The 56,293-nt window shown below is 72.5% G+C and carries 47 protein-coding genes (1 of these 47 running past the window's edge); 20 read left to right on the top strand and 27 right to left on the bottom strand.

Annotation, left to right across the window (positions count from 1 at the left end; translation table 11 throughout):
- Positions 1-63 carry the beginning of a hypothetical protein gene (locus tag ACWGO8_RS06920; RefSeq protein WP_452042355.1) on the bottom strand. 738 nt of this gene lie to the left of the window's left edge, so the window shows 63 of its 801 coding nt (coding positions 1-63); the start codon lies at positions 61-63; its stop codon lies beyond the left edge, outside the window.
- Positions 64-407: 344 nt separating this feature from the next.
- On the opposite strand from ACWGO8_RS06920, the gene ddaH reads away from it, so the two are divergent.
- Positions 408-1,268 (top strand): dimethylargininase, encoded by an 861-nt coding sequence (gene ddaH, locus ACWGO8_RS06915; protein WP_452042354.1) that lies wholly within the window; start codon positions 408-410, stop codon positions 1,266-1,268.
- Positions 1,265-2,542: an ornithine--oxo-acid transaminase gene (rocD, locus tag ACWGO8_RS06910; RefSeq protein WP_452042353.1), complete on the top strand. Its 1,278-nt coding sequence runs from the start codon at positions 1,265-1,267 to the stop codon at positions 2,540-2,542. Before ddaH ends, rocD begins: the two co-directional genes overlap by 4 nt.
- Positions 2,543-2,557: 15 nt before the next feature.
- On the opposite strand, the gene ACWGO8_RS06905 is transcribed toward rocD, so the two are convergent.
- A complete protein-coding gene (locus tag ACWGO8_RS06905; protein ID WP_452042352.1) occupies positions 2,558-3,292 on the bottom strand; it encodes a DUF4097 family beta strand repeat-containing protein in 735 nt (244 codons plus the stop codon).
- A gap of 162 nt (positions 3,293-3,454) precedes the next feature.
- Here ACWGO8_RS06905 and ACWGO8_RS06900 point away from each other — a divergent pair, with 162 nt between their 5' ends.
- Complete coding sequence (locus tag ACWGO8_RS06900; RefSeq protein ID WP_452042351.1) at positions 3,455-4,234, top strand: polyprenol monophosphomannose synthase; 780 nt, start codon at positions 3,455-3,457, stop codon at positions 4,232-4,234.
- Between the two features lie 15 nt (positions 4,235-4,249).
- On the opposite strand, the gene ACWGO8_RS06895 is transcribed toward ACWGO8_RS06900, so the two are convergent.
- From ACWGO8_RS06895 to ACWGO8_RS06875, 5 genes are all read right to left on the bottom strand, one after another.
- Positions 4,250-5,530, bottom strand: a complete 1,281-nt coding sequence (locus ACWGO8_RS06895) for an ROK family protein (protein ID WP_452042350.1) — start codon at positions 5,528-5,530, stop codon at positions 4,250-4,252.
- A 53-nt stretch (positions 5,531-5,583) separates the two neighbouring features.
- A complete protein-coding gene (locus tag ACWGO8_RS06890; RefSeq protein ID WP_452042349.1) occupies positions 5,584-7,122 on the bottom strand; it encodes a carboxylesterase/lipase family protein in 1,539 nt (512 codons plus the stop codon).
- Positions 7,123-7,132: 10 nt separating this feature from the next.
- Positions 7,133-8,449: an MFS transporter gene (locus ACWGO8_RS06885; RefSeq protein ID WP_452042348.1), complete on the bottom strand. Its 1,317-nt coding sequence runs from the start codon at positions 8,447-8,449 to the stop codon at positions 7,133-7,135.
- 149 nt (positions 8,450-8,598) lie between these two features.
- A complete protein-coding gene (locus ACWGO8_RS06880) occupies positions 8,599-9,822 on the bottom strand; it encodes an ROK family protein (RefSeq protein WP_452042347.1) in 1,224 nt (407 codons plus the stop codon).
- 4 nt (positions 9,823-9,826) lie between these two features.
- The gene (locus ACWGO8_RS06875; RefSeq protein ID WP_452042346.1) at positions 9,827-10,402 is read right to left on the bottom strand and encodes a TetR/AcrR family transcriptional regulator; all 576 of its coding nucleotides are present in this window, start codon (positions 10,400-10,402) and stop codon (positions 9,827-9,829) included.
- A gap of 96 nt (positions 10,403-10,498) precedes the next feature.
- Here ACWGO8_RS06875 and ACWGO8_RS06870 point away from each other — a divergent pair, with 96 nt between their 5' ends.
- From ACWGO8_RS06870 to ACWGO8_RS06835, 8 genes are all read left to right on the top strand, one after another.
- Entirely contained in the window at positions 10,499-11,776 is a 1,278-nt protein-coding gene (locus ACWGO8_RS06870) for an MFS transporter (protein ID WP_452042345.1), read from the top strand.
- Positions 11,776-12,582 carry a phosphatase PAP2 family protein gene (locus tag ACWGO8_RS06865; RefSeq protein WP_452042344.1) on the top strand — a complete coding sequence of 269 codons (807 nt, stop codon included), beginning with the start codon at positions 11,776-11,778 and terminating at the stop codon, positions 12,580-12,582. Before ACWGO8_RS06870 ends, ACWGO8_RS06865 begins: the two co-directional genes overlap by 1 nt.
- Positions 12,579-14,903: a glycoside hydrolase family 3 C-terminal domain-containing protein gene (locus ACWGO8_RS06860; RefSeq protein WP_452042343.1), complete on the top strand. Its 2,325-nt coding sequence runs from the start codon at positions 12,579-12,581 to the stop codon at positions 14,901-14,903. The genes ACWGO8_RS06865 and ACWGO8_RS06860 overlap by 4 nt, the downstream gene beginning before the upstream one ends.
- A 245-nt stretch (positions 14,904-15,148) precedes the next feature.
- The gene (locus tag ACWGO8_RS06855) at positions 15,149-15,835 is read left to right on the top strand and encodes an RraA family protein (protein ID WP_452042342.1); all 687 of its coding nucleotides are present in this window, start codon (positions 15,149-15,151) and stop codon (positions 15,833-15,835) included.
- A 170-nt stretch (positions 15,836-16,005) separates the two neighbouring features.
- Entirely contained in the window at positions 16,006-16,629 is a 624-nt protein-coding gene (locus ACWGO8_RS06850; RefSeq protein ID WP_452042341.1) for a hypothetical protein, read from the top strand.
- Between the two features lie 179 nt (positions 16,630-16,808).
- On the top strand, positions 16,809-17,156 hold the full coding sequence (locus tag ACWGO8_RS06845; protein ID WP_452042340.1) for a hypothetical protein: 348 nt from the start codon (positions 16,809-16,811) through the stop codon (positions 17,154-17,156).
- 5 nt (positions 17,157-17,161) lie between these two features.
- Positions 17,162-17,698 carry a hypothetical protein gene (locus tag ACWGO8_RS06840; protein WP_452042339.1) on the top strand — a complete coding sequence of 179 codons (537 nt, stop codon included), beginning with the start codon at positions 17,162-17,164 and terminating at the stop codon, positions 17,696-17,698.
- A 149-nt stretch (positions 17,699-17,847) separates the two neighbouring features.
- Positions 17,848-18,180, top strand: a complete 333-nt coding sequence (locus ACWGO8_RS06835; RefSeq protein WP_452042338.1) for a hypothetical protein — start codon at positions 17,848-17,850, stop codon at positions 18,178-18,180.
- On the opposite strand, the gene ACWGO8_RS06830 is transcribed toward ACWGO8_RS06835, so the two are convergent.
- Positions 18,170-19,567, bottom strand: a complete 1,398-nt coding sequence (locus tag ACWGO8_RS06830) for an alpha-hydroxy acid oxidase (RefSeq protein ID WP_452042337.1) — start codon at positions 19,565-19,567, stop codon at positions 18,170-18,172. The two genes, ACWGO8_RS06835 and ACWGO8_RS06830, sit on opposite strands and share 11 nt — an antisense overlap.
- A gap of 28 nt (positions 19,568-19,595) precedes the next feature.
- Positions 19,596-20,354 carry a FadR/GntR family transcriptional regulator gene (locus ACWGO8_RS06825; RefSeq protein WP_452042336.1) on the bottom strand — a complete coding sequence of 253 codons (759 nt, stop codon included), beginning with the start codon at positions 20,352-20,354 and terminating at the stop codon, positions 19,596-19,598.
- A 129-nt stretch (positions 20,355-20,483) separates the two neighbouring features.
- Between ACWGO8_RS06825 and ACWGO8_RS06820 the strand changes: the two genes are divergently transcribed.
- Positions 20,484-20,987, top strand: coding sequence for a DUF1707 SHOCT-like domain-containing protein (locus tag ACWGO8_RS06820; RefSeq protein WP_452042335.1), 504 nt, complete (start codon positions 20,484-20,486; stop codon positions 20,985-20,987).
- 28 nt (positions 20,988-21,015) lie between these two features.
- On the opposite strand, the gene ACWGO8_RS06815 is transcribed toward ACWGO8_RS06820, so the two are convergent.
- The 7 genes from ACWGO8_RS06815 to ACWGO8_RS06785 all read right to left on the bottom strand — a co-directional run bounded on the left by ACWGO8_RS06815 (position 21,016) and on the right by ACWGO8_RS06785 (position 30,369).
- Positions 21,016-22,002, bottom strand: a complete 987-nt coding sequence (locus ACWGO8_RS06815) for an NYN domain-containing protein (protein WP_452042334.1) — start codon at positions 22,000-22,002, stop codon at positions 21,016-21,018.
- Between the two features lie 66 nt (positions 22,003-22,068).
- On the bottom strand, positions 22,069-24,126 hold the full coding sequence (locus tag ACWGO8_RS06810) for a CHAT domain-containing protein (protein WP_452042333.1): 2,058 nt from the start codon (positions 24,124-24,126) through the stop codon (positions 22,069-22,071).
- A 7-nt stretch (positions 24,127-24,133) separates the two neighbouring features.
- Entirely contained in the window at positions 24,134-24,577 is a 444-nt protein-coding gene (locus tag ACWGO8_RS06805; RefSeq protein WP_452042332.1) for a CU044_2847 family protein, read from the bottom strand.
- Positions 24,578-24,592: 15 nt separating this feature from the next.
- On the bottom strand, positions 24,593-26,560 hold the full coding sequence (locus tag ACWGO8_RS06800; protein WP_452042331.1) for a CHAT domain-containing protein: 1,968 nt from the start codon (positions 26,558-26,560) through the stop codon (positions 24,593-24,595).
- Between the two features lie 91 nt (positions 26,561-26,651).
- Positions 26,652-28,298: a CHAT domain-containing protein gene (locus tag ACWGO8_RS06795; protein WP_452042330.1), complete on the bottom strand. Its 1,647-nt coding sequence runs from the start codon at positions 28,296-28,298 to the stop codon at positions 26,652-26,654.
- 115 nt (positions 28,299-28,413) lie between these two features.
- The gene (locus ACWGO8_RS06790; RefSeq protein ID WP_452042329.1) at positions 28,414-29,400 is read right to left on the bottom strand and encodes a serine hydrolase domain-containing protein; all 987 of its coding nucleotides are present in this window, start codon (positions 29,398-29,400) and stop codon (positions 28,414-28,416) included.
- 42 nt (positions 29,401-29,442) lie between these two features.
- Positions 29,443-30,369: a 2-hydroxyacid dehydrogenase gene (locus ACWGO8_RS06785; protein ID WP_452042328.1), complete on the bottom strand. Its 927-nt coding sequence runs from the start codon at positions 30,367-30,369 to the stop codon at positions 29,443-29,445.
- A 71-nt stretch (positions 30,370-30,440) separates the two neighbouring features.
- Here ACWGO8_RS06785 and ACWGO8_RS06780 point away from each other — a divergent pair, with 71 nt between their 5' ends.
- Positions 30,441-31,022, top strand: a complete 582-nt coding sequence (locus ACWGO8_RS06780; RefSeq protein WP_452042327.1) for a hypothetical protein — start codon at positions 30,441-30,443, stop codon at positions 31,020-31,022.
- A 67-nt stretch (positions 31,023-31,089) separates the two neighbouring features.
- Here the strand turns inward: ACWGO8_RS06780 and ACWGO8_RS06775 are convergent, their stop codons facing one another.
- From ACWGO8_RS06775 to ACWGO8_RS06745, 7 genes are all read right to left on the bottom strand, one after another.
- Entirely contained in the window at positions 31,090-32,520 is a 1,431-nt protein-coding gene (locus ACWGO8_RS06775; protein WP_452042326.1) for a rhamnulokinase, read from the bottom strand.
- On the bottom strand, positions 32,517-34,553 hold the full coding sequence (locus ACWGO8_RS06770; RefSeq protein ID WP_452042325.1) for a bifunctional aldolase/short-chain dehydrogenase: 2,037 nt from the start codon (positions 34,551-34,553) through the stop codon (positions 32,517-32,519). The genes ACWGO8_RS06775 and ACWGO8_RS06770 overlap by 4 nt, the downstream gene beginning before the upstream one ends.
- On the bottom strand, positions 34,550-35,503 hold the full coding sequence (locus ACWGO8_RS06765) for an alpha/beta hydrolase (protein WP_452042324.1): 954 nt from the start codon (positions 35,501-35,503) through the stop codon (positions 34,550-34,552). The genes ACWGO8_RS06770 and ACWGO8_RS06765 overlap by 4 nt, the downstream gene beginning before the upstream one ends.
- Before the next feature lie 98 nt (positions 35,504-35,601).
- A complete protein-coding gene (rhaI, locus tag ACWGO8_RS06760) occupies positions 35,602-36,768 on the bottom strand; it encodes an L-rhamnose isomerase (RefSeq protein ID WP_376952699.1) in 1,167 nt (388 codons plus the stop codon).
- A gap of 36 nt (positions 36,769-36,804) precedes the next feature.
- Complete coding sequence (locus ACWGO8_RS06755) at positions 36,805-37,185, bottom strand: L-rhamnose mutarotase (RefSeq protein WP_452042323.1); 381 nt, start codon at positions 37,183-37,185, stop codon at positions 36,805-36,807.
- Positions 37,186-37,377: 192 nt separating this feature from the next.
- Positions 37,378-40,050, bottom strand: a complete 2,673-nt coding sequence (locus tag ACWGO8_RS06750; protein WP_452042322.1) for a family 78 glycoside hydrolase catalytic domain — start codon at positions 40,048-40,050, stop codon at positions 37,378-37,380.
- A gap of 74 nt (positions 40,051-40,124) precedes the next feature.
- Positions 40,125-41,153 carry a LacI family DNA-binding transcriptional regulator gene (locus tag ACWGO8_RS06745; protein WP_452042321.1) on the bottom strand — a complete coding sequence of 343 codons (1,029 nt, stop codon included), beginning with the start codon at positions 41,151-41,153 and terminating at the stop codon, positions 40,125-40,127.
- Positions 41,154-41,391: 238 nt separating this feature from the next.
- On the opposite strand from ACWGO8_RS06745, the gene ACWGO8_RS06740 reads away from it, so the two are divergent.
- From ACWGO8_RS06740 to ACWGO8_RS06720, 5 genes are all read left to right on the top strand, one after another.
- Positions 41,392-42,717 (top strand): ABC transporter substrate-binding protein, encoded by a 1,326-nt coding sequence (locus ACWGO8_RS06740; RefSeq protein ID WP_452042320.1) that lies wholly within the window; start codon positions 41,392-41,394, stop codon positions 42,715-42,717.
- Positions 42,718-42,785: 68 nt separating this feature from the next.
- Positions 42,786-43,721: a carbohydrate ABC transporter permease gene (locus ACWGO8_RS06735; RefSeq protein WP_452042319.1), complete on the top strand. Its 936-nt coding sequence runs from the start codon at positions 42,786-42,788 to the stop codon at positions 43,719-43,721.
- A complete protein-coding gene (locus tag ACWGO8_RS06730) occupies positions 43,718-44,548 on the top strand; it encodes a carbohydrate ABC transporter permease (RefSeq protein ID WP_452042318.1) in 831 nt (276 codons plus the stop codon). The genes ACWGO8_RS06735 and ACWGO8_RS06730 overlap by 4 nt, the downstream gene beginning before the upstream one ends.
- Positions 44,549-44,559: 11 nt before the next feature.
- Entirely contained in the window at positions 44,560-46,692 is a 2,133-nt protein-coding gene (locus ACWGO8_RS06725) for an alpha-L-rhamnosidase-related protein (protein WP_452042317.1), read from the top strand.
- 95 nt (positions 46,693-46,787) lie between these two features.
- A complete protein-coding gene (locus tag ACWGO8_RS06720) occupies positions 46,788-47,798 on the top strand; it encodes a LacI family DNA-binding transcriptional regulator (protein ID WP_452042316.1) in 1,011 nt (336 codons plus the stop codon).
- Positions 47,799-47,845: 47 nt separating this feature from the next.
- Here the strand turns inward: ACWGO8_RS06720 and ACWGO8_RS06715 are convergent, their stop codons facing one another.
- Positions 47,846-49,102 (bottom strand): FAD-binding protein, encoded by a 1,257-nt coding sequence (locus ACWGO8_RS06715; RefSeq protein ID WP_452042315.1) that lies wholly within the window; start codon positions 49,100-49,102, stop codon positions 47,846-47,848.
- 202 nt (positions 49,103-49,304) lie between these two features.
- Positions 49,305-50,945, bottom strand: a complete 1,641-nt coding sequence (locus ACWGO8_RS06710) for a M20/M25/M40 family metallo-hydrolase (RefSeq protein ID WP_452042314.1) — start codon at positions 50,943-50,945, stop codon at positions 49,305-49,307.
- A gap of 154 nt (positions 50,946-51,099) precedes the next feature.
- Between ACWGO8_RS06710 and ACWGO8_RS06705 the strand changes: the two genes are divergently transcribed.
- Positions 51,100-52,347: an RNA polymerase sigma factor gene (locus tag ACWGO8_RS06705; protein WP_452042313.1), complete on the top strand. Its 1,248-nt coding sequence runs from the start codon at positions 51,100-51,102 to the stop codon at positions 52,345-52,347.
- A gap of 12 nt (positions 52,348-52,359) precedes the next feature.
- Here the strand turns inward: ACWGO8_RS06705 and ACWGO8_RS06700 are convergent, their stop codons facing one another.
- Positions 52,360-53,937, bottom strand: a complete 1,578-nt coding sequence (locus ACWGO8_RS06700) for an MFS transporter (RefSeq protein ID WP_452042312.1) — start codon at positions 53,935-53,937, stop codon at positions 52,360-52,362.
- A 5-nt stretch (positions 53,938-53,942) separates the two neighbouring features.
- Positions 53,943-54,365, bottom strand: a complete 423-nt coding sequence (locus ACWGO8_RS06695) for a MarR family winged helix-turn-helix transcriptional regulator (RefSeq protein WP_452042311.1) — start codon at positions 54,363-54,365, stop codon at positions 53,943-53,945.
- A 114-nt stretch (positions 54,366-54,479) separates the two neighbouring features.
- Between ACWGO8_RS06695 and ACWGO8_RS06690 the strand changes: the two genes are divergently transcribed.
- Positions 54,480-56,219, top strand: coding sequence for a circularly permuted type 2 ATP-grasp protein (locus ACWGO8_RS06690; RefSeq protein ID WP_452042310.1), 1,740 nt, complete (start codon positions 54,480-54,482; stop codon positions 56,217-56,219).
- Positions 56,220-56,293 lie beyond the last annotated feature (74 nt).

The raw sequence follows: 56,293 nt of genomic DNA, 5'->3' as shown, positions 1-56,293 counted from the left end.
GACGGCGCCGTACGCGATCCGCTGGAGATGCCGCAGCCGATCGTCGTGGGCGGGATCGTCCAAGTGCGGCCTCCATCGGTCCGTCCGGCCGAAGGGAGCCGGGTCGCCCAACAGGATGCACCACTCCGGGCGCGTGAGCAACCGCTCTCACGCGGGCCCCGCGGCATCCGTCGTGCGGCATACGCACGAAAGCGGCGAATCAAGTCGGAACGGGCAGGAACATTGCGCGCGACGCCCGGAACTTCGGCGACTTCGGCGTCACACTGAGAGTGGCGTCCCGACGGCGGTGCAACCCGAACATCGTCGTCGGGGCTCGCAAGAGCGACCTGGTCCGCCGACATTGCGAACAGTGCCGATGTCGCCCCGCAACGGTGCGCCGTGACATCCGCAGAGCCCTGAGGAGTGAGATGTCGAGCGTGATCGAGACCGAGGAACAGGCGGCCACGCGGCCCGAGCGGCGCCCCACCGGGCGCAGCGTGCTGATGTGCCGCCCCGAGCACTTCACCGTCGTCTACCGGATCAATCCGTGGATGAACCCGGCCGAGCCGACCGACACGGACGTCGCGCTCGCGCAGTGGCAGGTGCTCCACGACACGTACCTCGAGCTCGGCTACGACGTGCACCTCATCGACCCGATCGCGGGGCTGCCCGACATGGTCTACGCCGCCAACGGCGGGTTCGTGATCGACGGCATCGCCTACGGTGCGAAGTTCACGCACCCCGAGCGCCAGCCCGAGGGACCCGCGTACATGCGGTGGTTCCGCGAGCAGGGTTTCGACGTGCGCGCGCCCGAGGAGGTGAACGAGGGCGAGGGCGACTTCCTCCTCGTGGGCGACGTCATCCTCGCGGGCACGGGCTTCCGCAGCGACTCGCAGTCGCACGGTGAGCTCGAGCGCATCTTCGGCCGCGAGGTGGTCACCCTCCGCCTCGTCGACCCGAGCTTCTACCACCTCGACACCGCGGTCGCCGTGCTCGACGGCACGCCCGGCCGCGAGCACATCGCCTACCTGCCGAGCGCGTTCGACGGGGCATCCCTCGCCCTGCTGCAGGAGCGGTACCCCGACGCCATCATCGTGAACGAGACGGATGCCGCGGTGCTCGGCCTCAACTCGTTCAGCGACGGCTGCAACGTCGTGATCGCCTCGCGCGCCACCGACTTCGAGCGGCAGCTGCGCGAGCACGGCTACAACCCGATCGGCGTCGACCTCTCCGAGCTGCTGCTCGGCGGGGGCGGCGTGAAGTGCTGCACCCTGGAGCTGCGCCGATGACCACCGCATTCGACCGCCCTTCGACGAGCTCGGGGACCCCTTCGACGGGCTCGGGGACCCCTTCGGGGACCGCCGACGCGATCGCCCTGGAAGACCAGCACGCGGCCCACAACTACCATCCCCTCGCGGTCGTCGTCGCCTCGGGCGAGGGCGCGTGGGTCACCGACGTCGAGGGCCGCCGGTACCTCGACTGCCTCGCCGCCTACTCGGCGGTGAACTTCGGGCACGGCAACCCGCGGCTCGTCGCCGCGGCGCGCGAGCAGCTCGACCGCATCACGCTGACGAGCCGCGCGTTCCACAACGACCGGCTCGGGCCGTTCGTCACCGAGCTCGCAGCGCTCTGCGGCAAGGACCTGGTCCTGCCCATGAACACGGGCGCCGAGGCGGTCGAGTCGGCGATCAAGGTCGCCCGCGCGTGGGGCTACCGCGTGAAGGGCGTGGCGCCGGATGCCGCGAACATCATCGTGATGACCGGGAACTTCCACGGCCGCACCACCACCATCGTCTCCTTCAGCGACGACCCCGACGCGCACGACGACTTCGGGCCGTACACGCCGGGCTTCCGGATGGTGCCCTACGGCGACGCGGCCGCGATCGCGGCGGCGATCGACGAGAGCACCGTCGCCGTGCTCGTCGAGCCGATCCAGGGCGAGTCGGGCATCATCGTCCCGCCCGCCGACTTCCTCCCCGAGGTGCGCCGCATCACGACCGAGCGGAACGTGCTGCTCATCGCCGACGAGATCCAGTCGGGCCTCGGGCGCGTCGGGGCCACGTTCGCGTGCGACCTCGTGGGCGTCGTGCCCGACCTGTACCTGCTCGGCAAGGCGCTCGGCGGCGGCATCGTGCCCGTCTCGGCCGTGGTCGGCGACGCCGACGTGCTCGGCGTGCTCCGACCGGGACAGCACGGCTCGACCTTCGGCGGCAACCCGCTCGCCGCGGCGGTCGGCCTCGAGGTCGTCCGCATGCTCGCGACGGGGGAGCCGCAGGCACGCGCCCGGGAGCTCGGCGCCCACCTGCACGCGCGCCTCGAGCGCCTCGTCGGGCACGGCGTGGTCGCGCTGCGCGGTGCTGGGCTCTGGGCGGGCATCGACATCGACCCCGAGCTCGCGACCGGACGGCAGGCGTGCGAGGCGCTCATGCGCCGCGGCGTGCTCGCGAAGGACACGCACGGCTCGACGATCCGGCTCGCGCCGCCCATCGTGGTGGAGCCGGCCGACCTCGACTGGGCGGTCGACCAGCTCGAGGCGGCGCTCGACGAGCTGCGGGGTGCCTGAGCCCCTGTCCCGGGCTCAGTCCTCCCGCACCGTGATCGACCCGTTCGAGGTCCGGAGGTCGAGCGTGAACCGGCCGTCGGGATCGTTCGCGACCTGGAGGTCTGTGCTCCCGTTCGAGGTCTCCGTCGCGATCCGATAGCTGTCGGCCGGGACGGTGAGCTCGATCGCGCCGTTCGAGGTGCGCGCCTCCACGTCCTGCGCGGTGCCGAGCTCCAGGTCGATGGCGCCGTTCGACGACTCGGCCCGGATGCCGTCGCCGTTCAGGTCGTCGCCCTCGATGCGCCCGTTCGAGGTCTCGACGTCGATGGTCCCCTGGACGTCCTCGAGCTCGATGCGGCCGTTGCTGGTGCCCACCTCGACCTGGCCCACGTCGCGAAGCTTGATCGCCCCGTTCGAGGTCTGCCCGCGCACGTCGGCGCCGGCGGGCACGTCGATCGTGTATTCGACCGAGCACCGGGGGCCGCAGCCGCGCAGCTCGAGCGTGTCGCCCTGCACCGAGTGGGTCTCGCCCTCGGGGCGCTCGCCGCGGTACGAGACCTTGCGCGCCACCGTCGTCTCGGTCGCCCCCTCGACGCCGCGTACGGTGACGCTGCCCTGGTTGTCGGAGATCTGGATGGTCGCGATCGCGTCCTCGACGGTCGCCGTATCGCTGAAGGTCTTGGGCGGGGCGAGGAACGCGCACCCGCCGAGCGCCCCCGCAACGAGGACGGTGGCCGCTGCCGCGACGGCAGCACGGAGCATCCGGTTCATGAGGCCCCCCTCGGGCTCGTCGGCGACTTCCCCCGACGTGCCGATGGTACCGCGCGGGCCCGGCGGCGACCACCGGCCGGGCCCACCGGCGCCGGGCGGTCAGCGAGCGGATGCCGCGGGCGGCTACGATAGCGCGGAACGCCCGCCGAGGTGAGGGAGCGAATGGCCGGCACACTCGTCGTGATCCCGACCTACAACGAGCGCGAGAGCCTCGCCGACACGATCGCCCGCGTGCGCGCGGCCGTGCCCGAGGCATCCGTGCTCGTGGTCGACGACAGCTCGCCCGACGGCACGGGCGAGCTCGCCGACGAGCTCGCCGCCGCCGACGTCGCCGTGCACGTGCTGCACCGGAGCGCGAAGGACGGCCTGGGCGCCGCCTACCTCGAGGCGTTCCGATGGGCACTCGAGCGCGGATTCGACCCGATCGTGCAGCTCGACGCCGACGGGTCGCACCTGCCCGAGCAGCTGCCGCGCCTGCTCGCGGCGCTCGAGCCGACGGATGCCGCGGGCGGCGCCGACCTCGTCATCGGCTCGCGCTGGATCCCCGGCGGTTCCATCGAGAACTGGCCGCGTCGCCGTGAGCTGCTGTCGCGGTGGGGGAGCGCCTACGCGCGGACGGTGCTGCGGCTCGACACGCGCGACGCCACGGCCGGGTTCCGGGCGTTCCGCGCCGACGCGCTCCGCCGCATCCGGCTCGAGGACGTGCACACGCGCGGCTACGGGTTCCAGGTCGACATGCTCTGGCACGCCCGCGAGGCGGGCCTCACGGTCGTCGAGGTGCCCGTGACGTTCGTCGAGCGCAAGCTCGGCCGATCGAAGATGAGCCCGGCGATCGTGATCGAGGCGACGCTGCGCGTCACCGGGTGGGGCCTCAAGTCGCTCTTCGGGCGGCGGCCGCTGCCGGCGAGCAACAGCGGGTCGGCCGGGCGCTCGCGCACCTGACGCGTTCGCGGCGATTCAGCCGGCCAGCAGGAGCGGCTCGGCGAGCAGCCGCTCACGGGCCTGCCAGCGCGCACCCACGAGCGCGGCATCGGGTCCGACGCGCGCCGCCGAGATGAGGGGGATCGCCTCGAGCGCGCCGCCGCCGATCGCAGGGCGGTTCGAGCGGTACGCGGTGTCGATGTCGGCGATGAGCCGGCCCCAGTAGCCGCCGACCACGACGACGGCGGGGTCCACGGTCGGAGCCACGAGCTGCAGCGCGCGGCCGATCCAGTGCGCGGCGTCGAGCCACGACCAGCGCGCCCGGTCCTCGGCGGCGGCGATGCGCGTCACGAGCTCCTCGAGCGCCGCCGTGTGCCCATGCGTCGCCGCGAGGTGGTCGAGTCCGGCCCGCTCGAGCACGACGTCGGCCGACGCGACCGTGACGAGGCATCCCCGCTGGCCGCATTCGCAGCGGACGCCGTCCTGCAGCACGGGCAGGTGCCCGAACGTCGCGGCGAGCCCGTGGGCGCCGAGCATCGGGACGCCGCCCGCGACGACGGCCGCCGTCACGCCCGTGTCGCCCGAGACGTAGAGCACGTCGTCGACGCCGGGCAGCTCGGCGTGCTCGGCCACCGCGGCCGCGACGGCGGCCGACTGCAGCGTGAGCGGCAGGAGGAGCGACGGCTCGAGCGGCGCGAGGCCCGGGACACGGCCGCGCAGCTCGCCGAGCACGTCGACCGGCTCGGGGCCGAGCGTGCCGTCGTTCACGACCACGGGCGGCGTGCCCGCGACCGCCCCGTCGACGAGCACGGTGACGTCCGCGATCGGGCGCTCCGCGCGCTCGGCCCAGCCGAGGGCTCGCGCCAGGGCGATGCCGTTCGCGTCGAGGGCGAGCGCTGAGGCCGACGGCGCCGGCGGCGCGTCCGCCTCGACGGGATCCGCGACGTCGTCGATCACGTGGATCGCGACGTCGAACCGGGCGAGCTCGTCGCCCGACAGGCTGGCGACCGTCGCCACCGCCTCGTCGACGCGGAGCACGCTCGTGACGACCACGTGGTCGCCTGCGGCGAGCGAGAGCGGGGTCGACCGCCCGTCGCCCGTGGGATCGTGCTCCACCGGTCGCACGATGCCCGCTTCGATGAGCCGGGCCGTGAGTCCGGCGATCGCCCCGCGCCCGAGGCCCGTCGCGTGGGCGAGCTCGCTGCGCGTGGCGCTGCCGTGGGCCACGAGGTGTTCGAGGACGAGGGTGGAGTGCTCCCGATGGACGCCCAGCGGGCCGGTCGACGTGGGAACGGATGTCTCGCCGACGTTCGTCATGTCGCAAGCATGCAACCGCGCATCATCGCCGGTCACGTACCCCGTTCAGGGGGTCAGGCGTCGAGCAGTGCCGCGACCTCCGCGTAGCCGTCGCGTGCGTCGACGATGTCGGGGTCGTCCCAGCGGCGGATGACCCGTGCCGAATCGGTCCACCGCGCCCACCCCGGGTTCCCTCGCGTGACGAACGCGACGGCGGCCGCGTGCACGGAGTCGGCGAGCGCCTGCGGCGGATTCGGCCCGGCGAGCGGCTCCACGCGGTCCGACTCGAGGCAGTCGAAGAAGAACGGCACGTCGAGGCAGTGCACGGATGCCGCGAACTCCGGCGACCGCCACGCGAAGCGGTACACCCAGGTCGGGGCATCCGCGCGCAGGCTCGCGACCTGCGGAATGGTCGTGCGGAAGACCCGGTCGGTGACGTAGCGTCCGAGCACGAACGCGGTGCCCCGCGACCGCACGTCGCGGTTCGCGGCGAGCCACGCCTTCCGGGTCGCCGTCGACATGCCCATGCGGCGGAGTGCGAGGCTCGCGGGGACCCAACGCAGCTTGTCCTTCGCCGGCGTGAACGCCATCGTGAACTCGTCGTCGGTGGCGCCGAGCACGAGCGGGATGCCTGCGCCGACGCCGGCCGCGATGGATTCGCGCGTCGGGCGCGGGATGAGGTCGCCGTCGACGGCCGGTCCCAGCGTCAACCCGTCCTCGAGCAGCGCGCCGAGCTGCGACGCGTCGTCGCCGTCGGGCCGGGTCGCCTGCTGCTGCAGCTCGATGATCCGGTCGGGATCGAGGGTCGAGAGTCCGGCACGGGTCGGCTCCACGCCGCCGAGCTCGGCGACCCGGCGGCCGATGCGCTCGGCGCGATCGGCGGCGACGTCGGCGGTGGCGCCCGAGATCGCGTAGACGCCGTGGAACAGCCCCTGGGCGCGCGGCATCCCGAGCAGCGTGAGCACCGCCCCGCCGCCGGCCGACTGGCCGGCGATCGTGACCCGGCCGGGATCGCCGCCGAACGCCGCGATGTTGTCGCGCACCCACTCGAGCGCGAGCAGCCAGTCGAGCACGCCGCGGTTCATCGGCGCGTCGGAGATCCAGCCGAACCCGTCGAACCCGAGCCGGTAGGAGATCGTCACGGTGACGACCCCGTCGCGGTTGAAGGCGCGCCCGTCGTACCAGGGGCTCGCGGGCGACCCCGCGAAGTACCCGCCGCCGTGGATCCAGACCAGCACCGGGAGCGCCTCGCCCGGCTCCGCCTCCGTGGGGGACGGCGTGAAGACGTTGACGTTCAGCGTCGACTCGCCAGGCACCGACGGCTCGGGGATGAGCGTCACGCCGGGGTCGCCGCGCTGCGCGGTCGCGCCGAACTCGAGGGCGTCGAGCACGCCGTCCCAGGGCGCCTTCGGCACCGGCGCCGTGAACCGGAGCTCGCCGACCGGCGGCTCGGCGAACGGGATGCCGAGGAAGGCCGCCGAGCGGTGGCCCGCGACACCTTCGACGGGCTCGGCCCCTTCGACGGGCTCAGGGGACGCCGCCCGCCACCGGCCGCGGACGCGGCCCGCCCGGGTGTCGACCTCGACGAGGGTCTCGGTGCTGGTCTGGGTCACGGTGATGCTCCTAACGGACGCTCTTGATGGGGATGAGGACGAGCGCCGCGGCGACCACCGCGACGATACCGAAGACGAACAGCATCGGGTAGCCGCCGAACGACGCGATGATGAGGCCCGCGATCGCCGGGCTCATCGCCTGCGGGATGTTCGTGGCGACGTTGAGGATGCCGAGGTCCTTGCCCGCGGCCGCGCCGCCGCCGGGCAGCACCTCGGTCATCAGCGCGGTGTCGGTGGCCATGTAGAGGCCGAAGCCCACGCCGTTCACGACGCTCATGATGATCATGCCGGTGAGGTTCGGCATCACGAGCGGCACCGCCAGCGCCGCGACCATGACCGCGGATGCCGCGTAGATGAAGACCTTTCGGCGGCCGGCGCGGTCGCTCCACCAGCCCGCGAGCACGATCGCCAGCAGCGTGGGCACGACCGCCGCGAGTGCGAGCGTGCCGATGGCGCCGTTCGCCTCGTCGAGGCTGAGGCCGATGTAGTCGGTGAGGATGTAGAGCTGGAACGCCGTGACGACGAAGTAGCCGAGGATGAACAGGAACCGGGCGACGAACGCCCAGGCGAAGTCGGGGTGGCGCCTCGGATCGATCCAGAAGCCGGCGAGGAACGCCGTCCAGCTCCACGGCTCGATGCCCGCATCCTTCGAGGACCAGTCGCGGTTGACGAGCACGAACACGATCGCGACGACGATGACCGCGACGCCGAAGGCCGTGTAGCCGATGCCGACGCTCGCCGCGAGGGCGCCGGCGGCCATGATGCCGATGGTCGAGCCGACCTGCATGCCGACGCCGGCCATCGCGCTGGCCGCACCGCGGCGCTCGCGCGGGAAGCGGTCGGGCGTGATCGCCGTCAGCGGGCCCTGGAGGGCGTTCAGCGCGACCTGGATGACGACCCAGAACACCGTGATCCATACGAGCGAGGCGAGCGAGCCCAGCCCCATGAGGAAGACGCCGCCGATGATCGCGCCGCCGAGCATCCACGGCGCGCGTCGGCCGAGACGCGAGCGGGTGCGGTCGCTGAACGCGCCGACGATCGGCTGCGCGAAGAGCGTGAACACGAACGAGACCGTGGTCACGATCGCGAGGTTGCCGACCTTGTTCTCCTCGTCGAGCAGGGCGACCTGGTTCGGGAGGAGCACGGCGATGAGGCCGGCGTAGGTCGCGAACAGCGCGAGCGACGCGACGAGGATCGAGGGCAGCAGCGACCGCGTGGGCGGCGGGCTCTGCGGCGGCTCGCCGGCGATCGGACCGCTGGAGCTGATCGCGCCGGTGGGGGCGATGGCTGCGGCGGGGTCGCCGGCCGGGGCGGGGGACAGGGACAACGGGACTCCTCTTCGTCGAGCGGTCGTTCGGCCGGACCGGAGGCGATCGTGCGATGCGGCGGGGGCCGTGCTCGCACGCGCGGCATCCGAATACCGAGCGTTGTTCGGGATCATTGTGACCCCGCCCACGAAAAAGTTCAAGTCGTGAACTAAGAGCCCGTCGGCGCCGTCAGCGCGAGCGGGTCCTCGAGCACCGCGATGCGCATGGCCCGTTCGGCCCCCACCATGGGCGCGTCCGTGCCGAACGCGCTCGGCACGACGGCCGGGCCGTCGAGCCCGCGGCCGTCGACCTGCGGGCGGTTCGCCGCGAAGCGCGCGGCGAGGTCGTCGGCGAGCTCGGCCCAGTAGCCGCCCACGACGATGCGCCCGGGATCCGTCGCCATGGCGAGGACCTGCATCGCACGCGCGATCCAGGTCGCGGCGTCGCCCCATGCGGCGGCGGCCACCGGCTCGGCCGTGCGGACGCGGTGCACGAGCTCGTCGAGGGCGGCATCGAGGCCGTCGGTGCGTGCGAACGCGTCGAGGCCGGCCGCGGCCAGCACGACGTCGGGGCCGGCCACCGTGACGAGGCATCCGCGCTGGCCGCACTCGCAGTCGACGCCGTCGGCGACGATCGGCAGGTGCCCGAGTGCGCCCGCGATGCCGTGCGCGCCCGTCACGAGCTCGCCACCCGCGATGAGCGCGCCGCCGATGCCCGAGTCGCTCTTCAGGTAGAGCAGGTCGGCGGGGGAGCCCTGGGCCGCGTGCTCGGCGAGCGCCGCGACCGTCGCGTCGGGCACCAGGCGGATGCCGCCCGCCAGCGTCGGGTCGAGGTCGGGCAGGCGCTCGCGCAGCAGTCCGACGAGGTCGACCCGTCCCCACGCGAGGTCGGTGTCGGCGAGCACGACGGGCGGGTCGCCGCCGACCGGCGCGTACGCGATGACCGTGAGCGCGACCGCCCGCCGGCCCGACGCGCGGAGGTCGTCGAGCGTGGCGGCGATCACCGCGGCGAGTGCGTCGACGACGGGTGCCGGATCGCCCATCGGCCGGCGGTGCCGCCGTCGGTGATCGGCGAGGCGCTGCGACGACAGCGTCGAGGCGACCGCGGTGGCGTGATCGGCGTCGACCGCGGCCGTGACGAGCGCGAGGTCGTCGCCCGTCAGCTCGAGCAGCGTGCGCGGACGACCGCGGCCCTCTGCCGCGACCGAGGCGGCCTCGCGCACGAGCCCGGCGTCCACGAGCGCGCCGACGAGGCTCGTCACCGCGCCGCGCGTGAGTCCGGTCGCGTCGGCGAGCTCGCTGCGCGAGCGCGGTCCGAGCCGGGCGAGCGTGGTGGCGACGAGCCCGAGGTTGTGCCGTCGCACGTCGGCGGAGTCGAGGCTGCGGCGCGGCATCCGCTCAGGCCCGCGTGACGAGCTGCCAGAGGTAGGCGACGTGCTCGGCCATGTCGATCGACGGGTCGAGCATCCACTGGGTCTGCAGGCCGTCGGCGGCGGCGAGGAACAGGTTCGCGAGGCGCTCGGGGTCGATTCCGGGGTCGATGCGTCCCGCGGCCTGCTCGTCGCGCAGGAGCTGCGAGAACATCGCGCGGAACTGCTCGTAGCGCTCGACGAAGAACTCGTGGGCGGGGTGGTCGGGATCGCCCGCCTCGGTCGACACCTGAGCGTAGAGCTGGACGAGCCCGGGGACCTCGGAGTTGTGCCGGATGACGGCGAAGAACCCCTCCATCGGCGTCTCGTTCAGGCCCTCGAACGCCTGGGCGTCGACCTCGTCGCGCTTGCGGAGGATCTCCTGGAAGAGCTCCTCCTTCGACGAGAAGTAGTGCAGCAGGCCGGCCTGGCTGAGGCCCACCGCGTCGGCGAGCTCGCGCACCGAGGTGCGGCGGTAGCCGTTGCGGGCGATCACGTCGAGCGCCGCGGTGAGGATCTCCTCGCGCTTCGCGATGCCCTTCGCGTACGAACCCCTGCGTGCCATACCTGCATGCTACGGACTCGCCGTTGCAAACGAAAACCGAGCGATGTATGGTTTTGCGCACCGCCTCACCGACGAGGCCTCGAAAGGACCCCCACCATGACGACGACGTCAGCGCCTGCATCACTCGTCGAGCCCGACGGCACCGACGAACCCCGCCCCCTCGTCCGCGGCTCCGTCAAGCGGCTGCTCGGCTGGATCATCCCCGCCAACCTCGCCATCTTCATCCTCTGGGGCGCCATCCCCGGCGTGCTGCTGCCGTTGCAGATCACCGGCATCGACCCCGCGAACAAGGTCGCCAACCTCGCCGTCGTGACGACCATCGGCGCGTTCGCCGCGATGATCGCCCAGCCCGTCGCCGGCATGATCTCCGACCGCACGCGCTCCCGCTTCGGCCGCCGCGCGCCGTGGATGGTCGCGGGCGTGCTCATCGGCGGCCTCGCCCTCGTCGGCATGGCGCTCGCGGACGGCATCGCCCAGATCGCCATCGCCTGGACCATCGTGCAGGTCGCCTACAACTTCGCGCAGGGCCCGCTCAGCGCCATCCTGCCCGACCGCGTTCTGCGCGCCGCCCGCGGCACCTTCGCCGCGCTCGCCGGCATGGGCGCCATGCTCGGCGCGCTCGGCGGCCAGGTCGCCGGCTCCGCGCTCGCGTCGAGCATCCCCGCGGCCTACCTCGGCCTCGCCGGCCTCGCCCTCGTCGTCACCGTGCTCTTCGTCGTCTTCAACCCCGACCACTCGAGCCGCGACCAGCAGAACGCGCCGTTCTCGCTCCGGGTGTTCCTCGCCACGTTCTGGGTGAACCCGGTCAAGCACCCCGACTTCTTCTGGGCCTTCACGGGCCGCCTGCTGCTCTACACGGGCTACTTCGCGGTCACGGGCTACCAGCTGTTCATCCTCCAGGACTACGTGGGGCTCGGCGACGCCGCCGTCGCGTCGATCCCGCTGTTCGGCCTCGTCGGCCTCGTCGGCATGATCGCCGCCATGCTCGTCGGCGGGCCCCTCTCCGACAAGCTCGGACGCCGGAAGATCTTCGTCTTCGCGTCGTCGGTGCTCGTCGGCCTCGCCCTCGTCGTGCCCCTCGTGAGCCCGACCTTCGAGGGCTGGCTCGTCTACACGATCGTCGCCGGCATCGGCTTCGGCATGTTCCAGTCGGTCGACCAGGCCCTCATGAGCGAGGTGCTGCCGTCGAAGGACTCGTACGCGAAGGACCTCGGCGTCGTGAACATCGCCGCGACCCTCCCGCAGACCCTCGCCCCGGCCGTCGGCGGTGCGATCGTGCTCGCGTTCGGCGGCTACGCCGCGCTCTTCCCGGTCGGCATCGCCCTCTCGGTGCTCGGTGCGCTCGCGGTCTGGCCGATCAAGGCGGTGAAGTGATGGCGGATGCCGCGAGCGCGCGTGTTCCCGTCGCGTCGACGCCGTCCCGCCCGCCCCGCCCGCGGGGCCTGCTCATCGTCGGCCTCGTCGGCCTGGCCGTCTTCGTCGCCTTCGGCCTCGCGGTCTTCCAGGACGTCGAGCAGCCGTTCACGCAACCGCTCGACGACGCCTGGCGCCGGCTCGTGGGCGCGAGCGCGCTCGACCAGGTGAGCTGGGTCGTGCCCATGTTCTTCCAGTACCTCGGCGAGCTGCCGGGAGCGGTGCTGACGCTGCTCCTCATCCCCGCGTGGCTGTTCATCGTGCGGCGCTGGCGCTCGGCGCTGTTCTTCCTCGCGGCCGAGCTCGCCGGCACCATGGTCGTCTCGCAGCTCACGAAGAACCTCGTCGATCGTCCCCGACCCGCCGACGACCTCGCAAACGGCCTGTTCGGCCCGCTGTTCTCGGTCGACCATGGGTCGTTCCCGTCGGGCCACGCCGTGAGCGGCGGCATCCTGCTCATCGCCGTCGCCGCGATCCTCCCGCCCGCGAAGCGGGTCGTGTGGTGGTTCGTCGGCACCCTCGTCGTGGTCGGCATGGTCTGGCAGCGCACCCTCATCAACGCGCACTGGTTCTCGGATGCCGTCGTCGGCGTCATCGGCGGCGCGAGCGCGACCCTCGTCATCTGGTGGGCGTTCTCGACCCTGCTCGCGAAGGACTACGGCAGGCCCCTCTTCCGGCGCGCGAACTCCGCGCCGGCCCATCCGTCGGCGGCACCGGCCGCCGTCACCGAACCCGCACCCGCACCCGCAATCGAAGGAGCACCATGACCGACACCCTCGACCCCACGACGGATGCCGCGGCATCCGCCGCCGACCGGACCGCGGCGGACGTGGTCGCCGACCTCACCCTCGAGGAGAAGGCGTCGCTCACGAGCGGCGCCGACTTCTGGACCACCAAGCCCCTGGAGCGCGCGGGCATCCCCGCCATCATGCTCACGGACGGCCCGCACGGCGTGCGCAAGCAGCGCGAGGACGCCGATCACCTCGGCATCGGCGACAGCGTTCCCGCGACGTGCTTCCCGCCCGCCGTCGCGCTCGGGTCGTCGTTCGATCCCGAGCTGCTCGAGCGCGTCGGCGTCGCCCTCGGCGAGGAGGCCCGCGCGGAGAACGTCGGCGTGCTGCTCGGCCCCGGCATCAACATCAAGCGCTCGCCGCTGTGCGGCCGCAACTTCGAGTACCTCTCGGAGGACCCGCTCGTGTCGGGCGTCCTCGGCTCTGCGCTCGTGCGCGGCCTGCAGTCGCAGGGCGTCGGCGCGTCGCTCAAGCACTTCGCGGCGAACAACCAGGAGGCCGATCGCATGCGCGTCTCGGCCGACATCGACGAGCGCCCGCTGCGCGAGATCTACCTGCGCGGCTTCCAGCGCGTGGTCGAGGACGAGCAGCCGTGGACCGTCATGTGCTCGTACAACCGCCTGAACGGCGTGTACACCTCGGAGGACCCGTGGCTGCTCACGAAGGTGCTGCGCGACGAGTGGGGCTTCGAGGGCCTCGTGGTCTCGGACTGGGGTGCCGTCAACGAGCGCGTCACCGGGCTCGCCGCCGGCCTCGACCTCGAGATGCCCGCGAGCGGCGGGCGCACCGACGCCGAGCTCGTGGCCGCCGTGCGGTCTGGCGTGCTCGACGAGCGGCTGCTCGACCAGGCGGCGCGGCGCAACGTCGAGCTCGTGCAGAAGGCCGTGCGCGGCGCCGGCCCTTCGACGGGCTCAGGGACCGGGTCGAGCGGCTCAGGGACCGGCGGGTACGACGCCGACGCGCACCATGCTCTCGCCCGCGAGGTCGGCGGCGCGTCGATCGTGCTGCTGAAGAACGACGACGCCGTGCTGCCGCTGGCGGCCGGGGCATCCGTGGCCGTCATCGGCGAGCTCGCACGCACGCCGCGCTACCAGGGCGCCGGATCCTCGCAGATCAACCCGACGCGCCTCGACAGCGCGCTCGACGAGATTCGCCTGCTCGCCGCTGCCGACGTGCCGTTCGCGGCCGGGTACGCCGACGACGGCGTGGTCTCCGAGGAGCTCGTCGCCGAGGCCGTCGCCGCGGCATCCGCGGCCGAGACGGTGCTGCTGTTCCTCGGCGTGCCCGCCGCGCTCGAATCGGAGGGCTTCGACCGCGACGACATCGAGCTGCCGGCGGCGCAGCTCGCGCTCGCCGAGGCGGTCGTGGCGGCGAACCCCCGCACCGTCGTCGTGCTCTCGAACGGCGGTGTCGTGCGCCTCACCGACCTGGCGTCGACCGCGCCCGCGATCGTCGAGGGATGGCTGCTCGGACAGGCCGGCGGCGGCGCGATCGCCGACGTGCTGTACGGCGTCGTGAACCCGTCGGGTCGGCTCGCCGAGACCATCCCGGTGCGGCTCGCCGACAGCCCCGCGTACCTCGACTTCCCGGGCGAGCACTCGCACGTGCGCTACGGCGAGGGCCTGTTCGTGGGCTACCGCTGGTACGACGCGCGCGAGCTCGAGGTCGCCTTCCCGTTCGGGCACGGGCTCTCGTACACGACGTTCGCCTACGGCGACGCGACGGTCGAATCGGATGACGCGGGCCTCACCGTGCGCGTGACCGTGACGAACACCGGCGACCGCGCCGGCTCCGAGGTCGTGCAGGTCTACACCTCGCTGCCCGGATCCGCCGTGGTCCGCGCGCTGCGCGAGCTCAAGGGCTTCGCGAAGGTCGCCCTCGGGGCGGGCCAGTCGCGCGAGGTCGTGGTCCACGTGCGCCGCGAGGACCTGGCGTACTGGGACACGCGCATCGGCGCATGGGTCGTCGAGCCCGGTACGTACGCGGTCGAGGTCGGGGCGTCGAGCCGCGACATCCGCTCGACCGCGTCGGTCGACGTCGAGGGTGCGGCCGTACGCGTGCCGCTGAACCTCGAGTCGTCGATGGGCGAAGTGCTCGCGCACCCCGTGGCGGCGCAGCTCATCCAGCAGGCGCTCGCCGCCGGCGGCGACTCCACCGCCGGATCGCTCATGGCCGACCCGTCGATGTTCAAGATGATGGCGTCGTTCCCGATCGGGCGCCTCGCGTCGTTCCCGGGCATGCCGTTCGGGCGCGAGCAGGTGGAGCAGCTGCTCGCGGCGGCGAACGCGCAGGCGTAGCCGGCCGCACGCGTATGACGGGCCGGGGCCTCGACCCCGGCCCGTCGTGGTGCCCAGGGTGCGAATCCGACGAACCGCAGGAACTTCTGCGCGGCACGCGGTCCGCGGGCGACTCGCGCTCGGCGGGTCGGCCGATGGTTCCTGCGATTCGTCTGCGTCGCCGCTCGCCAGGCGATGGCGGGAAGCGGACGGAGGGCGGCAGGCGCGGGCCTTGCCGCCACGCGCTCGCTCCGTAGCATCGCGGCATGCCCATCGAGATCGTGCCGCCCACCGCCGCCGTTGCCGACGCCGCGCTCCGCCTCGGGGTCGAGGCCCGGCTCGCGCCCGTGTCGCTCCGGCCCCTGCTGCCGACCCCGCCGATCGCCGGGCCCGCGCGTCCGGTGACGCACCTCGGCAGCGTCGACGTGCTGCTCGAGACGATCGACGACGCGCCGCCCGGGGCGGTCATGGTCGTCGACAACGGGGGACGGCTCGACGAGGCGTGCGTCGGCGACCTCATGGTGCTCGAGGCCGAGCGGGCGGGGCTCGCCGGGATGGTGATCTGGGGCCCGCACCGCGACACCGCGCAGCTGCGCGAGATCGGACTCCCGGTGTTCAGCCTCGGCGCGTGCCCGTACGGTCCGCGGCGGGTGCCACCGGCCGGGCGTCGCATGGCGTCCGCGGTGCTCGACGGCGTCGCGGTGGGGGAGGACGACCACGTGTTCGCCGACGACGACGGCGTGCTCGTCGTGGCATCCGTGCACGTCGACGCCATCGTCGAGACGGCGCTCTCGATCCAGCGGACCGAGACCGCCCAGGCCGATCGGATGCGCCGGGGCGAGAGCCTGCGCGCCCAGCTCGACTTCGCGGGCTACCGCGCGCGGCAGGCGGCCGACCCCGAGCTCACCCTGCGCCGGCACCTCACCGAGCGCGGCGGCGCGATCGAGGTCTAGTCAGCCGCGCCGCGCGACATCCGGCCCCGCCCCCCTTGAATCCCGCCTGCGACGGGCGCACAGTGGAAGGAGCCGAGGGAGGTCCCATGCGCGACTCGATGGTTCACACGGATGTCATGCCGATCCTGTCCCCGGGCCGGCACCACTCACCACGGCGCGGGGCCTGTTTCATGGAGTTCGCGTCGTACCTCGCGGGCGAACGCTGGAGCGACCATCCCGCCTGCACGAACGGCACGCTCGCGCACCTCGCCCGCTTGGTGAACGACCGGACGAGCGACCCGGCGCGGGCGAGGCTCACGCCGCTCATCCCGACGGTCATCGGGCTGACCAGCGACGACCCGCTGCTGGACGTGCTCCTCGCGGTGCGGGCCGCGAGCGCCGCACTGCCGATCGCCGCCGAGGAGCGCCAGCGCTCGCAGGCGGTCGGGCTGCGCGTCGCCCTCGAGGTCCTCGCGGATGGTGACGACGCGGTCGTCGCCGACTCGCGTGAGCTCGCGGAGTCCGCGCTCCACGTCGCCCCGTCCGCCGACGAGTGGGCCGCCCGGTTCATCGACGAGATCGGCCGGGGGCGTCGTCCGGGCATGACCACGCGGCAGTGCCGGGGCATCGTGACGGGCGCCGTCGACGGGATCGCACGCGCGTGCGTCGCGGACCCCGACGATCGACTCGTGGCGCTGCTCGCCGCCGCCGTCTCCGACGCGGCGCGCTTCGTGGGCGCGCCGTCCGAGGCGACCGTCCTTCCCGTCGACGCCGACCTCCCCGACCCGGGCGTGCCGGCGGTCGTCCGCGGCTGAGCCGTCCTCGAATGCAGGAAGATCGTGGCATCCGCCGCGTGTCGCGGTCGACGGATGACGCGTGTCGGCCGGTTCTTCCTGCATCCGCTCGTACCCGCAACCCGTTGACGCCGGCACCGGCTCCCCGTAGACCGGGAGTGATCGCGTCGCGAATGCGATCCGAGGAAGGGAGCCGACGGATGGCCGTGAAGCTCAACCAGACCGGGATCCGGCACGCCCGCTCGCTCGTGCGCGACGGCAAGGTCGTGCGCGACGAGCGCGACGCCTGGAGCGAGGACGCGCCGAGCGCCCAGGACGAGAACGACTTCATCGAGAAGCACGGGTGGGGCGAGTACAGCAAGTGGCACCTCGGGGTCGACGACGACATGGATCGCGACACCAAGGGGCACTACAGCTTCCCCTACGGTGACTTCGCCAAGGTGCACCGCTGCGCCGTGATCTCGGCCGAGAGTCGCGCCGGACAGTTCGACCACGACGACATCCGCGACGACGCGAAGAAGCTGCTCGAGCTCATCGACGAGGATTGATCGACATGGCCACGACGACCGAGCGCGACGACCGGAAGCAGGCGAAGTCGGCGATCCGCGCCGCCCGGAAGGCGGAGAAGGAGGCCGGCAAGCTCGCGAAGCAGCTGCCGAAGGGGGCCCCGCGGGCGAAGTTCGAAGCCGTCGTGGCGGACGCCGCGACGACGCGTCGTGCCGCAGAGGCCGGCCGAGACGCGGCACCCCGTCGTGCCGCTCGACAGGCCGCTCGCGCCTCGGCGCAGCTGGAGCGCGCCTCGCTGCGGATGGGCCCGAGCGGCGACGTCGGCAAGGCCAGGGCCACGCCGAAGGACACCGACGCGGAGGCGCGCGCGAAGGCCCGCGCGAAGACGCTGAAGCGCCGTCGCAAGCAGGCCGAGCAGGTGCAGAAGATGGCCAGGTCCATCGCCATGCACACCGTCGTGCAGGCCGTGACGACGCCGACCGAGAAGGAGCAGGCGAAGCAGGACATGAAGGACCTGCAGCGGCGCGCGAAGCGGGTCGAGCTGGCCGGCGGCCGCCGCCGAGCCCGCCGGATCGCGCGCTGATCCGGCGGAACTGTCGCGTCGACGGCTCCATCCCGGGCCCCACCACCGGTGCGTCGCTCCTGACGGCGCACCGACCGGCTCCGTTCGGCGCGTCCGAATGGGGGATTCTCCCGATGCCGAGGCCGATCGGGAAGCCTAGCTTCGGTGTCATGGACCTCGCCGTGTTCGCCGGCGTCGTGTCGACCGGCCTCTTCGTCATGAGCTACCTGCCCATGCTGCGGAAGGCGGCGCGCACCAGGGACCTCTCGTCGTACAGCCTCGGCAACCTCGCGACCACGAACCTCGGCAACCTCGTCTACTCGGTCTACGTGTTCTCGCTCCCGTTCGGACCGATCTGGCTGCTGCACGGGTTCTACCTCGTGGCCTCCGCGCTCATGCTGCTGTGGTTCCTGCGCTATCGGGCGACGTGGAACGCTCCCCGCCCCGCGACGGATGCGCAGGACGGGGAGCGGGTTCGGGACCGGGTGCCGTCTACTTCGTGACGGTCCGGTTGGCGGGCTTCGACGCGGCGGGCTTGGATGCGGCGGCCTTCGTCGCGCCGTTCTTCGACGCCGTCCGGGCGGTCGAGGAGGCGCGCGGCGAGCGCACGGTCGTGGGCTTCGACGCGACCGCGGCCTCCGCGGCATCCGCCACCGGCTTCGCGATGGGCTGGAGCCGGGCGAGCTGCGTGACGTGCTGCGGGCCGAGCTCGTCGAGCGTGGCCACCTCGAGCAGCTTCATCGTGCGCTCGACCTCGGTGCGCAGGATCGAGATGGTCTTGTCGACGCCGCGTCGTCCGCCGGCCATGAGCCCGTAGAGGTAGGCGCGGCCGATCAGCGTGAAGCGCGCGCCGAGGGCGACGGATGCCACGATGTCGGCGCCGTTCATGATGCCGGTGTCGACGTGCACCTCGAGGTCGTTCCCGACCTCGCGCACCACGTGCGGGAGCAGGTGGAACGGGATCGGCGCACGGTCGAGCTGGCGGCCGCCGTGGTTGGAGAGCACGATGCCGTCGACGCCGCGATCGGCGAGGAGCTTCGCGTCCTCGACGGTCTGCACGCCCTTGACGACGATCTTGCCCGGCCAGATCTCGCGGATGATGTCGAGGTCCTCGAACGAGATGGTGGGGTCCATCGCCGAGTCGAGCAGCTCGCCGACGGTGCCGCCCGTCGACGACAGCGACGCGAACTCGAGCTTCGGCGTGGTGAGGAAGTTGATCCACCAGGCGGGCCGCGGGAGCGCGTTGATGATGGTGCCCGGCGTGAGCTGCGGCGGGATCGAGAAGCCGTTGCGCTTGTCGCGCAGGCGGGCGCCCGCGACCGGGGTGTCGACCGTGAAGAAGAGCGTGTCGAAGCCCGCGGATGCCGCGCGCTTCGCGAGTTCGTACGAGATCTCGCGCTTGCGCATCACGTAGAGCTGGAACCAGTTGCGGCCGTTCGGGTTGGCGGCCTTCACGTCCTCGATCGAGGTCGTGCCCAGCGTGGAGAGCGTGAACGGGATGCCCGCCGCGCCCGCGGCGCCGGCGCCCGCGATCTCGCCCTCGGTCTGCATCATGCGCGTGAAGCCCGTGGGGGCGATGCCGAACGGCAGCGCGCTCGAGCCGCCGAGCACTTGGCGGGTCGTGTCGACCACGGGCACGTTGCGCAGGATCGACGGGTGGAACTCCACGTCCTGGAAGGCCTGGCGGGCGCGTGCGAGCGACAGCTCGCCCTCGGCGGCGCCCTCGGTGTAGTCGAACGGGGCCTTGGGCGTGCGGCGCTTCGCGATGTCGCGCAGGTCCCAGATCGTCAGGGCCTTCTCGAGCCGGCGGTCGGTGGGGTTCGTCGTCGGCTTCTTGAACCGCATGAGCTCGGCGAGCTCCTTGGGGTTCGGGAACTGGCGCTGCACCATGGTGTCGCTCTCTCTCGTTGCTGGTGGGTCAGGTCGGGTCGGGAAGGGTCTCGGCGTAGTAGCCCGAGATGTGCTCGTGGACGCGCGAGCGGGCGGCCGCGGCATCCGCTGCGTCGATGGCCTCGACGATGCTCCGGTGCTCGTGCCGCAGGCGGCCCGACGTCGCGCCCCAGTCGTCGATGTTGGCGAGGCCCGCGAGCGCGTAGCCCTCGATGCCGCTGCGCAGGCCGGCCATGGTGGCGGTGATCACCTGGTTGCCGGATGCCTCGGCGAGCGCCAGGTGGAAGGCCGCGTCGAGCGCGAGGAACTCCGACGGCGACAGGCCGGGGACGTCCATGGCGTCGAGCAGGCGTCGGGCGGGGGCGAGGTCGGCGCGCGGGGCCTCGGCGAGGTCGCCCGCCACCGAGGTCTCGAGCAGGAGTCGGGTGCGCACGATGTCGGCGACGGGGAAGCCGCGTGCGGCGACCTGCAGGCGCATGAGCGCGCTCATGCCGCCCCCGGGCGTCGCGATGATGATGGCGCCCGCGGTGGGGCCCGACCCGGTCTGCGTGCGGATGAGGCCGAGCACCTCGAGCACGCGCAGCGCCTCGCGCACGCTCGATCGGCCGACGCCGAGCTCGGCGGAGAGGGCGCGCTCGCCGGGGAGGTGGTCGCCGACCGAGAGGGAGCCCTCGAGCAGCTGCCGCTCGACGTGCTCGAGCACGGTCTGCCAGGCGCGGGGCGTGTCGGGCACGACGGCAGTGGGGGCGTCGGATGCCTCGGGCGCCTGGGATGCCGCAGCGGCCATGCTGCTCGCTCCTCTCGCCCGCTCCGATGTGGTCTGACCACACTAGCACATGTGGTCAGACCACAGCCCGGCGGAAGGAATCCTCCGAAACCCTTCCGCCGCTCGGCCGCATTCGGGCACGCTGGACGCATGAGCGGATACACGTCCCCCGAACGACCCGACCAGCGCCTCAGCGACGCCGAGCGTGAGGAGGCCGTCGGCGGGCTCGCGCAGGCGCACGCGGAGGGCCGCCTCACGACCGAGGAGTACGGGGAGCGGTCCGCGGCGGCGCGCCGCGCGGTGACCCGAGCCGACCTCGTGCCGCTCTTCGCCGACCTGCCGGAGTCCCCCCGGGCCGACCAGGCGGTGCCGCTCGCGGCGACGCCGGGACCGGTGCCCCCGCCGCCGGAGCCGGCCTCGGGCTTCGGCGCGGCCTACCGGGCCGCGGAACCCGTCGATGGCGGCAGCCGCGCGCTCGGCGGGCGCGTCGGGGCCACGATCATGGCGCTGGTCCCGCTGCTCGCCGTCGCGCTGTTCTTCATCACCGGCTTCATGGGCAGCTTCGCCTGGTCGTGGCTCTGGTTCCTGCTCGTGCCGATCGCGGGCATCGTGATCTACGGGCCGGGCGCCGACGGGCGCCGCTCGCGCCGCTGAGCACGCCCGGCGCGTGCCGCGCGCCGGGTCAGCCCTTCTTCGGGCGGATCCGGATGCGGTTCCCCGCCTCGTCGAGTTCCACGACGCCGGCGCGCGACTTCACGAAGTCGCTGAACGAGCCGAACCCGAGCTTGCGCTCCTGGAACGACGGGTCCATGCGCTGCATCTGGTTCTTCACGGCGCCCGACGGCTGCCACTCCTGGTCGTTCCGCGCGCGCAGCAGCTCGAGCGCCTTCAGCAGGAGGCGGCCGGGGTTGCGCGTCGGCGGTGCGGCCGGCGGCGTCGGCTCGGCCGGTGCGGATGCCGCGTCGTCCGGCTTCGACGGCTGGGCGGCGTCGGGCGCGGCATCCGTCGCCTTCTTCGACCGGCCGCGCGACGGCTTCGATGCCGGCTCGGGCGCGGGCCCGGGCTCGGGCGACGCGGGCGGGTTCTCGTCCTCGTCGACCGCGGCATCCGTCGACAGCAGCGCGTCGTAGTCGGCGAACTCGTCGCAGGCGGCGCTGAGGGCCCGGCTGGTGCCGCCCGCCACGCCGATGCCGACGACGTAGGCGCCGAGGCGCTTGGCCTTCTGCGCGAGCGGCACGTAGTCGGAGTCGCCCGCGACGATGACGATGTGGGTGAGTCCGTCGAGGCGGAACAGGTCCTCCACGGCGTCGACGGCGAGGCGGATGTCGGCGCCGTTCTTCATCGACTTCACGAGCGGGAACAGCTGCACGAGGTCGACTGCACGGTCGATGAGCTGGCCGCGGTAGCTCGCATTGACCGGCGTCGACCAGTCGGCGTACGCGCGGGCCAGCGCGATCGTGCCGAACGTCGATGCGTAGTCGAGCACCGCGTCGACGTCGACCGTGGCCTCGACGAGGCGCCCCGCGGCCTGCGTGCCCGAGGCGGGCGCCTTGCTGCGCGAGGTGTCCTTGCGATACGCGCCGTCGCCGTGCAGCTGGTCGTAGCGCGAGATGACGATGTTGTCGAAGTCGAAGTAGAGGGCCACGCGGGGTTCTGCCGAGGCGGGCATGTCGACCTTCCGTCGTTGGGCGTTGTTCCCGATGCTAGCCCGGCCGAGTGTCGCCCACGCGGCGCGTCACTCGGAGGGCGACTTCCAGATGCTCACCGAGAACTCGCCCGAGTTGTCGTCGACGACGGGGTCGCTGATGCCGAGCTCCAGTTCTCCGTCGATCGGGCACGGGAACGTCGCGGTGCCGTGGTCGACCGACGACCCGTCCTGGGTGAACGCGAACCCGTCCTCGGAGACCATGCCGGCGAGGCGGCCGATGAGCGCGCCGGGCGGGAAGCCGAACTGGCCCGCGTAGCCGGGGCTCTCGCCCTGCCAGCCTCCGGGACCCACGCGGGAGTCCTCGGAGTCGCCCTGCAGGATGGTCCCGGTCGCCGTCAGCTCCAGGACCTCCCCGGGGGCGCAGGTCACCCCGGTCGGGACCCACTCCAACTCGGTCCCTGGGACGACGATCGTCTGGAGCGGAGCGGTCTGCTGGGCCGCCCGCGACGGCTCGGGTGCGGGTCCGGTCTGCGCGGCGGGGCTGTCCGTCGTCTCGACACCGGACTCGCCTCCGGGCTGGAGGAGCCGGACGGCGGCGATGCCGCCTCCGATCGCGATCAGGGCGACGATGCCGACCACGATCCAGGGCGCACGGCGCGACCGAGCGGGGCGCGGTGGCGGTGGCGTCGGCGTCGGGCGCGACGGCGGGGGCGGAACCGGGGGCGTCGGGACGCCCGCGGTCGTGGTCGACGTCCTGAGCGGTGGTGGCGACGGGAGCGGAGGTCCCGTGGCCGCGGCGGGCGAGACCGTCGGGATCGTGGCGCTGGGTGGCGACCCGCGCACGGTGGTCGGGATCGTCGCGATCCCGGAGACGACCGGAGCCGCCGCGACGTGCGCCGCGGGCGGTGCCGGGCTTGCGACGGATGCCGCGGGCGGGAGCGTCGTCGCAGCCGCCGTGGCCGCCGCAGTCGCCGCGGCCGGCACGGCGAGCGGGCGCTGGGCGGGCCTCGTCGCCGGAGCGGGGACCGCCGTCTCCGCCATCGGCGCGACGTCGAAGAGCTTCGTGTCCTCTCCGCGGAGGTAGAGCACGGGCGTGACCCACTCGAGCGTGCCGCGGGTGATGCCGAGGATGCCGATGCGTCCGCTGCGGACGGCCTCGTCGATCCCGCGACCGTGCGCCAGTGCGGCGTAGAAGCCGCGCGCGAACTCGATCGCGGCGGTGTCGCTGATGGAGAACTGCATCGCGGCGACCGCGTGGATGCCGCTGTGCACGAGCGCCGCCGCCGTGCCCGAGAAGAGGTCGTCGGTGCTGCCGGCCGCCGATCGGCAGGAGTTCAGCAGCACGAGGCGCGGGGAGGGCTCGGCCTCGTCGAGCAGGTCGGCGAGGCTCGACGCCGAGACGTAGTCCGCGCGGCCGTCGCGCCCGACGAACGCCAGCACGCCCTCGTCGGTCTCGGCGTCGTAGGTGCCGTGCCCGATGAAGTGCAGGACGTGCCATTCGCGCTCGAGCAGCCGGTCGTGCACGGCCGTCCACGTGACCTGGTCGATCCAGTCGATCTGGACGCGGCCGGCGTCGAGGTGGGGCCGCAGCGCCTCCTCGAGCAGCTCCTTCTCGGCGTCGACGTCGAGCGGCGGAAGACCGCGCGGCGAGGAGATCATGCCCAGGATGCGCAGCGGCGGCTTCACCGCGAGCACGGGCGGTGTGTACGGCGCGGGCACGTGCCGCACGAGCGGCTCCTTGCGGCAGAGGTACGTGCCGGTCTCGCCGTCGAACAGCGCCTCCCACGGCAGCGCCGCGATGCCCGGAGCGGTCAGGCGCAGCACGACCTGGATGCCCCCGCCACGATCCGAGGCGACCGCGAGGCTCGTGCGGTAGGCGGTGGCGACGTCGCCGCGGAACACCGCGTCGAACAGCTCGCGGCCGACATCCTGGATGGCCGCTTCCGTCGCGGACATGATCCGGCGCGCGGACACCGACGACGACAGCACGCTGTCCTCGAGCGCCGCGCGGCGGTCGAGGATCTCGTCGAGGTCGAGCTCGAACGTCGCCGTGGGCTCGCCGCCCCCGACCGAGCGGAGGACGTCGACGACGTACGTGCCGGGCTCGGTGCCCGCCGTGATCTCGAGCTCCAGCACTGCGTCCATGGCGAGCTCACCCCCCGTGCTTCGTCCACCGCATGGTCACGCGGAAGTTCGCCTGCGACCCGGCGGCCGCGATGTACGCGCCCACCTCGAGGCTCACCTGGATGCCGAACTCGACCTCCAGCTCGTCGGGCGGCTCCTCCTGCTCGCGCACCTGGCGCAGCAGGGCGCTGACGGCGGGCTTCGCGTGCGCGAGCACCTCGTCGAGGCTCTGCTGCGTGCGCTCCACGAGGCGGCCGGCGCCGAGACCGCGGGTCGCCAGGGCGCCGTCGGGGATGCCGCGGAGCGTCAGTCCCTCGGATGCGCTCGGCAGGTCGGCCGCGTCACGGACACGACCGAGCGTGCCGCTGTCGGGCCCCAACGGGCCGTCGCCCGGGCCGATCGGGCCGTGGTCGGCGACCTGGATGGCCACCTCGCTGCCGTCGGCCGTCTGGAAGATCGCGATCCGTTCCATGGGACACCACCGATCTCATTGGTAGTTCGCCACGACCGACGCGTGGAACTCGCCGGCGTTGTCCGAGAGGTCGATGTCGTTGATGCCGAGCTGCAGTCCGCCCTGCGAGGTGCACACGTAGGTCGTGCCGGAGCCGACGGCGAACGGCTCGGGCAAGGTGTCCAGCTTGCCGATCACCGAGGCGGTGTTCGCGTCGGCGTAGACCCGGTACCCGGGCAGCTCGCCGTTCGTGAGGCCGTCGGGGCCGACCTTCGACTCCGCCGTGCCGTCGTAGTAGATCGTGCCGCTCATCGTGATGACGAACTCGTCGCCCTGCTCGCAGTAGAGGCCGACGTCCCGCCATTGCGCGTCGGGACCCACGGCGAGCTCGGCGGTGCTCGCCTGACCGCTGCTGCCGTCGTCACCGGCATCGCCGCCCGCGGCGCCCGGACCCCACACCTGCATCGCCCAGATGGCGCCGCCGATCGCCGCGGCGGCGACGACCCCGACCACGATCCACGGCGCGGCGCGCGAGCGCCGCTTCGCCGGTTGGGGCTCCGGATGCCGCGGGGCGGACGCCCCGGGTCCCGGGCCCGATGACGGCGGGCCGACGGGGGGCGTTCCCGCGCCCGGCGAGCGCGGACTCGACGGCGAGACCTGGTCGGACGGCGTCGATGCGGAGCCCGCGGGCGGCACGGGCGCGTGCGGCGACGCGGCCGGCGCCGGTGTCTCGCGCGCGGCATCCGCCGTGTCGGTCGGCGACGTGCTCGCCGCGACCGCGAGGTGGGCCGACGGCTGCGTCTGAGGCTGGTGGTGGAGGATCGCGTCGGTGATGACGGGAACGGGCCCCGCCGTGGCGTCGGGCTCGTGGTGCGACGGCGGCGGCGGCGCCGCAGGCAGGGGCGCGACGTCGAAGAGGTGCGCGTCCTCGCCGCGGAGGTAGAGCACGGGCGTGACCCACTCGAGCGTGCCGCGTCCGATGCCGAGGATGCCGATGCGGCCGCTCCGCACGGCCTCGTCGATGCCGCGTCCGTAGGCGAGCGCGGTGTAGAAGCCGCGGGCGAACGCGATGGCCGCGACGTCGCTGATCGAGAACTGCATCGCGGCGACCGCGCGGATGCCGCTGTGCGCGAGCGCCGCGGCCGTGCCCGAGAACAGGTCGGAGGTGCCGGCCGCGCCCGACTGGCAGGAGTTCAGCACCACGAGGCGCGGAGTCGGATCGGCCTCGTCGAGGAGGTCGGCGAGGGCGGATGCCGCGACGTAGTCGGCGCGGCCGTCGCGTCCGACGAACGCGAGCACGCCCTCGTCGGTGTCGGTGTCGTAGGCGCCGTGGCCGATGAAGTGGAGCACGTGCCACTCGCGCTCGAGCAGCTTCGCGTGGATGCCGTCCCACGAGGCATCCTCGAGCCAGTGCAGTTCGACGCGGCCCGCATCGAGGTGGGGCTTCAGCGCGCTCTCGAGCCGCTCTCGCTCGTCGTCGATGTCGAGGGCGGGGAGCCCGCGCGGCGACGAGATCATCGCGAGCACGCGCAGCGGCGGCGAGACCGCGAGGGCCGCGGGCGAGTACGGCGCCGGCACGTTGCGCACGAGCGGCTCCTTGCGGCACAGGTAGGTCTGCGTCTCGGAGTCGTAGAGCGTCTCCCACGGCAGGGCCGCGAGCCCGGGTGCCGTGAGCCGCAAGGCGATCTGCACGCTCCGCCCGCGCTCGGACGCGACGGCCATGCTCGTGCGGTACGCACTGGCGACGCTGCCCGCGAACGCCGAGTCGAAGAGGCGCCGGCCCACGTCCTGGATGGCCGCCTCAGTGTCGGACATCACCCGCCGCGCCGTCACCGACGACGACAGCACGCTCGCCTCGAGATGCGGGCGTCGGTCGACGAGATCGTCGAGGTCGAGGCGGACCGTCTCGGTGGGCTCGCCGCCACCGACCGACCGCAGCACGCGCACCACGTAGGAGCCCGGTTCGGGCCCGGGCCCGATCTCCAACTCCATCACGGTGTCCATGGGCGAATCCTCGTCTCTCCGGGGCCGCCGGAACAGCGTGGAGCCCCTGAATGCGCGCTGCGGGATGACCCGGACATCACGTCACCTCGCCTCATCCCGCCGACTCGAGTTCGACGGTCACGGTGAACGCGCCGCTGTTGTCCTCGAGCAGGTTGTCGTTGGGCCCGAGCAGCAGCTCGCCCGCCTGCGGGCACTCGTAGGTGTACTCGGCGTAGACCGGGAATGCATCGGACCGGTTGTTCAGCCGGCCGATCAGCGCGAACGGGAAGATGTCCGAATAGACCCGTTCCTCCACGAACTGGTCCGTCGCGATCCCATCCGGCCCGACAGGATCGCCGCTCGCGTCGTAGCCGCCCTCGCCGCGGGCGGAGATGTGGATGGAGTCGCCGGCGTCGCAGGACACGCCAGTTCGCGTCCATGCGGTCGTGAGCGGGACCGAGATCTCCGTCGAAGACGCGGAGCCGTTCCCGCTTCCATCGGAGTCGCTGGCGCCGGAACCGCCGCCATCTGTGCGAGGCAGGACGGCGAACGCGATGAGCACGGCAGCCACGGCCGCGACGGCCACGCCCGCACCCACCAGCCACGGCGTTCGCCTGAGCTTCGACGCCGATGCCGCGGCGACCGGCGTCTCGACAGACGACACGTCGAACAGGCGGGTGTCCTCCCCGCGCAGGTACAGCACGGGGGTCACCCACTCGAGCGTGCCGCGGCCCAGGCCGAGGATCCCGATGCGGCCGCTCCGCACCGCCTCGTCGATCCCTCGGCCGTGCGCCAGCGCGGAGTAGAACCCGCGGGAGAACTCGATCGCGGCGGTGTCGCTGATCGAGAACTGCATCGCGGCCACCGCGTGGATGCCGCTGTGCGCCAGTGCGGCCGCCGTGCCCGAGAAGAGGTCGTCGGGTCCGCCCGCCGCGGAGCGGCAGGAGTTCAGCAGCACGAGCCGCGGCGTCGGCTCGGCCTCGGCGAGCAGGTCGGCGAGGGCGGATGCCGCGACGTAGTCGGGCCGGCCGTCGCGCCCGACGAACGCGAGCACGCCCTCGTCGGTGTCGAGGTCGTACGTCCCGTGCCCGATGAAGTGCAGCACGTGCCACTCCTGCTCGAGGAGCTTGTCGTGCACGCCCGACCACGTGACGGGTTCGAGCCACTCGATCCGCACGCGGCCGGCGTCGAGGTGCGGCCGCAGCGCCTCCTCGAGGAGCTCCCGTTCGTGCTCGACGTCGAGCGGCGGCAGGCCGCGGGGCGACGACACCATCGCGAGCACGCGCAGCGGGAGGTCGATCGCGAGCGGCGCCGGCGCGTGCGGGGCGGGCACTCGCCGCACGAGCGGCTCCTTGCGGCACAGGTAGGTCTCGGTGGCCGGGTCGTACAGCGCCTCCCACGGGAGGGCGGACAGCCCCGGCGCCGAGAGGCGGAGCGCGACCTGCACGCCCGATCCACGCTCCGACGCGACGGCCTCGCTCGTGCGGTAGGCGGCGTACACGTCGCCCGCGAACGCGGCCTCGAACAGCTCGCGCCCGACCGCCTGCAGGTCGGCCTCGGTGTCCGACATGATGCGACGCGCCGAGACCGATGAGAGCAGCACGCTGGCCTCGAGGTCGGGACGTCGGCGCAGCAACTCGTCGACGTCGAGCCGGAACGTCTCGCTCGGCTCGCCGCCGCCGATCGATCGGAGCACACGTGAGACGTACGTTCCCGGCTCGGGACCGGGACCGATCTCCAGCTCCATCACCGTGTCCATGCGGTGTCTCGGATCGCGCGGCAGACGTTCGGCCGACTCCCAGCGTACGCCGGTTCCGGGATCCCGGACAGGTCGCGATCGAGGCGGGGCGGCGGTGGCAGGGGTGCGGCGCGGCTCAGGCCGCGGCGGCGACCGCGTTGTGGAGCTCGTCGCCGTCGACACCGAAGCGGCCGAAGCCTCCGCCGATGTTCGTGAGCAGCACGAAGCAGACATCGAGCGACGGCGTGATCCAGAACTCGGTGCCGGCCCAGCCGCCGTGGCCGAACGTGTCGCGCGCGAGCAGGCCCGGCGCCGAGTGCCGGAGGTTCCACGTGAAGCCCCAGTCCTGGCCGCGCGACTCGACGTACGGCTCGAGCTTCGGCAGGCCGGCGGTGAGCGGGCGGCGCATCGCCTCGAAGGTCACGGGCGCCACGAGCGACCCGTCGTTGCGCAGCAGCGCGCTGCCGATCGCGAGCAGGTCGGCGGCCCGAGCGAACAGTCCGGCGCCCGGATGCCGCAGCGACGTGAACTGCGCCCAGTCGAGGCCCTGCTCGACGACGTCGACGGGCAGGTGCGGCGTCGAGTCGGCGTCGAACGTGAGGCCCGGGGCATCCGCGCGCTCGCCGACCTTCGCGACGGCCCGCTCCCAAGGCGCGCCCGACGCGTCCTCGATGAGCGCGGCGATGCCCTCGAACGCGATCGACGAGTACCGCGAGGCGGCGCCCGCCGGGAAGTCGCGCGACGGCACGAGCAGCGACGGGCGGAGGCCGTCGGGCACATCGAGCGGCGGCTCGCTGATGCCCGACGTGTGGCTCACGAGGTGCCGCAGGCGCACGACGTCGTCGCGCCACGTGCCGAACTCGGGCACGGCGCGCGTCAGCGGCGTCTCGGGCGTGAGCCGTCCCTGTTCGACGAGGTGCAGCGCCGCCAGTCCGAGGATCGGCTTCGTGATCGAGAACAGCGGGTAGTGGTCGTCGACGGATGCCGCGTGGCCCCCGGTCGCGCCGAACGCCTCGAGCGCCACGACCCCCTCCGCCGTCGCGACGCCGAGCACCGCCGACGGCAGCGGCCCGTCGTCCACGTTGCGGCGGACCCAGTCGAAGGCGGTGTCGAACTGCGGCATGGGGGGAGTCCTCTCGGGGAGTTGCAGGGGTCGGTGGCCGGGTCAGGTGCGCAGCACGACGTTGAGGGGCTCGTCGCCGCGCAGCATCCGCTCGATCTGGGTGCGCACGAGCCGGGCCATGCGCGGCATCATCGCGGTCGAGGCGCCGCCCACGTGGGGGGAGATGAGCACGTTCGGCAGCGCGAACAGCGGGTGCCCCTGCGGCAGCGGCTCGGGATCGGTGACGTCGAGCGCGAAGCGCAGGCGTCCGCGCGTGGCGTGGTCGAGGATCGCATCGGTGTCGGCCACCTTGCCCCGCGCGATGTTCACCACGAGCGCGCCGTCGGGCAGTGCGGCGAGGAACGCGTCGTCGACTAGCCCCGTCGTCGCGTCGGTGAGCGGCACGCCGACGATCACGATGTCGGCCTCGGGCAGCAGCGCGGGCAGCTCGTCGATGCCGTGGATGCGTCCGAGCTCGTCGTCGCGGGAACGGGTGGCGACGCGCACGAGGTCGACCTCGAAGGGCTCGAGCCGCGCCTCGATCGCGCGCCCGACGCCGCCGTAGCCCAGCAGCAGCACGCGCCGGTCGGCGAGGCTCTCGTGCCGCGCGGGCGCCCAGCGCCCCTCCTCGGCGGCGCGCACGAAGTCGGGGATGCCGCGCTGCGCCGCCAGCACGAGGGCGAGCGTCAGCTCGGCCGTCGAGGTCTCGTGCACGGATGCCGCGTTCGCGAACACCTGGCCGGCCGGCAGCGCAGCGGGAACGTCGTCGTACCCGATCGACTGGGACTGCACGAGCCGGGTGGACACGCCCTCGAGCGCGCCGAGCCGGTCGGCCGCGCCCATGTACGGCGGCACGACCAGGTCGATGTGGTCGGCGGGAGCGGGGGAGTCCATGTCCCAGAGCTCGATGTCGGCGCCCTCGGGCGGGGTGCCGATCGCCCGTCGCAGGGTCTCGCCGGGCACGGTCACGAGGAGGCGGGATTCGCTCATCCGGCCATCCTTCCAGAGCGACGTCGATGCGCGCGGAGAGGCGGCGTCGTGCGACTGCTACCGTGGCCGCCATGGACGAGGCCGCTGCAGCCGACGACCGACGCGACCACGGGCGAGCGCGGCGCGGGCGCGGGCCGGGCCTCCCGCCGGACCACCCCGACCGGCCGGTCGAGGAGCGGGCCGAGGCGCTCAAGGAGCGCGTCTACGCGACCTTCACGGGGCTCGCGATCGTGCTCGTGCAGATCAACAACGTCGAGCACCTCACGGCCACGCGCGCGACGCTCACCCTGCTGGTCGGCATCGTCGCGATCTCCGCGGCGGGCTTCGTGGCCGAGGTCATCGCGCACCTCGCCGTGCATCAGGCGTTCCCCGACGGCGGCGAGCTCGGCCGCATGGCGCGGGTCTCGGGAACGGCGATCGCGTCCGCGGGCGTGCCGCTGATCCTGCTCGTGCTCGCCGTGCTCGGGGTGTTCCAGCTCGAGGGTGCGCTGCGCGCGGCATCCATCGTCTACCTCGTGACGCTCGGCCTCATCGGCTGGTTCGCCGTGCGCCGCACGCGCGTCGCCTGGTGGAAGCAGCTCGTCTCGCTCGGCATCCTGCTCGCGCTCGGTGCCGGCGTGATCCTGCTGCAGCAGCTCGCGCACGGGCACTGATCCGCTTGCGCGGGTCGAGGAGGCCGCGCAGCGGCCGTCTCGAGACCCCGCACCCCGATGCACGACCTCAGCGAGCCGACGGCTCGTAGCGGACGGGCTGGAACGACGCCGCGACGAGCGCCCGGAGCGACTCGAGGTCGGCTCCGGCGAAGCCGGCCGCGCGAGCCTGCACGAGCACGTTGCCGATGGCGGTCGCCTCGACCGGGCCGGCCAGCACGGGGAGCCCCGAGCGGTCGGCCGTGCGCCGGCAGAGCAGCTCGTTGAGCGCGCCGCCGCCGACCACGTGGATCGTCTCGACGTCGACGCCCGAGAGGATCGACGCGGTGCGGACCGCGCCGGCGAACGCCTCGGCGAGGCTCTCGATGATCGAGCGGGCGAACTCGGCGCGGCTCTGCGGCGCGGGCACGCCGCGCTCGGCGCACCACTCGGCGATGCGCCCGGGCAGGTCGCCCGGCGCGAGGAACCTCGGATCGTTCGCGTCGAACACCGTGACGTCGGTCGTCACCGCGGCCGCCTGCGCGAGCAGCTCGGGCAGGTCGATCGACGATCCGTCGCGCTCCCACCAGCGCACGGACTCCGACAGCAGCCAGAGCCCCATCACGTTGTGCAGGAAGCGGACGCGTCCGTCGACGCCGCCCTCGTTCGTGAAGTTGGCTTCGCGCGCGGCATCCGTGGTCACCGGCTGCTCGAGCTCGACGCCGACGAGACCCCAGGTGCCGCACGAGATGTAGGCGGCGGACTCGGCGCGCATCGGCACGGCGACGACCGCCGACGCGGTGTCGTGCGAGCCGACCGCGACCACCTCGACGCCCGCGGGCGCGCCCAGGTCGGCCGCGACGTCGGGGCGAAGGGCGCCGAGCGACGCACCCGGCGAGACGAGGCGGGGCAGCACGGATGCCTCGAGCCCGAGCAGCTCCAGGAGCGCGTAGTCCCACTCGCCCGTCTCCACCCCGACGAGGCCGGTCGTCGACGCGTTCGTCAGCTCGGCGACCCGAGTGCCCGTGAGCTGGAAGCCGATGAGGTCGGGAATGAGGAGCATCGAGTCGGCGAGGTCGAGCAGGCCGCCCGACTGCTCGGCCGCGAGCTGGTAGACGGTGTTGAACGGGAGGAACTGCAGGCCGTTGCGACGATAGAGCTCCTCGAACGGCACGACCGCGTGGACCCGCTCCACCGCGCGCTCGTTGCGCTCGTCGCGGTAGTGGAACGGCTCGCCGATCAGCCGGTCGCCGCGGAGCAGGCCGTAGTCGACGGCCCAGGAGTCCACGCCGATCGACGCGACGCCGGGTTCGCGGCGGAACGCGTCCGCGAGTCCGCGCGTGAGGTCGCGGTAGAGGCCGGTGAGGTCCCAGTGCAGGCCCGACGCGAGCCGCACGGGCCCGTTCGGGAACCGGGCGACCTGGTCGAGCTCCAGCCGGCCCGCCGCGGCGTCGACGTGGCCGACGATGACGCGTCCGCTCGTCGCGCCGAGGTCGACCGCGGCGACCGACCCGCCGGTCATCGGAGGAATGCCGCGGCCACGCCCGCGTCGACCGGGATGTGCAGGCCGGTGGTGTGGCTCAGCTCGGGACCGGTGAGCACGAACACCGCATTCGCGACGTGCTCGGGGAGCACCTCGCGCTTGAGGATCGTGCGCTGGGCGTAGAACTTGCCCAGGTCCTCCTCCTCGATGCCGTACGTCTTGGCGCGGTTCGCGCCCCAGCCGGAGGCGAAGATGCCCGAGCCGCGCACGACGCCGTCGGGGTTGATGCCGTTGACCTTGATGCCGTACTCGCCGAGCTCCACCGCGAGGAGGCGCACTTGGTGGGCCTGGTCGGCCTTCGTCGCCGAGTAGGCGATGTTGTTCGGGCCGGCGAACACCGAGTTCTTGGACGAGATGTAGATGATGTCGCCGCCGAGGCCCTGGTCGATGAGCACCTTCGCCGCGGCCTTCGACACGAGGAACGAGCCCTTCGCCATGACGTCGTGCTGCAGGTCCCAGTCCGCCTCGGTGGTCTCGAGCAGCGGCTTCGACAGCGACAGGCCCGCGTTGTTCACGACGAGGTCGAGGCCGCCGAAGGCGAGCACCGCGTCGTCGATCGCGCGCTGGATCGCGGCGGCATCCGTCACGTTCGCCTGCACGCCGATCGCGATGTCGCTGTTGCCGAGCTCGGCCGCGGCCGCCTGCGCCTTCTCGAGGTCGAGGTCGGCGATGACGACGCAGGCGCCCTCGGCCGTGAGTCGGGTCGCGATGGCCTTGCCGATGCCGGATGCCGCGCCGGTGACGAGCGCGACGCGGGTCGCGTGCGTCTTGGGCTTCGGCATGCGCTGGAGCTTGGCCTCCTCGAGCGCCCAGTACTCGATGCGGAACTTCTCCTCGTCGGAGATCGGCGCGTACGTCGAGAGCGACTCCGCGCCGCGCATGACGTTGATGGCGTTCACGTAGAACTCGCCCGCGACGCGCGCGGTCTGCTTGTTCGCGCCGAACGAGAACATGCCCACGCCCGGCACGAGCACGATCGCCGGGTCGGCGCCGCGGATCGCGGGGGACTCGGGCGTCGCGTACGCGTCGTAGTACGCCTGGTAGTCGGCGCGGTACTGCTCGTGCAGCTCCTTCAGGCGTGCGATCGAGTCCTCGATCGACGCGTCGGCGGGGAGGTCGAGCACGAGCGGCTTGACCTTGGTGCGCAGGAAGTGGTCGGGGCAGCTCGTGCCGAGTGCGGCGAGCGGGGCGAGCTTCTCGCGGGAGAGGAACTCGAGCACCACGTCGGCGTCGGTGAAGTGGCCCACCTGCGGGCGGTCGTACGACGCGAGTCCGCGGATCGTCGGGGCGAGCGCGGCGGCCTTCGCGCGGCGCTCGGCCTCGGAGAGCGGCTCGTAGCCGGGCACGACCGCGCCGAACGGATCGGCCGTGCCGTGCTCGGCGAGGTACGCGGCGGCGGTGTCGATGATCCAGAGCGAGTTCCGCTCCGACTCCTCGGACGTGTCGCCCCACGCGGTGATGCCGTGGCCGCCCAGGATGCAGCCGACCGCCTGCGGGTTCTTCGCCTTGATCTCGGCGATGTCGAGGCCCAGCTGGAAGCCCGGGCGGCGCCACGGCACCCACACCACCTTGTCGCCGAAGATCCTGCCGGTCAGCTCCTCGCCGTCGGCCGCGGTCGCGATCGCGATGCCCGAGTCGGGGTGCAGGTGGTCGACATGCGCCGCGTCGACGAGGCCGTGCATGGCCGTATCGATCGACGGCGCCGCGCCGCCCTTGCCGTGCAGCGTGTAGTCGAACGCGGCGACCATCTCGTCCTCGCGCTCGACGCCCGGGTAGACCTCGACGAGGTCGCGGAGCCGGTCGAGGCGGAGCACCGCGAGACCCGACTCCTGCAGGGTGCCGAGGTCGCCGCCCGAGCCCTTCACCCAGAGCAGTTCGACGGGCTCGCCCGTGACCGGGTCGGTCTCGGTGCCCTTCGCCGACGTGTTGCCGCCGGCGTAGTTCGTGTTCTTCGGGTCGGCGCCGAGGCGGTTCGACCGCGCGATGAGGTCCGCAGCTGCCTGGTTCGTCATGGGGTGATTCCTTCGGTGAGTCGGAGGGTGGTCCGGTGGTGGGTCTCGAGCCACGCGATCCAGCGCACCACGCGCTCGATCGAGGCGGATGCCGCGGGCTCGTCGGGTCGGTTCAGGTGGCCGTGCTCGGTGCCGGGCTCGACGACGAGGTCGACGGGGACGCCGGCTTCCACGAGGGTCGCGGCGAACGCCTCGCCCGAGACGCGGAGCTCGTCGGCCTCGTCGTTGATCATGAGCACCGGCGGGAAGCCGGCGAGGTCGGATGCCGCCGCGCGGCCGGGCACGGCGGTGATCGGTGCGTCGTCGACGGGTGCGCCGAGGTAGGCCTCGTACATCGCGCGGACGGCCGCTGGGAAGAAGCGGTCGGCGGTCGGGTTCGCGTCGAGGAGGGCGCGCAGCGCGGCATCGGGTGCGGGCTGCACGGCGTGCAGGGTGGGGTAGGCGAGGACGACGCCGGCGGGGAGCGTCCCATGCGCGGGTCGAGGAGCCGACGGAGTCGGCGTCTCGATACCCGTATCCCGTGCCTCCGGGTCTCGAGACGGCGCTTCGCGCCTCCTCGACCCTCGAGTGGAGCCGAGCAGTCGCAGCACCGCGCCCGTCACGAGGTTGGCGCCCGCGCTCGCGCCGCCGATCGCGACGCGCTCCGGGTCGAGCCCGAGCTCGTCGGCGTGGTCGAGCGTCCAGGCCCAGGCCGCGAGCACGTCGTCGGAGCCGGCCGGGTAGCGCCCGGAGCCGTCGCCGACCAGGCGGTAGTCGATCGAGACGACCGTGATCCCGCGGGCGGCGAGGGCGCGCGCGACCCAGTCCGCCTCGGGCATGTCGAGGTCGCCCGCGACGAAGCCGCCGCCATGCGCCCAGACGAGCCCCGGCGTCGGACGGAGCGCCGCGGCATCCGCCGGGTACACCCGCACGAGGCCGTCGGCCGCGCCGTACGGCGTCTGCTGCGTCATCCGGCGCTCCTCTCACTCATCGTCGGTCTCGAATCAACGAAACGTCACGGATGCACGGTGCGACCCTGCATCTGCGACTTCTCGAGGCGTTGCGGGGGTCAGGCGCCCCAACCGGCCTGCACGCCGCCGACGCGGTCGGCCGCGATCTGCTGCAGGTAGCCGGATGCCGCGAACGCCCGCATGGGGTCGGCGGGCAGGCCGCGCGACTCGCGCCACTCGGCGAGCGCCGGGCGCACGTCGGTGTAGAACGCGTCCATGAAGATGCGGTTCGCCTCGAGCACGTCGCCCGACACCTGCGCCGCGCGCAGCGCCTCGGTGTCGACGAGCAGCGCACGCGCGGTCATCTCCTGCACGTTCAGCACCGAGCGGATCTGGCCGGGGATCTTGTCCTCGACGTTGTGGCACTGGTCGAGCATGAACGCGACATCGGGGTGGTTGAAGCCGCCGCCGCGGATCACCTCGAAGATGATGCGGAACAGCTGGAACGGGTCGGCCGCGCCCACGATGAGGTCGTCGTCGGCGTAGAACCGCGAGTTGAAGTCGAACGAGCCGAGCTTGCCGAGGCGCAGCAGCTGCATGACGATGAACTCGATGTTCGTGCCCGGTGCGTGGTGGCCGGTGTCGAGGCAGACCATCGCCTTGTCGCCGAGCGCGGCGACCTGGGCGTAGCTCGTGCCCCAGTCGGGGACGTCGGTGTGGTAGAACGCCGGCTCGAAGAACTTGTACTCGAGCACGAGGCGCTGGTCGTCGCCGAGGCGCGCGTAGATCTCCTGCAGCGACTCGTGCAGGCGGTCCTGCCGGCCGCGCAGGTCGGCCTGGCCGGGGTAGTTCGAGCCCTCGGCGAGCCAGATCTTCAGGTCGCGGCTGCCGGTCGCGTGCATGATGTCGATGCACTCGAAGTGGTGGTCGATGGCCTTGCGGCGCACCGCGGGGTCCTCGTGCGTGAGGGCGCCGAACTTGTAGTCGTCGTCCTGGAACGTGTTCGAGTTGATGGTGCCGAGCGAGACGCCGAGGTCGTCCGCGTGCGTGCGCAGGTCGTCGTACGAGTCGACCTTGTCCCACGGGATGTGCAGCGCCACGGTCGGCGCGAGCGCGGTGTACTTGTGCACCTGCGCGGCATCCGCGATCTTCTCGTACGGATCGCGCGGGGTGCCCGGGGTCGCGAAGACCTTGAAGCGGGTGCCCGAGTTGCCGAACGCCCACGAGGGGAGCTCGATCGACTGGAGCTCGAGTTCGGACAGGATGGCGGCGGGAAGGGTGCTCACTGGTCGCTGCTTTCTGTGCTGGTGGTCGGTGGGAGCTCAGCGCTCGGCGTCGGCATCGGCGTCGAGCGCGGCGAGCTGGTCCTCGAGGTGGAAGACCTCGGGAAGTCGTGGGGCGCCCTGGTCGGGGCGGCCGTCGAGGGCGACGAAGAACGGCGCCATCTCGGCCTCCCAGGCCGCGGTGCGCGGGTCGGCCTCGAGTGCGGCCTGGGATGCCGCGTCGTCGTCGGTCTCGTAGTAGCCGATGAGCAGGCCGTCCTCGCGGAGGAAGAGGGAGTAGTTGCGCCGGCCCGACGCCTCGATGGCGCGGAGCATGTCGGGCCAGACGGCGGCGTGACGCTCGCGGTACTCGCCGAGCCGTGCGGCGTCGACCTGCAGTTGGAAGCAGACTCGTTCGCTCGGTCGGGGTGCAGTGCTCATCGTCGAGCTCTCCGTCTCGTGGTCGTACCGGTCGGTCGGTGACGATTCGTTGTGAATCGTTTCAAGCGTAGGCGTTCGAGGAATGGGACGCAAGTGGGGAATGCGTTTTCCATCGTAACCCGGCCCGCAGCGTGCAGGGGAGTCCCGCACGACCCGGGGCCGCCGCGTCGGCGTCGGCCCCGGGCCACGGCGTCAGTGCGCCGGCGTGACGAGTGCGGCCGGGTCGGCGACGCGCACGGCCGTGGCGACGACCCGGTGCGAGCCGGGGCCGAGGGGTGCGCCGCCGTGCGGCACGCCGTCGACCTCGACGGTCGACCCCTCGGTGACGGGCAGGTCGAGCACCGCCTCGGCGCCGAACGGCACGACGAGGTCGAGCTCGAGGTCGGCGTCGACGAGGCGCCAGTCGACGGATGCCGCGCCGAGCCGCGTCTCCACCGACGCACGTGCCCACGGGATCGCCGTCGACGGGCGCGGGGCGACGACGATGCGACGGTATCCCGGGCGCTCGAGCGTCGGGGCGAGCCCGCCGACGTAGCGGTAGACCCAGTCGACGACCGCGCCGTACGCGTAGTGGTTGAACGAGAGCATGCCCGAGCTGTCGTCGGTGGCCATCTCGCCCGAGTGGATCGTGCCGTCCGGCGCGAGGGCGTCCCAGCGCTCCCACACCGTCGTCGCGCCCATCTCCACCTGGTAGAGCCACGACGGCGGCTCGAGGCGCAGGAGCATGAGGAACGCCTCGTCGACGTGCCCGGCGTGCACGAGCGCGAAGAGCACCAGCGGCGTGCCGAGGAAGCCCGTGGCGATGCGGCCGCGCTCCTCGCGCACGTTGCGCGCGAGGCCCTCCGCGATGCGCTCGCGCTCCGCCTCGGGCGCGAGGTCGAATTCCAGGGCGATCGCGGCGCCCGTCTGCGTCTCGACGGCCTTCGCGCCCCAGCGCTCCCACGTGTCGCGCGCGACGCGATCGGCGAGCCGGTCCGCGGCCTCCGCGCGAGCGGGATCCCCGACGAGGCGCTCGGCCTCGGCGAGGAGGTGCGCGCTGCGCGCGAAGAAGGCGTTCGCCACGTAGTCCGACGAGACCTTCGCCGCCCAGGGCTTGTCGCCCGGAGCGTCCGGATCGAGCCAGTCGCCGAACTGGAACTCGGTCGGTAGCACGCCGTCGCCGGCGCCGGCGCGGCGCTCGAGGCTCGCGACCCAGCGGCGCATGCTGTCGAGCTGGCGCACGAGCACCTCGTCGCTGCCGTACGACTCGTAGACCGACCACGGCACGATCGTCGCGGCATCCGCCCAGCCGGCACGGCCCATGGTGATCCACTCGCCGCCGGCGATCGCGCCGTCCTCGAGGATGTTCGGGACGACGGCGGCGACGGCGCCATCGGCGTCCTGGTCGAGCTCGAGGTCGCGCAGCCACGACATCCAGAAGGCCTCGACGTCGAACAGCGTCGACGCGGTCGGCGCGAAGGCCTGCGCGTCGCCGGTCCATCCGAGGCGCTCATCGCGCTGCGGGCAGTCGGTCGGGAGCGACACGAAGTTGTCGCGCTGCGACCAGGCGACGTTCGAGTGCAGCCGGTCGAGACGGGGGTCCGCGCTCTCGAACGTCGAGCGCACCCGGTCGGCGCTCGAGACGGCGACGGCCGTGGCCGACACGACCTCGGCGCCGGTGACCTCGGCGTACTGGAATCCGTGGAAGGTGAACGTCGGCTCGAGCGTCGTCTCGCCGTCGTGGGCGAGCACGTACCCGTCGGCGGCGCGTGCGGTGCGCAGCGACTTCGTGTGGATCGAGCCGTCGGGCTCGAGTACCTCGGCGTGACGCACTTCGACGCGGTCGCCGGCCCGGCCCCGCACGACGAGGCGGAGCCACCCGGCGATGTTCTGCCCGAGGTCGAGGAAGGCGTGCCCCTCGCGTGGCTGCACCGCGACGTCCCACTCCGCGACCGTGCGGACGCCGGTCGTGAGGCGCGGCTCGACGACCGAGGCGTCGACGCCGATCTCGCGGGCCGACGCCCAGCCCGAGTCGTCGAATCCGGGCGCGTCCCAGCCGGCGGGCTCGTCGCGGAGATCGATCTCCACGCCGTCGTAGAGGCTCGCCGAGCGGATGCCGCCCACCGAGGTCGTCCACTCGGGCGTCGTGCCGACGCGCACGTGCGAGCCGTCGGCGCACTCGACGTCGAGCTGTACGAGCGCCGCGAGCTCGGTGCCGTACTGCTCGGTTCCGTCCTCCCAGCCGAGCCGGCCGCGATACCAGCCGTCGGCGAGCTGCACGCCGAGGGCGTTGTCGCCCGCGTGCAGCAGGTCGGTCACGTCCCAGGTGCCGAGCACCACGCGGTGCTGGTAGGCGGTCCACCCGGGGGAGAGGTGCTCGTCGGTCGCCCGCACGCCGTTGACGCGCAGTTCGCCGACGCCCCAGAACGTGGCGCGCAGTCGCGCCCGAACCGGCTCGGCCGGGAGTGCGACCCCGGTGCGCAGCAGCATGACCGGCCCTTCCGTCGGCTGCGAGCCGCCGATGGGCCGGGCCTCGAGCGCGGCGGCGTCGATGGAGGCGTCGACCACGAGGTCGTCGCTCCAGTCCGACCAGCCGGCCTCGGTCGCGATGCGCACCGCGTAGCGGCGCTCCTCGCCGGGCTCGAGCTCGGGGCCCGGGGCGACGACGCCGATCGCGGCATCCGATGCGACCGGCTCGGACTCACCCGAGTGCGCGCCGTCCCAGCGGACCTGGTAGCCGAGCTGGGCGGATGCCGCGTCGGCGCGCCAGCTCAGCCGCAGGCCGGTGCGCGGCACCCCGAGCAGGCCGTCGGGGTACTGGGACCGCAGCGCGACGACTCGCGCGCCGGGGTCGGCGATCGTGGGGGCGGGGAGGTGCGTGGACATCCGTGTCCTTCCATGGGTGGTGCCCGGCGCGAGCGGATCGTGGTCGCGCCGGCGGTACGAGGGGTCGGTTTCGGTCAGGCGGTCGGTTCCACCGCTGCGGGCCGGGTCGAGTCGCGCACCTTGAGCGACGGCTCGACGGAGAAGTGGATCGGGTCGGTGCGGCCCTGGATGCGCTCGAGCAGCAGGCGGATCGCCCGCTCGCCCATCGCCTCGCCGGCCTGGTTGACGCTGGTGAGCGAGATGGCCGGGTAGCTGGCGATGTCGACGTCGTCGTAGCCGACGACGGAGACGTCGGATGAGAGCCCGTGTTCGGCCAGTGCGCGGAGCGCACCGAACGCGAGTTCGTCGTTGCCGACGAAGATCGCGGTCGGTACGTCCTCGTCGAGCAGCGCGAGCGTGTCGAGCCGCGCCGACTCCTCGTCGAGGCCCGTCCGCACGACGCGGATGTCGTCGGCGTAGCCGGCCTCGCGCATGTGCGCCAGGTACCGCTCGAGGCGGAGCGCGTGCGGGTTGCCCGACCCCGGGCGCGTGACCTCCTCGCTGCGCGTGAGGTGCACGATGCGACGATGCCCGAGCTCGAACAGGTGCTCCATCACGAGACGGGTGCCCTCGACGTCGTCGCCGGTCACCGTGTCGTAGGCCAGCGCGTTGTCATGGCGACCGAGCATGACCACTGGCACGCGAGCGGCGAGCCGTTCGAGCCACTCGGCGGAGACGAGCGGGGAGATCGCGACGATGCCGTCGACCTGGCGGTCGGCGAGGGCGCCGATGGCGCGCACGCCCTCCTCGCCGTCGACGTCGGCGGGCGCGATGATGAGCTGGTAGTCGGTGCCCGCCAGCGCGGCGGTGGCGCCCGTCACGATCTTCGTGAAGAACGGGTTGCCGATGTGCGGCATCTCGATGCCGAGGGTGAAGCTCGATCCGCGCATCGCCCGTGCGGCGACCCGAGGGCGGTAGTCCAGGGCGTCGATCGCGGCCGTGACGCGCTCGCGCATGGCCGGGCTCACGCCGTAGGCGTTGCGGATCACCTTCGAGACCGCCGCGCGCGAGACGCCGGCCTCGCGGGCCACGTCCTCGATGGTCGCTGCTCTCGCCTGTGCCACGGTCTCCCCCTTTCGCCTTCGATGGTCGGATGTTCGGCTGGCTGTCACGATACACCGCGCCGTCGAGCGGGATAGACCGATCTACGTCGTGGCATGGGATCGATCGTAAATCGTTTCAAGGAATTTGTGTAGATCGGTTGACAAACTTTCTCCGACGCTCGTAACGTGGGCCACGCCACAGCACCGAGACCATTCGGAGCACTCAACAGCGCAGTTGCTTTACATGGAGGTAAAGAAGATGGTCCCCCGTACCCAGCGACGTTCCCTCGTCGCCATCGGCGCAGGCGGTCTCGCCCTGTCGCTCGCACTCGCCGGCTGCACCGCAGGCGGTTCCGGTTCCAGTGAGGGAGGCGCGACCTCCCTGACCTTCCTGGTCGACAACGGCGAAGCGACGGTCGCCACCGCGCAGGCCCTCGTCGATGCGTTCGTGGAGGAGAACCCCGACATCAGCATCGAGGTGGAGACGCGCCCGCAGGGCGCCGACGGTGACAACGTCGTGAAGACGCGCCTCGCCACCGGCGAGATGGACGACCTGTTCCAGTACAACTCCGGCTCGCTCATGCAGGCGCTGAGCCCCGACGACACGCTCGTGAACCTGGCCGACGAGGACTACGTCGGCAAGTTCGACGACCGGTTCGTGCAGAGCGTCTCGACCGAGAACGGCCTCTACGGCGTCCCGATGGGGCAGTCGATGGCGGGCGCCGTGATCTACAACAAGGACATCTACGAGCAGCTCGGCCTCGAGGTCCCGACGACCTGGGACGAGTTCATCGCGAACAGCGAGGCGATCAAGCAGGCGGGCGTCGCCGCTCCGATCGTGCAGACCTACGGCGACACGTGGACGTCGCAGCTCTTCGTGCTCGGCGACTTCAACAACGTGCTGGCCGAGAACCCCGACTGGGCCGAGGAGTACACGAACAACAAGGCCAAGTACGTCGACGAGCCGGCACTCGCCGGGTTCGAGCACCTGCAGGAGGCGTTCGACAAGGGCCTCTTCAACGAGGACTTCGCGTCGGCGACCTACGCCGACGGCGTGACGATGGTCGCCACCGGCGAGGGTGCGCAGTACCCGATCCTCACGTTCGCCGCCGGGCAGCTCATGACCACGAACCCCGAGGCGGCCGACGTGGTCGGCACCTTCCCGCTGCCGGGTCCGGATGCCTCGACCAACGGCCTCACCGTGTGGATGCCGACCAACACCGTCTACATCCCGAAGTCGACCGAGGGCGACAAGCTCGAGGCCTCCAAGAAGTTCCTCGAGTTCCTCGCCACGCCCGAGGCCTGCGACATCCAGTCCGAGGCGAACGCCCCGCAGGGTCCGTTCGTGATCGAGGGCTGCGACCTGCCCGACGACGTGCCGGCCATGGTCTCCGACCTGCAGCAGTACTTCGACGATGGCAAGACCAACCTCGCCCTCGAGTTCCTCTCGCCCATCAAGGGCCCGGCCCTCGAGCAGATCACCGTCGCCGTGGGATCCGGGATCACCTCGGCCGCAGACGGCGCCGCCCAGTACGACGAGGATGTCAAGAAGCAGGCCCAGCAGCTCGGCATCGAAGGCTGGTAAGCCGCACTGATCGCCTGCGGGGTCGGGCCGCCCGGTCCGACCCCGCAGCCATATCCGGGAGATCCACCATGACCACCGCGACGGCCCAAGGCCGCACCTCGACGTCGCCGGGGGCGATCAGCCCAGCCGGGCCGGCCAAGCGCCGGCCCATGAAGAGCCCGTATCCCACGTGGTTCTTCATCCCGGCCGGCGTGTTCTACCTCGTCCTCTTCCTCATCCCGACCATCGCGTCGTTCTACTTCTCGCTCACCCGCTGGACGCTGTTCAACGTCGAGTTCATCGGCTTCGACAACTTCGTGCGGTTCTTCCAGGAGCCGCAGCTCGTCCAGGGCTTCATCAACACCTTCATCTACGCCTTCCTGACCTCGGGGGCGAAGGTCGTCCTGGGCCTGCTGCTCGGCGTCTTCCTCAGCTCGCAGATCATCGCCCGGGGCTTCATCCGCTCGGTCGTGTTCTTCCCGGTGCTCGTCAGCGTCATCGGCGTCGGCATCCTGTTCAAGGTGCTCATGGACCCGTTCGACGGGCCGATCAACGAGGGGCTGGCCGCGATCGGCATCGACGGACCGGGCTGGTACACCGATCCGTCGCTCGCGCTCGTCTCCGTGGCCATCGTCGACATCTGGGCCGGCGTCGGTCTCGCGACGCTGATCTACATCGCGGGCATGGTGGCCATCCCGCAGGAGTACTTCGAGGCCTCGAAGGTCGACGGCGCGAGCGCGTGGAGCACCTTCCGGCACATCACGCTGCCGCTCCTGCGACCCGCCACCGTCACCGTCGTGCTGCTCTCGCTCATCGGCGGCCTGCGGCGGTTCGACCTGATCTGGACGATGACCGGCGGTGGCCCCGGGTTCTCGAGCGACGTGCTCGCGTCGGTCGTCTACAAGCAATACCAGGCCGGATTCTTCGGCCTCTCCACCGCCGGCAACGTCGTGCTCTTCGTCGTCGTCGCGGCGATCATCTTCCCGCTGTCATGGTGGCTCAACCGCAAGGAGGACGAGCGATGAGGAACACCGCATGGAGGTGGGGCGCCGGCACCGTCGCCATCCTCGTCACGGTCGTCGTCTTCGTGGTGCCGTTCGCGTTCATCGTGTTCACCGCGGGCAAGACCCAGGCCGAGGCGGCCGCCCTCCAGTTCACCTGGCCGACCGAGTGGGTGCTGTGGGACAACATCGTCACGGTCATCCAGAATCGCGACTTCCTGCTGGTGCGCGCGTTCGTCAACAGCACGATCCTCACGGTCTCCGCGGTCGCCATCATGGTGATCCTCGGCGCCATGGTCGGCTACGTCCTGCAGCGACGCAAGTCGCGGTGGAATCCCCTCGTCAACGCGTTCGTGCTCGCCGGACTCATCATCCCGCCGGCGGTCGTTCCCACCATCTGGGTGCTGCAGGGCATCGAGCTCTTCAAGACGATCCCCGGACTCGTCGCGGTCCACGTCGCGTTCGGGCTCTCGTTCTGCATCCTGCTGTTCCGGGCGTTCGTCGCGACCATCCCGCGCGAACTCGACGAGGCGGCCATCATCGACGGTGCCGGGTCGATCAAGCTGTTCTTCCGCGTCGTCTTCCCGCTGCTGCGCTCGGTGATCGTGACGGTCATCGTGGTGCAGTCGGTGGCCGTGTTCAACGACTTCGCCTATGCGCTGTACTTCCTGCCGGGCGACGAGAACGCGACGGTGCAGCTCACGACGTTCAACTACATCTCGCAGGCGGTCACCTCGGACAACCTGCTCTTCGCGAACGTCCTGATCATCACGATCCCGCCGCTCATCATGTACGTCTTCTTCCAGCGTCAGATCGTCGCGGGCATGACCTCGGGCGCCGTGAAGGGGTGAATGCCGACCCGATGCCGCCACGCACCGCCGACGGTGTGCGGCGGTGGGTGCGGGGCCGCTCGCCCCAGCCCTTCCCCGACGACGCCGTCGTGCCGCCGCCCGGCGGCACCACCTGGCTCTACGGGCCGGGCCAGTACGAGCTCGCGCTACTGGCCCGCCTCGTCGAGGAGGGCTTCGCCGCGAACCGGCACGTGCACTACCCCCGCAACCACGGGCGGGTGGCCGAGCGCGTCGCGTTCACGGCCACGGCGACGGATGCCGCGACGGTCCGCCTCCGCGTCACGGGCACGCTCGTGGCCGCGACCGTCGACGGGCGGCCGGTCGACGTCGGTGGGCTCGAGCCGTCGGATGCCGCGGGCTCCCACGCGATCGAACTGCCCCTGCCCCGTGCCGACGCCGAGCTCGAGCTGGAGCTCGCAGCCTCGGACCGGCAGGTCTCCGCCATCGCGATCGACCCGGGCGTCCCACTCCACGGCTGGCGCGCGCGCGTCGCCGACGGTGCGTGGGAGGACGTGCGGCCACGGCCCGGTAGCGACGCGCCGCCGCACCTCGCCCCGGTGGGCACGGTCGAGGTCGTGGCCCGCGGCATCCGCGACGGGCTCGACGACACTGGTGCGGTCTACGACGTCGGCGCGCCGGTGCTCGGCCGTCCGGTGCTGCCGCCCGGGCCGCGACCCGTCGTGTCCAGCGGCGAGAGCCTCGCGGAGGCGCTGGCCGACCCCGCGACGCACGAGACCCGCCAGGACCTGGTCGAGCTGACCGACGGCGGGTGGACCACGCGGCATCCACTGGGCTTCAGGTACCTCGTCGTGCGATCGGATGCCCCGCCCGAGTCGGTCGCGGTGCACGCCTCGGTGCCCGTGGTCGAGCGGCCCGGCGCGTTCGCGTGCTCCGACGAGGAGCTCACCCGGATCTGGGCGGCGGCGCAGTACACGCTGCGCCTCTGCATGCAGGGCCTCATGATCGACGGCATCAAGCGCGACCGCATGCCCTGGGCGGGGGACCAGGCTCTGAGCACGCTCGCCAACGCGTTCGCCCTCGGCGAGGGCGGCGTCGTGGCCGACGGGCTGGTCGCGCTGGGCCGCCCCGAGCACGGGTACGTCAACGGCATCGCCGACTACTCGCTCTGGCAGGTCGTGAACGCCGACCTGCGCCTGCGCTGCTTCGGCGACGAGGCGTTCGCGCTCGCCGAGGCGGACCGACTGGACCGGTTCGTCGCCGACCTCGCCGAGCATGTCGGCCACGACGGCGTGTTCCGGCCGGCCGCGCAGCGCGGCGGGTTCGTCGACTCCGGACCGGGATCGGTCTTCCTCGACTGGGGGCTCGCGCTCGAGCACGGGCGGGACCCGGTGGCGCTGCAGATGCTCTGGTACTGGGCGCTGCGCAGCGCCGAGCGGGTGCTCGAGCGCACGGGGCACCCGGGAGCCGCCCGCTGGAGCGAGCTCGCCGACACGCTCGAGGACACGCTGCGCGAACGCGCGTGGCTCGCCCGGAACGGACGGTGGGCCGACTACCTCGACGCGCGCGAGTCGCGACGGCCCGCGCGGTACGCGAACTTCCTCGCGGTGCTCGCGGGCCTGCACCACGGCGACGTGCCCGACGGGGTCACCGACGCCATCCGGGTCGGGGTGGCGGGGACGCCGTTCATGACGGCGTTCCGGCTCCGGGCCCTGCTCGCCGCCGGCCAGGCGCCGGCCGTGCTCGAGCAGGTGCGGGCCACGTGGGGCGCGATGCTCGACCGCGGACCCGGCACGTTCTGGGAGGAGGCGACGCTCGACGACGAGCCGCTCGCGATGTACGGACGCCCGTTCGGTCGCAGCCTGTGCCACGCATGGGCGTCGGGACCCGCGGCGATCCTCCCCGAGGCGGTGCTCCGCCTGCGGCCGATCGACGACGGCTGGTCGCGATTCGCGGTGCAGCCCGACCTCGGCGACCTCGCGTGGGCGTCTGCCGTGGTGCCCGCGCCGAGCGGCGACATCGTCGTGATCGCCGACGCGTCGACGGTGACCGTGCAGGTGCCCGCGGGCACCGTCCTCGTGCGCGAGGGGCACACGGTGCCCGGTCCCGCGACCGTGGAATGGGCGCAGCCGCCTTCGGCGGACGTCGGCGGGGGAGCCGCCGATGCCGCGGCATCCGGGGCATGATGCAAACGTTTCATTCGTGACGCCCGCCTGAGGGCGCGGGCTGCGATCATGGCTTGGGCGGAGTCCGCGTGCGCGGCCGCCAGGGGAGGCAGCAGATGGCAGTGAGTGTCCGCGACGTGGCGGCCGCGGCATCCGTGTCGGTGGGCACCGTCTCGAACGTGCTCAACCGGCCCGAGAAGGTCGCGCCCGACACCGTGGCACGCGTCATGGCCGCGATCGACGAGCTCGGGTTCGTGCGCAACGACGCCGCGCGGCAGCTGCGGGCGGGCCGCAGCCGCAGCATCGGGCTCGTGGTGCTCGACGTGCGCAACCCGTTCTTCACCGACGTCGCCCGCGGCGCCGAGGACCGGGCCGCCGAGGACAACATGACCATCCTGCTCGGCAACAGCGACGAGAACGGCGACCGCGAGCGCGCGTACCTCGACCTCTTCGAGGAGCAGCGCGTGCACGGCGTGCTCATCTCGCCGCTCGGCGACGACGAGACGCGGCTGCAGCGCCTGCGCGGCCGGGACACGCCCGTCGTGCTCGTCGACCGCGTCTCGGAGGACCGCAACCTCTCGTCGGTCTCGGTCGACGACGTGGTCGGCGGCGAGCTCGCCGTGCGCCACCTCATCGAGACGGGCCGCCGCCGTATCGCGTTCGTCGGCGGGCCCATGGGCATCCGGCAGGTCGCCGACCGCCTCGCGGGCGCACGGCGCGCGGTCGAGGCCGAGCCCGACGCGACGCTCGAGGTGATCGAGACCGAGTCGCTCACCGTGCTGGAGGGTCGCACGGCGGGCGAGGCGATCCGCGAGCGTGCGGCGGGCGAGCGCCCCGACGCGGTCTTCGCGGCGAACGACCTGCTCGCCATGGGCGTGCTGCAGGCGCTCAACATGCTCGGCTCGGTACGCGTGCCCGACGACGTCGCGCTCATCGGCTACGACGACATCGACTTCGCGTCGGCGGCCGTGGTGCCGCTCTCGTCGATCCGGCAGCCGGCGTCCCTCATCGGCTACACGGCCGTCGACCTGCTGCTCAAGGAGGCGGCGTCGGGCGAGGGGTTCACGCCCGAGCAGGTCGTGTTCCAGCCCGAGCTCGTGGTGCGCGACTCGACGCGGGCGCGGTAGCGGGAGTCGCGGGCACCGCGCTCGCCGTCGAGCGGGCGGATGCCGCGTCAGCGCGCCTCGCGCACGCCCACCCGCTCGAGGTACGCGTTCGTGAACACGCCCTCGGGGTCGAGCCGCTCGTAGAGTGCTCGCGCGTCGGCGAGCCGGGGAACGGTGGGCTCGAGGTCCTCGCGTCCGAGGGTGTGCACCTTGCCCCAGTGCGGGCGCACCGCGAAGTCCGAGAGTGCCGACTCGATCTCGGGCAGCACGCCGAGCACGGCCTCGGGCTCGTTGGCCCAGGTGAAGTGGATGGCGAAGAGTCCGCGCTCGAAGGCGCCGCTCAGCCAGAGGTCGTCGGGCGCCGCCGTGCGCAGCTCGCTCACGAGCAGGTGCGGCGCGATGCGGTCGGCGAGCGTGCGCACGGCGCGCAGCGCGTCGGCAGCGTCGGCCGGCGCGACGAAGTACTCGCTCTGGATCTCGTCGCCGTTCGACGGCGTCGCGTCGAGCCGGAAGTGCGGCAGGCGCTCGAGCCACGGACCGGGGACCCCGCCCTGCTCGGTGAGGTTGTCGGCGATCGCGTCGCCGATCGAGTTCGCCGACGTGAGCATCCGCCGGGCGCCGAGCAGGTCGTCGACGACCGGGGCGTCGTCGCGGTCGAGGAGCGTCTTCACCCAGAGCTGGCCCGCACCGTCGCCGCCCCAACGCGTGAAGAGGCTCACGCTGTAGCCGGCACCCGTCATCGCGGGGAGGTCCTCGAGCGCGGCATCCCACCGCAGGTCGGTGTACACGTCCTGCCGCACGCGGTAGGACGGCTGGACGGCGAGCGTCAGCCGCACGACGATGCCGTACGCGCCGAGGCCCACGGCTCGGCCGGCGAAGTCGTCCTCGCCGATCGCGACCCGGACGAGCTCGCCGGTCGCGTCGACGTACTCGATCGCGCGGATCGCCGTGGTGAGCACACCGTTGCGGTCGCCCGAGCCGTGCGTGCCCGTGGCCGTGGCGCCGCCGACCGAGATGTGCGGCAGCGAGCCGAGGTTGTGCAGCGCCCAGCCGCGCTCGTGCAGCCAGCGCGCGAGGATGCCGTACCGCGTGCCCGCGCCGACCTCGACCGTGCGGGCCTCTTCGTCGAGCACGAAGCCCGGATCGATGCCGGTGACCGACACGAGCGTGCCGTCGGTGTCGGGCAGGTCGTTGAACGAGTGCCGGGTGCCGAGCGCGCGGATCCGCCCGCCCGCCCGCACGAGCGCCTGCACGTCATCGATCGAGCCGGCCTGCACGATCGGGGCGCGGTACGCGTAGTTGCCCGCCCAGTTGCGTTCGGTCATGCGTCGCTCCTCCTCGTCGCGCGGCGGTCGCGGGCCCAGGGGCCGCGGGCACGTGCGTGCCAGCGTACCGCCGCGGATGCCGCGGACAGCCGTGTGTGTCGTCGCATCGCGCGTCGGCGACGGCGGGGCATCCGCTCGGGCCGGAGAGCGGATCGGCCTCCCGAACGCGAGGCGCGGGAGGCCGATCAGGTGGTGCGTGCGGTCAGCGCCGGAAGTGCTCGCCGACCCGCTCGCCGTGCTGCATGGCGTTCGGCGAGGCCTTGGCCGTGCCGTTCACCGCGCTCGTCGACATCGCGAACGTGAGGATGGCGTGCGCCGTGGCATCCGCCATCTCCTCGAGTCCGGTCTGGTTGACGTTGGTGATCGTGCCGCCGTACTCGAGCGCGCCGCCGTAGACCTCGTTCAGCGCCTCGTAGAGGTCGGCATCGGCGCCGTCCCCGATCGGATCCATGCTGTCGCACGGCTGGTGGTAGCACGGGTCGTACGACACCGGCTCGCCCTCGAAGGTGGAGAGGCCGCCGTACAGGGCCACCTCGTCCGCCTCCTTCGCGTCCTCGGCCCCGGTGAACAGGCCACCCGCCGGGATGCCGGCGGCGATGAACGCGTCGTAATCCGAGCGTCCGTCGAACGCGGTCGGCTCCGAGGCGAGGCCCTGCGAGGCGAAGTACTGCTCGAAGATGCCCTCGATGTTCCCGCTCCCCGCCGGTCCCTTGATGCCGAACGCGTCACCGCTGCCGTCGTAGATGAAGCGGCCGTAGTTCGGCGAGCCGATCATGTCGAAATTGAGGTAGAGCTGGATGTTCTTCGCGGCACGCTTGTCGAGCGAGTCGACGTAGTACTGCGAGCCGACGAGGCCGGCCTCCTCGGCGCCCCACCACGCGAAGCGCACGGTGTTACGCGGCTGGATGCCGAGCTCGGCCATCTGCAGGGCGATCTCGAGCAGCGTCGCCGATCCGGTGCCGTTGTCCTCGATGCCGGGGCCGTCGGGCACGGAGTCGAGGTGGGCACCGGCCATCACGACGCGATCGTCGCGCCCGGTCGGCGTCTCGGCGATGAGGTTGTAGGTCTGCACATCCCGCTCGATCTGCGTCTCGGTCTGGAGGTGGATGACGACCTCGCCCTGCTCGAGCAGCGTCGCGAGGTCGTTGCCGATCGCGAACGAGGTGCCGATGACGGGCAGGTCAGCGCTGAACTGGTCGCCGAGCGTCGGGTTGAGCGTCTCGGTGCGACCCTCCTGACCCTCGTTGAAGATGATGACCCCGGCTGCGCCGGCGTCGTACGCGTTCTGGGCCTTGACCGAGAAGTCGCAGGTCCCGCGCTGCACGAGCGCGATGTTGCCCTCGGTGAAGCCGGTGAAGTCCTCGGGCTCGCAGCCGCTGGTCGAGGTGCTGGCCTGCGCACCGGGCGGCAGCACGAGGTCGACGGCCTCGAGCGGGGCCTCCACGTCGCCGCTGCCGGAGTACTCGGCGGTGAAGAAGTCCTCACCCGGCACGTAGGTGGTGGGATCCGGCGAGACCTGCTCGAAGACGGGATCGGACAGCTCGCGGAACGAGTTGAACAGGAACGGCTGGACCGTCACCTCGTAGCCCACGGCCTCGAGCTGGGTCTGGACGAACTCGAGGGATTCGTCGTACCCGGGGGTGCCGCTCGCCCGGGTGCCGCCGTTGGCGTCGGCGACCGCCTGGAGTCCGGCGAGCTGCTGCATGATGCCGTCGGCGGTCACGGCGTTGCGCAGTGCGGTCGTGTCGGTCGGCACGGCGGCGTAGGCCGTGCCCGTTGCGGCGAGGGTGATGGCGGCCGTGGCCGCTGCGATCCCCATCGCCGCTCTGGTGTGCTTCTTCACGGGTTCTCCTGCTTCGTTGCAGTGACCGGGACGTGGGTGCGCCCCGGCTCGCCGGCGGAATCGTGTCACGCCGGACCCGTCCACCCTGAGCATGCCTCGGCATCGGGGTCAAGGGGTTGCAGTCATCCGCCCCGATCTGGGGCAGGCTGGTCGGATGGATCGGGCGATCGTCGAGGCGGCCATCACGCGCGTGCATCGCGACGAGTGGGCGCGGGTCGTGGCCTCGCTCGCCCGACGGTTCGGCGACCTCGACCTCGCCGAGGAGATGGCCGCCGAGGCCTTCGCGACCGCCGTCGAGCGGTGGCCGCGCGACGGCGTGCCGCCGAATCCCGGCGCGTGGATCACGACCACCGCCAACCGGAAGGCGATCGATCGGCTGCGGCGGGAGGCGCGGCGGGCCTCGAAGCAGCAGGAGGCGCTCATGCTGCGCGACGACAGCCCGCCCGAGCCGGTCGGCGCCGTCGCAGACGACCGGCTCCGCCTGCTCTTCACGTGCTGCCATCCCGCGCTCTCGATGGAGGCGCGGGTGGCGCTGACCCTGCGCATGATCGGCGGGCTCACCGTCGCCGAGATCGCCCACGCGTTCCTGGTGCAGGAGGGCACGATGGCTCGGCGCATCACTCGCGCGAAGGACAAGATCGCGGCCGCCCGCATCCCGTACCGGGTGCCCGAGGTGGAGGACCTGCCCGCGCGCGTCGCCGGCGTCCTGGCGGTGCTCTACCTCGTCTTCAACGAGGGCTACCTCGCATCGGGGACGGAGTCCGAGCCGGTGCGTCACGACCTCACCGCGGAGGCCATCCGGCTGACGCGGCTGGTCCGGACCCTGCTGCCCGACGACGGCGAGGTCGCCGGGCTCCTCGCCCTCATGCTGCTCACCGAGGCGCGCGCCTCGGCGCGGGTCTCGGCCGCGGGCGAGCTCGTGCCGCTCGACGAGCAGGACCGCGGCACGTGGGACCGCGCGATGATCGCCGAGGGCCTCGCCGTCGTGCGCGAGCGCCTCGACGTGGTGGCCCGCGGCGAGGCGGTCCCCGGCCGCTACCAGCTCCTCGCCGCGATCGGCGCCGTGCACACGTCCGCGCCCGACGCCCGCGACACCGACTGGTCGCAGGTCGTCGCCCTCTACGAACGGCTCGCCGCCATCGACCCGAGCCCGATCGTGGCCCTGAACCGGGCGATCGCGGTCGCCGAACTCGACGGACCCGAGGCCGGACTCGACGCGGTCGACCGGCTCGGGGAGGCGCTCGACGGCTACCACGCGTTCCACGCCGCCCGCGCCGAGCTGCTGCGGCGACTCGCTCGCCCGGCCGAGGCCCGCGGGGCCTACGATCGCGCGATCGAGCTGGCCGGCAACTCCGCGGAGGTCGCCTATCTCACCGGGAGACGCGGGCAGCTCGCCGGGTAGCCGACTTCGGCGCTACTCGGCCGCCGGCCGGCAGCCCGCGTTCGACGGTCGCGGCTCGTGCGACGAACGCGGGCGTGGGGCGGCGACGTGCCGCGACGGCTCGTGCTGCGAGGGCGTGTGATGCGCTGCCTCGGGCGGCAGCGGCTCGTGGTGCGGCGGCACGTGGTGCGTCGGGTCGTGCGTCGCGTCGTGGGTCGACGCCTCGCGGTCGGCGAGCGGATGCCGCGGCAGCGCGATGGGCGACGTGAGCGCCACCTGCTCGGAGAAGTCCTCGGGGACCGGTCGGGGCTGGGCGGGCACGACGTGCACGGGCCGCGTGGGGATGACGGCGATGGCCGCCGTCGGGGCATCCGCGAACTGCAGCACCGGCCGCCACCTGACCTGCGGATGCCGCGCCAGGTGCATGCCCCGGGCGAACACGAGCCAGCCCAGGCCGATGAGCGCGGCGACGCCCGCCGCGATCGCGGCCACGCCGAGCGCCCAGCGCGGACCCCACTGCGCGGCGACGGCGCCCACGATCGGGGCGCCGATGGGCGTGCCGCCCACGAGGATCGCCATGTACAGCGCCATGACGCGGCCGCGGAGGTCGGGCTCGGTGGTCGTCTGCACGTAGCCGTTCGCGGTCGTGAGGATCGTGACCGCGCCGAAGCCGATGAGGATGGTCGACGCGGCGAACGACCAGAAGGTCGGCATGAGCGCTGCGAGCAGGGCCGCGACCCCGAAGAAGCCCGACGCGAGGATGATGACCCGCATCCGAGCACGCTCGCGCCGGGCTGCGAGCAGCGCCCCCGTGAGCGAGCCGATCGCGATGATCGAGTTGAGCAGGCCGTACTCGCCCGCGCCGCGTCCGAACTCGACGGCCATGGTCGACGAGAAGATCGGGAAGTTCATGCCGAACGCGCCGATGATGAAGACGATCACGAACACGATCACGAGGTCGGGACGGCCGGCGACGTAGCGGAACCCGGCGACGAACTGGCCGCGGGAGCTCACTCGCGGCATCCGTCGCACCTTCATGTCGCGCAGCAGCCAGAGCGAGACGAGGACCGCCAGGAACGTCGCGGCGTTGATGACGAAGACCCAGCCCGAGCCGACGAGCACGATGAGCAGGCCCGCCACGGCGGGGCCGATCATGCGCGCCGCGTTGAAGGAAGCTGAGTTGAGCGCGACCGCGTTGGACATGTCGGAGCCCGAGACGAGGTCGGCGACGAAGGTCTGGCGAGCGGGGGTGTCGACGGCGTTGACGATGCCGAGCGCGAGGGCGAAGCCGTAGAGGTGCCAGAGCTGCGCGTGGCCGAAGATGAGGAGGAGGCCGAGCGCCAGGCCGAGGAGCATGAGGCAGGTCTGCGTGACCATGAGGATCCTGCGTCGCTCGAACCGGTCGGCGATGAGGCCGGTGATCGGCACGAGCAGGAGCTGCGGGGCGAACTGCAGCGCCATGGTGATGCCCACGGCGAGGGCGTCGTTCGCGGTGAGCTCGGTGAGGACCACCCAGTTCTGGGCGGTGGCCTGCATCCAGGCGCCGATGTTGGAGACGAGTGCGCCGACGAACCAGATTCGGTAGTCGGCGCTGGCGAGGGAGCGGAACATTGCACTCACAGGGTGGCGAGTCCTCCCATCAGTTCTGCGGCTCGGGCGAGCACCTCGCGGTCCTCCCTGGAGAGTTCGCGCAGGCGGTTGGTGAGCCACGGGTCGCGCTTGGAGATGGTCTCCTTCACGACGGCGCGGCCGGCCTCGTTGAGGGCGATGTTGACCTTGCGACGGTCGACGTCGTCGGCCACCCGGGTCAGGTAGCCACCCTCCTCGAGGCAGTTGACGGTGCGGTTCATCGACGGCGCGGAGACCCGCTCGCGCTCGGCGAGCTGGCCGAGGGTCTGCGTGCCGTTGCGGTACAGGTTGCCCAGCACGGCGATCTGGCCGTCGGAGAGGGCCTCGACGGACTTCTCGGCGCGGATCCGGCGGCCCAGCCGGAAGGTCGCCAGGCGCAGTTCTGAGCTCTGCTCTGCGATCGTGGCCATGGATCCTTAGCCTAGCTCATTAGCCTTGCTAAACAAAATGCGAGAAGCCAGCGGATGCTGCGCCCGTCGCGTGTCGGAAACATCCCGGTAATCGTCGGGTGGAAACCTTCCGTCATGGGAACGCTCTTCGACGGTTACACCGCGACCCGCGCGGCGGCCCGCAAGCGCGCGACGCAGCCGTGGGACGAGATGTTCCCCGCCGACGCGGCCGCCGTCCGCGAGCCGTACCGCGAGCTCTATCCCGCGCTGGCCGCCATGACGCAGGACGAGCTCCGAGGGCGGACCGAGGCGCTCGCCACCTCCTACCTCGCGCAGGGCGTCACGTTCGACTTCGCGGGCGAGGAGCGGCCGTTCCCCCTCGACGCCGTGCCACGCGTCATCGCGGCATCCGACTGGAGCATGGTCGAGGCCGGCGTCGCGCAGCGGGTGCTCGCGCTCGAGCGGTTCCTCGCCGACGTCTACGGGCCGCAGCTTGCGGTGCGCGACGGCGTGATCCCGGCCGCGCTCATCAGCTCGTCGACGCACTACCACCGGCAGGCGACGGGGATCGTGAGCGCCAACGGCGTGCGCATCCAGGTCTCGGGCATCGACGTCATCCGCGACGAGCAGGGCGCGTGGCGCGTGCTCGAGGACAACGTTCGCGTGCCGAGCGGTGTGAGCTACGTCATCTCCAACCGGCGGGTCATGGCGCAGACGCTGCCCGAGCTGTTCACCTCGATGCGCGTGCGCCCGGTGGGCGACTACCCGAACCGGCTGCTGCAGGCGCTGCGCGCGAGCGCGCCCGAGGGCGTCGACGACCCGACCGTGGTCGTGCTCACGCCGGGCGTCTACAACTCGGCGTACTACGAGCACACGCTGCTGGCCCGGCTCATGGGCGTCGAGCTCGTCGAGGGCCGCGACCTGTTCTGCTCGGGCGGCCGCGTCTGGATGCGCACGACGGCCGGCCCGACCCGCGTCGACGTGATCTACCGTCGCGTCGACGACGAGTTCCTCGACCCGCAGCAGTTCCGGCCCGACTCCGTGCTCGGAGCGCCCGGGCTCATGCTCGCGGCGCGACTCGGCCACGTGACCATCGCGAACGCCGTGGGCAACGGCGTGGCCGACGACAAGCTCGTCTACACCTACGTGCCCGACCTCATCCGCTACTTCCTCGGCGAGGAGCCCATCCTCCCGAACGTCGACACCTGGCGGCTCGAGGAGCCCCAGGCGCTCGCCGAGGTGCTCGACCGCCTCGACGAGCTCGTCGTGAAGCCCGTCGACGGCTCGGGCGGCAAGGGCCTCGTCGTCGGTCCGGATGCCTCGCGCGACGAGCTCTCCGACCTGCGCGCACGGCTCCTCGCCGACCCCCGCGGGTGGATCGCGCAGCCCGTCGTGCAGCTCTCGACGATCCCGACCCTCGTGGAGGACGGCATGCGCCCCCGCCACGCCGACCTCCGCCCGTTCGCCGTCAACGACGGCGAGAACGTGTGGGTGCTGCCCGGCGGCCTGACCCGCGTCGCCTTGCCCGAGGGTCAGCTGGTCGTGAACTCGAGCCAGGGCGGCGGCTCGAAGGACACCTGGGTGCTCGACGACACGACGATCACGGGCCCGATCGCCGGCCTCGTGCCGGCGCGGCACACGGCCGGCTCGGTCGTCGCCGACCAGGCGACGGCGCCGGTGGTGGTCGCGCCGACCGGGTCGACGCCCGTCGTCGAGGCGGAGCGCGCGGCGCGGCACCGCAGCCATCGCCCCGAGGCATCCCCGCAGGACGAGGACGCCCCGGTGCGCCAGCAGCAACAGCAGCAGCAGCAGTCCGGTGGTGGGGGGGCGCCGGGCGCGCCGCGACGACCGGGGGGGGGGGCCCCCCCAAGCTGAGCCCCCACGCCCAAACCCACTTAGTGATAGGCCGCTACATCGACCGCAGAGTCGCCACCGCGCGCAAACACGAC

The sequence above is a fragment of the Agromyces sp. NPDC055661 genome, assembly GCF_053618135.1.
This window is presented reverse-complemented; position numbering and strand designations above follow the sequence as displayed.

What these genes read in the sequence shown, in the direction of transcription:
- ddaH (WP_452042354.1), top strand. Translation starts at nt 408, where the DNA reads ATGTCGAGCGTGATCGAGACCGAGGAACAGGCGGCCACGCGGCCCGAG.
- rocD (WP_452042353.1), top strand. Translation starts at nt 1,265, where the DNA reads ATGACCACCGCATTCGACCGCCCTTCGACGAGCTCGGGGACCCCTTCG.
- ACWGO8_RS06905 (WP_452042352.1), bottom strand. Translation starts at nt 3,292, where the DNA reads ATGAACCGGATGCTCCGTGCTGCCGTCGCGGCAGCGGCCACCGTCCTC.
- ACWGO8_RS06900 (WP_452042351.1), top strand. Translation starts at nt 3,455, where the DNA reads ATGGCCGGCACACTCGTCGTGATCCCGACCTACAACGAGCGCGAGAGC.
- ACWGO8_RS06895 (WP_452042350.1), bottom strand. Translation starts at nt 5,530, where the DNA reads ATGACGAACGTCGGCGAGACATCCGTTCCCACGTCGACCGGCCCGCTG.
- ACWGO8_RS06880 (WP_452042347.1), bottom strand. Translation starts at nt 9,822, where the DNA reads ATGCCGCGCCGCAGCCTCGACTCCGCCGACGTGCGACGGCACAACCTC.
- ACWGO8_RS06875 (WP_452042346.1), bottom strand. Translation starts at nt 10,402, where the DNA reads ATGGCACGCAGGGGTTCGTACGCGAAGGGCATCGCGAAGCGCGAGGAG.
- ACWGO8_RS06870 (WP_452042345.1), top strand. Translation starts at nt 10,499, where the DNA reads ATGACGACGACGTCAGCGCCTGCATCACTCGTCGAGCCCGACGGCACC.
- ACWGO8_RS06865 (WP_452042344.1), top strand. Translation starts at nt 11,776, where the DNA reads ATGGCGGATGCCGCGAGCGCGCGTGTTCCCGTCGCGTCGACGCCGTCC.
- ACWGO8_RS06860 (WP_452042343.1), top strand. Translation starts at nt 12,579, where the DNA reads ATGACCGACACCCTCGACCCCACGACGGATGCCGCGGCATCCGCCGCC.
- ACWGO8_RS06855 (WP_452042342.1), top strand. Translation starts at nt 15,149, where the DNA reads ATGCCCATCGAGATCGTGCCGCCCACCGCCGCCGTTGCCGACGCCGCG.
- ACWGO8_RS06850 (WP_452042341.1), top strand. Translation starts at nt 16,006, where the DNA reads ATGGAGTTCGCGTCGTACCTCGCGGGCGAACGCTGGAGCGACCATCCC.
- ACWGO8_RS06845 (WP_452042340.1), top strand. Translation starts at nt 16,809, where the DNA reads ATGGCCGTGAAGCTCAACCAGACCGGGATCCGGCACGCCCGCTCGCTC.
- ACWGO8_RS06840 (WP_452042339.1), top strand. Translation starts at nt 17,162, where the DNA reads ATGGCCACGACGACCGAGCGCGACGACCGGAAGCAGGCGAAGTCGGCG.
- ACWGO8_RS06835 (WP_452042338.1), top strand. Translation starts at nt 17,848, where the DNA reads ATGGACCTCGCCGTGTTCGCCGGCGTCGTGTCGACCGGCCTCTTCGTC.
- ACWGO8_RS06830 (WP_452042337.1), bottom strand. Translation starts at nt 19,567, where the DNA reads ATGGTGCAGCGCCAGTTCCCGAACCCCAAGGAGCTCGCCGAGCTCATG.
- ACWGO8_RS06825 (WP_452042336.1), bottom strand. Translation starts at nt 20,354, where the DNA reads ATGGCCGCTGCGGCATCCCAGGCGCCCGAGGCATCCGACGCCCCCACT.
- ACWGO8_RS06820 (WP_452042335.1), top strand. Translation starts at nt 20,484, where the DNA reads ATGAGCGGATACACGTCCCCCGAACGACCCGACCAGCGCCTCAGCGAC.
- ACWGO8_RS06815 (WP_452042334.1), bottom strand. Translation starts at nt 22,002, where the DNA reads ATGCCCGCCTCGGCAGAACCCCGCGTGGCCCTCTACTTCGACTTCGAC.
- ACWGO8_RS06810 (WP_452042333.1), bottom strand. Translation starts at nt 24,126, where the DNA reads ATGGACGCAGTGCTGGAGCTCGAGATCACGGCGGGCACCGAGCCCGGC.
- ACWGO8_RS06805 (WP_452042332.1), bottom strand. Translation starts at nt 24,577, where the DNA reads ATGGAACGGATCGCGATCTTCCAGACGGCCGACGGCAGCGAGGTGGCC.
- ACWGO8_RS06800 (WP_452042331.1), bottom strand. Translation starts at nt 26,560, where the DNA reads ATGGACACCGTGATGGAGTTGGAGATCGGGCCCGGGCCCGAACCGGGC.
- ACWGO8_RS06795 (WP_452042330.1), bottom strand. Translation starts at nt 28,298, where the DNA reads ATGGACACGGTGATGGAGCTGGAGATCGGTCCCGGTCCCGAGCCGGGA.
- ACWGO8_RS06790 (WP_452042329.1), bottom strand. Translation starts at nt 29,400, where the DNA reads ATGCCGCAGTTCGACACCGCCTTCGACTGGGTCCGCCGCAACGTGGAC.
- ACWGO8_RS06785 (WP_452042328.1), bottom strand. Translation starts at nt 30,369, where the DNA reads ATGAGCGAATCCCGCCTCCTCGTGACCGTGCCCGGCGAGACCCTGCGA.
- ACWGO8_RS06780 (WP_452042327.1), top strand. Translation starts at nt 30,441, where the DNA reads ATGGACGAGGCCGCTGCAGCCGACGACCGACGCGACCACGGGCGAGCG.
- ACWGO8_RS06775 (WP_452042326.1), bottom strand. Translation starts at nt 32,520, where the DNA reads ATGACCGGCGGGTCGGTCGCCGCGGTCGACCTCGGCGCGACGAGCGGA.
- ACWGO8_RS06770 (WP_452042325.1), bottom strand. Translation starts at nt 34,553, where the DNA reads ATGACGAACCAGGCAGCTGCGGACCTCATCGCGCGGTCGAACCGCCTC.
- ACWGO8_RS06765 (WP_452042324.1), bottom strand. Translation starts at nt 35,503, where the DNA reads ATGACGCAGCAGACGCCGTACGGCGCGGCCGACGGCCTCGTGCGGGTG.
- ACWGO8_RS06755 (WP_452042323.1), bottom strand. Translation starts at nt 37,185, where the DNA reads ATGAGCACTGCACCCCGACCGAGCGAACGAGTCTGCTTCCAACTGCAG.
- ACWGO8_RS06750 (WP_452042322.1), bottom strand. Translation starts at nt 40,050, where the DNA reads ATGTCCACGCACCTCCCCGCCCCCACGATCGCCGACCCCGGCGCGCGA.
- ACWGO8_RS06740 (WP_452042320.1), top strand. Translation starts at nt 41,392, where the DNA reads ATGGTCCCCCGTACCCAGCGACGTTCCCTCGTCGCCATCGGCGCAGGC.
- ACWGO8_RS06735 (WP_452042319.1), top strand. Translation starts at nt 42,786, where the DNA reads ATGACCACCGCGACGGCCCAAGGCCGCACCTCGACGTCGCCGGGGGCG.
- ACWGO8_RS06730 (WP_452042318.1), top strand. Translation starts at nt 43,718, where the DNA reads ATGAGGAACACCGCATGGAGGTGGGGCGCCGGCACCGTCGCCATCCTC.
- ACWGO8_RS06725 (WP_452042317.1), top strand. Translation starts at nt 44,560, where the DNA reads ATGCCGCCACGCACCGCCGACGGTGTGCGGCGGTGGGTGCGGGGCCGC.
- ACWGO8_RS06720 (WP_452042316.1), top strand. Translation starts at nt 46,788, where the DNA reads ATGGCAGTGAGTGTCCGCGACGTGGCGGCCGCGGCATCCGTGTCGGTG.
- ACWGO8_RS06715 (WP_452042315.1), bottom strand. Translation starts at nt 49,102, where the DNA reads ATGACCGAACGCAACTGGGCGGGCAACTACGCGTACCGCGCCCCGATC.
- ACWGO8_RS06705 (WP_452042313.1), top strand. Translation starts at nt 51,100, where the DNA reads ATGGATCGGGCGATCGTCGAGGCGGCCATCACGCGCGTGCATCGCGAC.
- ACWGO8_RS06700 (WP_452042312.1), bottom strand. Translation starts at nt 53,937, where the DNA reads ATGTTCCGCTCCCTCGCCAGCGCCGACTACCGAATCTGGTTCGTCGGC.
- ACWGO8_RS06695 (WP_452042311.1), bottom strand. Translation starts at nt 54,365, where the DNA reads ATGGCCACGATCGCAGAGCAGAGCTCAGAACTGCGCCTGGCGACCTTC.
- ACWGO8_RS06690 (WP_452042310.1), top strand. Translation starts at nt 54,480, where the DNA reads ATGGGAACGCTCTTCGACGGTTACACCGCGACCCGCGCGGCGGCCCGC.